General features: G+C 66.9%; 38 protein-coding genes and 1 riboswitch (1 of these 39 running past the window's edge). Of the genes, 17 read left to right on the top strand and 21 right to left on the bottom strand.

What is annotated here, in order from left to right:
- Positions 1 to 599 precede the first annotated feature (599 nt).
- Positions 600 to 857, bottom strand: coding sequence for a hypothetical protein (locus tag ACFFJ6_RS17725; protein ID WP_378390204.1), 258 nt, complete (start codon positions 855 to 857; stop codon positions 600 to 602).
- 71 nt (positions 858 to 928) lie between these two features.
- Between ACFFJ6_RS17725 and ACFFJ6_RS17720 the strand changes: the two genes are divergently transcribed.
- Both ACFFJ6_RS17720 and ACFFJ6_RS17715 read left to right on the top strand, forming a co-directional pair.
- Positions 929 to 2,974, top strand: coding sequence for a peptidoglycan DD-metalloendopeptidase family protein (locus ACFFJ6_RS17720; protein WP_378390202.1), 2,046 nt, complete (start codon positions 929 to 931; stop codon positions 2,972 to 2,974).
- Between the two features lie 176 nt (positions 2,975 to 3,150).
- Complete coding sequence (locus tag ACFFJ6_RS17715; protein ID WP_378390199.1) at positions 3,151 to 4,779, top strand: Vgb family protein; 1,629 nt, start codon at positions 3,151 to 3,153, stop codon at positions 4,777 to 4,779.
- Positions 4,780 to 4,953: 174 nt separating this feature from the next.
- Here ACFFJ6_RS17715 and clpB read toward each other — a convergent pair whose 3' ends face one another.
- On the bottom strand, positions 4,954 to 7,593 hold the full coding sequence (gene clpB, locus ACFFJ6_RS17710; RefSeq protein WP_378390197.1) for an ATP-dependent chaperone ClpB: 2,640 nt from the start codon (positions 7,591 to 7,593) through the stop codon (positions 4,954 to 4,956).
- A gap of 227 nt (positions 7,594 to 7,820) precedes the next feature.
- Here clpB and ACFFJ6_RS17705 point away from each other — a divergent pair, with 227 nt between their 5' ends.
- Positions 7,821 to 8,600 carry an MOSC domain-containing protein gene (locus tag ACFFJ6_RS17705; RefSeq protein WP_378390195.1) on the top strand — a complete coding sequence of 260 codons (780 nt, stop codon included), beginning with the start codon at positions 7,821 to 7,823 and terminating at the stop codon, positions 8,598 to 8,600.
- A gap of 137 nt (positions 8,601 to 8,737) precedes the next feature.
- On the opposite strand, the gene ACFFJ6_RS17700 is transcribed toward ACFFJ6_RS17705, so the two are convergent.
- From ACFFJ6_RS17700 to metX, 3 genes are all read right to left on the bottom strand, one after another.
- Positions 8,738 to 9,505 (bottom strand): TIGR02594 family protein, encoded by a 768-nt coding sequence (locus tag ACFFJ6_RS17700; protein WP_378390193.1) that lies wholly within the window; start codon positions 9,503 to 9,505, stop codon positions 8,738 to 8,740.
- 262 nt (positions 9,506 to 9,767) lie between these two features.
- On the bottom strand, positions 9,768 to 10,463 hold the full coding sequence (gene metW, locus ACFFJ6_RS17695) for a methionine biosynthesis protein MetW (protein ID WP_378390191.1): 696 nt from the start codon (positions 10,461 to 10,463) through the stop codon (positions 9,768 to 9,770).
- 1 nt (position 10,464) lies between these two features.
- Complete coding sequence (gene metX / locus ACFFJ6_RS17690; RefSeq protein WP_378390189.1) at positions 10,465 to 11,655, bottom strand: homoserine O-acetyltransferase MetX; 1,191 nt, start codon at positions 11,653 to 11,655, stop codon at positions 10,465 to 10,467.
- 100 nt (positions 11,656 to 11,755) lie between these two features.
- A riboswitch (SAM riboswitch) is annotated at positions 11,756 to 11,835 on the bottom strand.
- Positions 11,836 to 12,154: 319 nt separating this feature from the next.
- On the opposite strand from metX, the gene ACFFJ6_RS17685 reads away from it, so the two are divergent.
- Genes ACFFJ6_RS17685 through ACFFJ6_RS17675 form a run of 3 tightly spaced genes read left to right on the top strand, consistent with a single transcriptional unit; the run spans position 12,155 to position 15,078 of the window.
- The gene (locus ACFFJ6_RS17685; RefSeq protein ID WP_378390186.1) at positions 12,155 to 13,003 is read left to right on the top strand and encodes a chorismate mutase; all 849 of its coding nucleotides are present in this window, start codon (positions 12,155 to 12,157) and stop codon (positions 13,001 to 13,003) included.
- Positions 13,004 to 13,042: 39 nt separating this feature from the next.
- Positions 13,043 to 14,140, top strand: a complete 1,098-nt coding sequence (hisC, locus tag ACFFJ6_RS17680; protein ID WP_378390184.1) for a histidinol-phosphate transaminase — start codon at positions 13,043 to 13,045, stop codon at positions 14,138 to 14,140.
- On the top strand, positions 14,137 to 15,078 hold the full coding sequence (locus ACFFJ6_RS17675) for a prephenate/arogenate dehydrogenase family protein (protein WP_378390182.1): 942 nt from the start codon (positions 14,137 to 14,139) through the stop codon (positions 15,076 to 15,078). Before hisC ends, ACFFJ6_RS17675 begins: the two co-directional genes overlap by 4 nt.
- Before the next feature lie 225 nt (positions 15,079 to 15,303).
- Here ACFFJ6_RS17675 and ACFFJ6_RS17670 read toward each other — a convergent pair whose 3' ends face one another.
- From ACFFJ6_RS17670 to ACFFJ6_RS17650, 5 genes are all read right to left on the bottom strand, one after another.
- The gene (locus ACFFJ6_RS17670) at positions 15,304 to 16,209 is read right to left on the bottom strand and encodes an alpha/beta fold hydrolase (protein ID WP_378390180.1); all 906 of its coding nucleotides are present in this window, start codon (positions 16,207 to 16,209) and stop codon (positions 15,304 to 15,306) included.
- Positions 16,210 to 16,368: 159 nt separating this feature from the next.
- Positions 16,369 to 17,652 carry a phosphoribosylamine--glycine ligase gene (purD, locus tag ACFFJ6_RS17665; RefSeq protein ID WP_378390178.1) on the bottom strand — a complete coding sequence of 428 codons (1,284 nt, stop codon included), beginning with the start codon at positions 17,650 to 17,652 and terminating at the stop codon, positions 16,369 to 16,371.
- A gap of 93 nt (positions 17,653 to 17,745) precedes the next feature.
- Positions 17,746 to 18,048, bottom strand: coding sequence for a winged helix-turn-helix domain-containing protein (locus ACFFJ6_RS17660; RefSeq protein ID WP_378390176.1), 303 nt, complete (start codon positions 18,046 to 18,048; stop codon positions 17,746 to 17,748).
- Positions 18,049 to 18,050: 2 nt separating this feature from the next.
- Positions 18,051 to 18,602, bottom strand: coding sequence for a hypothetical protein (locus ACFFJ6_RS17655; protein ID WP_378390174.1), 552 nt, complete (start codon positions 18,600 to 18,602; stop codon positions 18,051 to 18,053).
- A complete protein-coding gene (locus tag ACFFJ6_RS17650) occupies positions 18,599 to 19,588 on the bottom strand; it encodes an alpha/beta hydrolase (protein ID WP_378390172.1) in 990 nt (329 codons plus the stop codon). The genes ACFFJ6_RS17655 and ACFFJ6_RS17650 overlap by 4 nt, the downstream gene beginning before the upstream one ends.
- Before the next feature lie 120 nt (positions 19,589 to 19,708).
- Between ACFFJ6_RS17650 and xseA the strand changes: the two genes are divergently transcribed.
- Positions 19,709 to 21,331 carry an exodeoxyribonuclease VII large subunit gene (gene xseA / locus ACFFJ6_RS17645; protein WP_378390170.1) on the top strand — a complete coding sequence of 541 codons (1,623 nt, stop codon included), beginning with the start codon at positions 19,709 to 19,711 and terminating at the stop codon, positions 21,329 to 21,331.
- A gap of 18 nt (positions 21,332 to 21,349) precedes the next feature.
- Here xseA and ACFFJ6_RS17640 read toward each other — a convergent pair whose 3' ends face one another.
- Complete coding sequence (locus ACFFJ6_RS17640; RefSeq protein WP_378390168.1) at positions 21,350 to 22,180, bottom strand: dienelactone hydrolase family protein; 831 nt, start codon at positions 22,178 to 22,180, stop codon at positions 21,350 to 21,352.
- Positions 22,181 to 22,450: 270 nt separating this feature from the next.
- Here ACFFJ6_RS17640 and ACFFJ6_RS17635 point away from each other — a divergent pair, with 270 nt between their 5' ends.
- A complete protein-coding gene (locus ACFFJ6_RS17635; RefSeq protein WP_378390165.1) occupies positions 22,451 to 22,678 on the top strand; it encodes a DUF2093 domain-containing protein in 228 nt (75 codons plus the stop codon).
- A gap of 3 nt (positions 22,679 to 22,681) precedes the next feature.
- Here ACFFJ6_RS17635 and lpxK read toward each other — a convergent pair whose 3' ends face one another.
- Genes lpxK through ACFFJ6_RS17610 form a run of 5 tightly spaced genes read right to left on the bottom strand, consistent with a single transcriptional unit; the run spans position 22,682 to position 27,538 of the window.
- On the bottom strand, positions 22,682 to 23,701 hold the full coding sequence (gene lpxK / locus ACFFJ6_RS17630) for a tetraacyldisaccharide 4'-kinase (RefSeq protein WP_378390163.1): 1,020 nt from the start codon (positions 23,699 to 23,701) through the stop codon (positions 22,682 to 22,684).
- Positions 23,694 to 25,040 (bottom strand): 3-deoxy-D-manno-octulosonic acid transferase, encoded by a 1,347-nt coding sequence (locus tag ACFFJ6_RS17625; protein ID WP_378390161.1) that lies wholly within the window; start codon positions 25,038 to 25,040, stop codon positions 23,694 to 23,696. The genes lpxK and ACFFJ6_RS17625 overlap by 8 nt, the downstream gene beginning before the upstream one ends.
- Positions 25,041 to 25,056: 16 nt before the next feature.
- Entirely contained in the window at positions 25,057 to 25,302 is a 246-nt protein-coding gene (locus ACFFJ6_RS17620; protein ID WP_054165384.1) for a DUF4170 domain-containing protein, read from the bottom strand.
- A gap of 33 nt (positions 25,303 to 25,335) precedes the next feature.
- Complete coding sequence (locus ACFFJ6_RS17615; RefSeq protein WP_378390160.1) at positions 25,336 to 26,154, bottom strand: 3'(2'),5'-bisphosphate nucleotidase CysQ; 819 nt, start codon at positions 26,152 to 26,154, stop codon at positions 25,336 to 25,338.
- Positions 26,141 to 27,538 (bottom strand): TldD/PmbA family protein, encoded by a 1,398-nt coding sequence (locus ACFFJ6_RS17610; RefSeq protein ID WP_378390157.1) that lies wholly within the window; start codon positions 27,536 to 27,538, stop codon positions 26,141 to 26,143. The genes ACFFJ6_RS17615 and ACFFJ6_RS17610 overlap by 14 nt, the downstream gene beginning before the upstream one ends.
- Positions 27,539 to 27,835: 297 nt before the next feature.
- Between ACFFJ6_RS17610 and ACFFJ6_RS17605 the strand changes: the two genes are divergently transcribed.
- Entirely contained in the window at positions 27,836 to 28,360 is a 525-nt protein-coding gene (locus ACFFJ6_RS17605; RefSeq protein ID WP_378390211.1) for a DUF6101 family protein, read from the top strand.
- A 330-nt stretch (positions 28,361 to 28,690) separates the two neighbouring features.
- Positions 28,691 to 31,255, top strand: a complete 2,565-nt coding sequence (locus ACFFJ6_RS17600; RefSeq protein WP_378390154.1) for an HWE histidine kinase domain-containing protein — start codon at positions 28,691 to 28,693, stop codon at positions 31,253 to 31,255.
- A 3-nt stretch (positions 31,256 to 31,258) separates the two neighbouring features.
- Here the strand turns inward: ACFFJ6_RS17600 and ubiA are convergent, their stop codons facing one another.
- Positions 31,259 to 32,212, bottom strand: a complete 954-nt coding sequence (ubiA, locus tag ACFFJ6_RS17595) for a 4-hydroxybenzoate octaprenyltransferase (RefSeq protein ID WP_378390152.1) — start codon at positions 32,210 to 32,212, stop codon at positions 31,259 to 31,261.
- Positions 32,209 to 32,955 (bottom strand): hypothetical protein, encoded by a 747-nt coding sequence (locus ACFFJ6_RS17590; protein ID WP_378390209.1) that lies wholly within the window; start codon positions 32,953 to 32,955, stop codon positions 32,209 to 32,211. The genes ubiA and ACFFJ6_RS17590 overlap by 4 nt, the downstream gene beginning before the upstream one ends.
- 252 nt (positions 32,956 to 33,207) lie before the next feature.
- Between ACFFJ6_RS17590 and ACFFJ6_RS17585 the strand changes: the two genes are divergently transcribed.
- From ACFFJ6_RS17585 to ACFFJ6_RS17560, 6 genes are all read left to right on the top strand, one after another.
- Complete coding sequence (locus ACFFJ6_RS17585) at positions 33,208 to 33,972, top strand: 16S rRNA (uracil(1498)-N(3))-methyltransferase (protein WP_378390150.1); 765 nt, start codon at positions 33,208 to 33,210, stop codon at positions 33,970 to 33,972.
- 137 nt (positions 33,973 to 34,109) lie between these two features.
- Positions 34,110 to 35,255 carry an ATP phosphoribosyltransferase regulatory subunit gene (locus ACFFJ6_RS17580; protein WP_378390148.1) on the top strand — a complete coding sequence of 382 codons (1,146 nt, stop codon included), beginning with the start codon at positions 34,110 to 34,112 and terminating at the stop codon, positions 35,253 to 35,255.
- Positions 35,252 to 36,229, top strand: coding sequence for an ATP phosphoribosyltransferase (gene hisG / locus ACFFJ6_RS17575; protein ID WP_378390146.1), 978 nt, complete (start codon positions 35,252 to 35,254; stop codon positions 36,227 to 36,229). The genes ACFFJ6_RS17580 and hisG overlap by 4 nt, the downstream gene beginning before the upstream one ends.
- A gap of 111 nt (positions 36,230 to 36,340) precedes the next feature.
- Positions 36,341 to 37,384 (top strand): glycosyltransferase family 2 protein, encoded by a 1,044-nt coding sequence (locus ACFFJ6_RS17570; protein ID WP_378390143.1) that lies wholly within the window; start codon positions 36,341 to 36,343, stop codon positions 37,382 to 37,384.
- Entirely contained in the window at positions 37,381 to 38,271 is an 891-nt protein-coding gene (locus tag ACFFJ6_RS17565) for a ChbG/HpnK family deacetylase (protein ID WP_378390141.1), read from the top strand. The genes ACFFJ6_RS17570 and ACFFJ6_RS17565 overlap by 4 nt, the downstream gene beginning before the upstream one ends.
- A gap of 117 nt (positions 38,272 to 38,388) precedes the next feature.
- The gene (locus ACFFJ6_RS17560; RefSeq protein ID WP_378390139.1) at positions 38,389 to 39,264 is read left to right on the top strand and encodes a DUF2076 domain-containing protein; all 876 of its coding nucleotides are present in this window, start codon (positions 38,389 to 38,391) and stop codon (positions 39,262 to 39,264) included.
- 88 nt (positions 39,265 to 39,352) lie between these two features.
- On the opposite strand, the gene ACFFJ6_RS17555 is transcribed toward ACFFJ6_RS17560, so the two are convergent.
- The gene (locus ACFFJ6_RS17555) at positions 39,353 to 40,147 is read right to left on the bottom strand and encodes a L,D-transpeptidase (protein ID WP_378390137.1); all 795 of its coding nucleotides are present in this window, start codon (positions 40,145 to 40,147) and stop codon (positions 39,353 to 39,355) included.
- Between the two features lie 291 nt (positions 40,148 to 40,438).
- Between ACFFJ6_RS17555 and ACFFJ6_RS17550 the strand changes: the two genes are divergently transcribed.
- Positions 40,439 to 41,224 (top strand): protein phosphatase CheZ, encoded by a 786-nt coding sequence (locus ACFFJ6_RS17550; RefSeq protein ID WP_378390135.1) that lies wholly within the window; start codon positions 40,439 to 40,441, stop codon positions 41,222 to 41,224.
- A gap of 93 nt (positions 41,225 to 41,317) precedes the next feature.
- On the opposite strand, the gene ACFFJ6_RS17545 is transcribed toward ACFFJ6_RS17550, so the two are convergent.
- Both ACFFJ6_RS17545 and ACFFJ6_RS17540 read right to left on the bottom strand, forming a co-directional pair.
- Positions 41,318 to 42,526 (bottom strand): MFS transporter, encoded by a 1,209-nt coding sequence (locus ACFFJ6_RS17545; protein ID WP_378390133.1) that lies wholly within the window; start codon positions 42,524 to 42,526, stop codon positions 41,318 to 41,320.
- A 41-nt stretch (positions 42,527 to 42,567) separates the two neighbouring features.
- On the bottom strand, positions 42,568 to 42,945 hold the 3' portion of the coding sequence (locus tag ACFFJ6_RS17540; protein ID WP_378390131.1) for a hypothetical protein. It continues 141 nt past the right edge of the window; 378 of the gene's 519 nt are visible here — the last part of the coding sequence; the start codon falls outside the window, past its right edge; it ends in the stop codon at positions 42,568 to 42,570.

Raw genomic sequence — 42,945 nt, 5'->3', positions numbered from 1 at the left:
GCTGATCACAACGTTTGACGAGGTCCCACCATTGCATCAGCCTCAGATCCGAAAATCCAAAAACCGACACTCGTCGCCGCGCTTCACAGCGCAAGCGAACATGGTGTTTCCTTGAAACGTGTATCCGCCGAAGTCTTTCGTCCGGCCTCAATCCCCAAAGCCGAAGCTTCGAAAATCAAGACCCGCAAGGACTCCGCCGTCCACGTTTCTCTTTCTTCTTCTCAACTTGTCAAACAGCCCGGAGCCCGAAAGCCCCAAAAACCCAAGATCTCGTCGACCTCGAATTTCACTCCTACACTTAATAGGAGCTTGGAAGACCCGACCCGACGGCAATTGGCAACCGACAACTATCGGCTGCTCAAGCACTCATCGAATGCATGGATCTTACCGAGACACAGAAGCGCGCTGGGCCCGTGGGGGTCAGCGGCGCCGCGCTCAGTGGCCGCCTTATAGGCCACGCGTTTCGGAGCTGTCAACGGCTTCGTCAGAAAAATGTCGTGTGCCGGTGGAAAATCAATTTCGGTCGGAAATACAAAGCCTTCGCAACAGCGCGCCGTACTGAAGCCACATTCCTCGGACGTTCTCCCAAGCAAGACAGGCTAAAAATTTCCGCGTTGCCCGATCGGCAGCCCGGATCCCGCCAGGTCAAGGATCGCGATCGTGACGCTTTCATCGCAAATTCCTTTCGGGCGTGCGGCCTCGAACCTTTCCCGCCATTGACGTTCGCGGCGGCTGCCAGCAATTTGGCGCCCTCTTGTCGAACGTCCGCGGCGCAGGTCCGGCTCCTTGATACGCACGCGTGGCGCATCATCGAGGACCGGGCAGCCGGAGGCTCCGAAGATCGCTGCGATCTTCACAGAACCTCCGCCAAGTCAGGGACACTTGCCGGTGGCCGAGCCGCGGGCGAGGATATTTGGGGGACGGCGGATTGAGCCAGAGATTGTCACGCGGACGTAGCGGGCACGAGGTCGGCTTTATCGACCTTGGGCACGAGCCGCCGCTTTCCGTCGATGGCTCCGAAGCCGCGGTGATCGATCGCCGCCGCGTCTCCGTGCAATGGTTCAGCGGCACGATTCTGACCGGACTGTGCGGCGCAGCCTTGATCGGCGGCGCCGTTTTCGCATCGCTCGACGGCGAGACGACGTTCGCCAAGGCGCCGGAGCGCGTCGAAGCGGCGCTGCGCGGCGCCTTCGGCGCCGACAAGACGGCGGCTCTGCACAAGAGCGACCGGCTGCCGCCGCCGAGCGAATCACAGGCGGCCCGCAGCGTCATCCGCGTCTCCACCGTCACCCGCGTCGGCAATCGCGACGTCGTTCGCGTCCGCCCCTTCATCAAGATCGCCGGCAACCTGTCGCTCAGCACCAGCGACCTCAGCGCCAAGATCCCGCCCTTCAACGCGCAACGCATGCTGAGCGATGTCGGCTCGACCGCGCCGGCGGAAGACGCGCAGAATCCCGAGGCGGTCGAGCCCGACGCCGAAGTCTCCTTCGTGACCCGCGATCTCGGCCAGGTGCTGCCGCGCGCCAAGATCGCCGGCCAGATCCCGCCCGACGAGATCCTGATGCGGGTACGTGACGCCGCGAACTGGAAGGGCAACAGCGGCGTGCGCTACGCCAGCGCCACGGCCGGCGACATCGGCGGCGACATGAAGCTCGGCTACGCGCCGGAAGGCCCCTCCGCCGATCCTTACGCGGGTTTCGAAACCCGAATCGTCCCCGAGAACGTCACCCTGCTGCCGAAGACCAAGGAGCAGGTGACCGGCGGCAACCCGACCGGCGAACGCGTGCACGTCGTCAAGAAGGGCGACACCGTGGTGTCGGTGCTGCGCGACCAGGGCGCCAGCGAAGACGACGCCAACGCGGTGGCCGCCGCGCTCGGCGCACGCGGCCGCAGCGGCGGCCTGAAGGAAGGCCAGAAGCTCCGCATCCTGATGGAGCCCTCCGGCGCCGGCAAAGCCCCGCAGCCGTTCCGGGTGATCATCGCGGGCGATTCGGCCGTCGAGGCCGTGGCGGCGCTGTCCGATCTCGGCCGCTACGTCGCGGTGGACGTCCAGGCCCTCAACACCGTCAGCGACACCGCCGACAACAGTGAGGACGAGGAGGACGACGGCACCGGCGTCCGCCTCTACCAGTCGATCTACGAGACCGCCATGCGCAACAAGGTGCCGCAGGCGATCATCGACGACATGATCAAGATCTACTCCTACGACGTCGACTTCCAGCGCAAGGTGCAGGCCGGCGACTCGTTCGAAGTGTTCTATGCCGGCGACGACGAGAGCACCGCGGCGGTCGAGAAGAACGACGTGCTGTTCGCCTCGCTCACGGTCGGCGGCGAAACCAAGAAGTACTACCGCTTCCAGACTCCCGACGACTCGGTGGTCGATTTCTACGACGAGACCGGCAAGAGCGCGAAGAAGTTCCTGGTGCGCAAGCCGGTCAACAACGCGATCATGCGCTCCGGCTTCGGCGGCCGCCGCCATCCGATCCTCGGCTACGTCAAGATGCACACCGGCGTCGACTGGTCGACGCCCTACGGCACCCCCATTTTTGCTTCCGGCAACGGCGTGATCGAGAAGGCCGGCTGGGAAGGCGGCTACGGCAAGTACATCCGCATCAAGCACAACAACGGCTACGAGACCGCCTACGGCCATATGTCGGCGTTCGCCAAGGGCATGGAGCCGGGCAAGCGCGTGCGCCAGGGCCAGGTGATCGGCTTCGTCGGCTCGACCGGCCTGTCGACCGGCGCGCATGTGCACTACGAAATCCTGGTCAACGGCCGCTTCGTCGATCCGATGCGCGTGAAGCTGCCGCGCGGCCGCTCGCTCGACGGCCCGCTGCTCGCCAGCTTCGAAAAAGAACGCGACCGGCTCGACGCGATGATGACCAACCGCAACGCGCCGCGCTTCGCCGAAGACCTCACCGCCGCAACGCCGGTGCGCAGCAACGTCAGCGCGTCGGCGCAGGCCAAGCGCTAGACAGCACTACTTTTCCTCAGCCCTGCCCCACATTCGTCGCGTCGCGATGACGTGCCTGTTCGCGCGCGACCGTGATGATCCGTTGCCGCAGCGCACGCGCCGAATCCGCTTGCCAAGGGACTGACCGCGCCAAATACTCGCGGTCCAAAAACAAAACAGTACCGGGAGAAAACGCGATGACGAACAAACTTGCGCTGGGCGCGAGTGCGCTGGTGTTCGGGCTGCTGATGGCCGCCGCCGCGCGGGCGGACGAGTATCAGGTCACCAAGCTGGTCGAAGGCTCGGCGTTTCACGGCGTGCACGGGCTCGGCATCGACAAGAGCGGGCGACTGTTCGCCGGCAGCGTGGCGGGCGCCGCGTTGTACGAGGTCGATCGTGCCAACGGCACGGCCAAGATCGCGGTGCCGACGCCGGAAGGCATGGCCGACGACATCGCCTTTGCGCCGGACGGCACGATGGCCTGGACGGCGTTTCTCACCGGCGATCTCTATGCCCGCAAGGGCGACGGCCCGATCAAGAAGCTCGCGTCCGGCCTGCCTGGTATCAACTCGCTCGCCTTCCGCAAGGACGGCCGCCTCTACGCCACGCAGGTGTTTCTCGGCGACGCGCTGTACGAGATCGACGTCGAGGGCGTGAAGCCGCCGCGCAAGATCATGGAGAAGATGGGCGGGCTGAACGGCTTCGAATTCGGCCCCGACGACAAGATCTACGGGCCGCTGTGGTTCAAGGGCCAGGTCGCGGCGGTCGATGTCGACAAGGGCGAACTCAGCGTCGTCGCCGACGGCTTCAAGATTCCGGCGGCGGCGAATTTCGACTCCAAGGGCAATCTCTATGTGCTCGACACCGCGCTCGGCCAGCTCGTCCGGGTCGATATCAAGACCGGCGCCAAGCAGGTCGCCGCGCAGCTCAAGCCGTCGCTCGACAATCTGGCGATCGACGCGCAGGACCGCATCTTCGTCTCCAACATGGCCGATAACGGCATTCAGGAGGTCGATCCGGCGACCGGCACGGCCAAGCAAGTGATCATCGGCAAGCTGGCGTTTCCGGCCGGCATCGCCGTGGTGTCCGACGGCGGCAAGGACACGATCCACGTCGCCGACGTGTTCGCCTATCGCAGCGTCGATGGCGCGACCGGCGAGGTGCGCGAGCTGGCACGGATGCACGCGGACGGCGTCACGCTGGAATATCCGATGAGCGCCACCGCCAAGGGCAACGAGGTGATCCTGTCGAGCTGGTTCACCGGCACCGTGCAAGTGATCGACCGCGCCACCGGCAAGTCGCAGGAGATGATGCACGACTTCAAGGCGCCCTACGATGCGATCCGGCTCGCCAACGGCAAGCTGATCGTCGCCGAGCTCGGCAGCAAATCGCTGGTCGAAGTCTCCGGCGAGCACGGCAAGGACCGCAAGCCGATCGCCACCGACCTCGCCGGCCCGGTCGGCCTCGCGCAAGCGAGCGATGGCGCGATCTACGTCACCGAGGCGTTCGCCGGGCAGATCAGCAAGATCGATCCGGCGAGCGGCGCCAAGACCGTGGTGGCGAAGGATCTGAAAATGCCGGAAGGACTAGCGCTTTCGCCGTCCGGCAAGCTGATCGTTGCGGAAGTCGGCGCCAAGCGCGTGGTCGAAATCGATCCGGCGGATGGGAAAGTCACCGAACTCGCCGGCAACCTGCCGATCGGCCTCGTCCCCGCCCCCGGCCTGCCGCCCACCAACATGACCACCGGCGTCGCCGTCGGCGCCACCGGCACGATCTACGTGTCGTCGGACATCGAGAACGCGATTTATAAGATCGCGAAGAAGTAGTAGAGCCCCAGCGCTCTCCGTCCGTGCCCCGGACGCTGCGCAACGCGCCGCGCTTGCGGCGTGGTGCGCTGCTGATCCGGGGCCCCGGTGTCTACGGCAGCAAATCAAGCAAGAAACCGGGGTCCCGGATCAGCGGCGCAGCGCTGCGCGCTACGCCTTGTCCGGGACACGGGGTTAGTTCAGCATCCGCTTCGGCGGCCGCCCCGTGAACGGCTCGATGTCGGCAGTGTGGGGCGGCTGGCCGTTGAAGGTCAGGACGCCGCCTTCGACCGAGATCGCGACGGTGTCGCCGTCCTTGACCGTGCCGTCGAGGATCATCTCGGCGAGCGGGTCCTGGACATGGCGCTGGATCACCCGCTTCAGCGGACGGGCGCCATAGGCCGGGTCCCAGCCCTTTTCGGCGAGCCAGTCGCGTGCGGAGGCGTCGAGGTCGAGCACGATCTTGCGGTCCTCGAGCAGCTTTGCCAGGCGGCCGAGCTGGATATCGACGATCCGGCCCATCTCGCTCTTCTGCAAGCGGTGGAACAGGATGATCTCGTCGACGCGGTTGAGGAATTCGGGGCGGAAGTGGGCCCGCACCATTCCCATCACCTGCTCGCGCACCACGCCGGTGTCCTCGCCTTCCGGCTGGGCCACCAGATACTCGCTGCCGAGGTTCGACGTCATCACGATCAGCGTGTTGCGGAAGTCCACGGTGCGGCCCTGGCCGTCTGTTAGGCGGCCGTCATCGAGCACCTGCAGCAGCACGTTGAACACGTCCGGATGCGCCTTCTCGATCTCGTCGAACAAGACGACCTGATACGGCCGTCGCCGAACGGCTTCGGTCAGCGCCCCGCCCTCGTCATAGCCGACATAGCCGGGAGGCGCGCCGATCAGCCGGGCCACGGAGTGCTTCTCCATGTATTCCGACATGTCGAGCCGGACCATCGCGGTCTCGTCGTCGAACAGATACTGCGCGAGCGCCTTGGTCAGCTCGGTCTTGCCGACGCCGGTCGGGCCCAGGAACATGAACGAGCCCATCGGCCGGTTCGGATCCTGCAGGCCGGCGCGGGCACGGCGGACCGCGGTCGACACCGCATGCACGGCCTCGAACTGGCCGACCACGCGCTTGCCGATCTGATCCTCCATCCGCAGCAGCTTTTCCTTCTCGCCTTCGAGCATCTTGTCCACCGGCACGCCGGTCCAGCGCGACACCACCTGTGCGATGTGGTTGGCGGTGACCGCCTCCTCCATCATCTCGCCGGTGTTCTCGTTGGCCTCGATGTCGGCCAGCTTCTTCTCCAGCTCGGGGATCCGGCCATAGGCCAGCTCGCCGGCGCGCTGATACTCGCCGCGACGCTGCGCGTCCGCGAGTTCGAGCCGCAAGCCGTCGAGTTCGCTCTTCAGCTTCTGCGCATTGGAGAGCTTGTTCTTCTCCGCGCTCCAGCGCTGCGTCAGCGCCGCCGACTTCTCCTCGAGGTCGGCCAGCTCCTTCTCGAGCGTGACCAGACGCGTCTTGGAGCCGACGTCGCTTTCCTTCTTCAGCGCCTCCTGCTCGATCTTGAGCCGCACGATTTCGCGGTCCATCGAATCGAGCTCTTCCGGCTTGGAGTCGACCTGCATCTTCAGCCGCGCCGCGGCTTCGTCCATCAGGTCGATCGCCTTGTCGGGCAGGAAGCGGTCGGTGATGTAGCGGTTCGACAGCGTCGCCGAGGCGACGATCGCCGAGTCGGCGATGCGGACGCCGTGGTGCTGCTCGTACTTGTCCTTCAGGCCACGCAGGATCGAGATCGTATCCTCGACCGTCGGTTCGGACACGAACACCGGCTGGAAGCGCCGCGCCAGAGCGGCGTCCTTCTCGACATGCTTGCGATACTCATCGAGCGTGGTGGCGCCGATGCAGTGCAGCTCGCCGCGGGCGAGCGCGGGCTTCAGGAGGTTGGACGCGTCCATGGCGCCGTCCGCCTTGCCGGCGCCGACCAGCGTGTGCATCTCGTCGATGAACAGGATGATGCCGCCTTCGGCCGCGGTGACCTCGTTGAGCACGGCCTTCAGCCGCTCCTCGAACTCCCCGCGATATTTCGCGCCGGCGATCAGCGCGCCCATGTCGAGCGCCAGCAGTTTCTTGTCCTTGAGGCTCTCCGGCACGTCGCCATTGAGGATGCGCAGCGCCAGGCCCTCGACGATGGCGGTCTTGCCGACGCCGGGTTCGCCGATCAGCACCGGATTGTTCTTGGTCCGGCGGGACAGGACTTGAATCGTGCGGCGGATCTCCTCGTCGCGGCCGATCACCGGGTCGAGCTTGCCGTCGCGCGCCGCCTGGGTCAGGTCGCGGGCGTATTTCTTCAGCGCGTCATAGGCGTTTTCGGCCGTGGCGGAATCCGCCGTGCGGCCCTTGCGCAGCGCGTTGATGGCGGCGTTGAGGTTCTGCGGGGTGACGCCGCCCTTGGCGAGCAGCTGGCCGGCCTCGCTGTCCTTGTCGAGCGCCAGCGCGAGCAGCAGCCGCTCGACGGTGACGAAGCTGTCGCCCGCCTTCTCGGCCGCCTGTTCGGCGCCGTCGAGCGCGCGGGCGGTCGCCGGGGCCAGATAGACCTGGCCGGCGCCCGAGCCGGACACTTTCGGCATCTTGCCGAGCGCTTCTTCGGTCGCCTTGAGAATCGCACGGGAATTGCCGCCGGAGCGGTCGATCAGACCGCCGGCGAGCCCTTCGGAATCGTCGAGCAGAACTTTGAGGATGTGCAGCGGCGAGAACTGCTGATGGCCCTCGCGGACGGCAAGCGATTGCGCCGACTGGATGAAGCCGCGCACGCGTTCGGTGTATTTTTCTGGGTTCATGATCTGGTGTCCCTCAGCCTGCCATCGGCGCCTCGAAAGCACGCGGATGGCATCTTCATTGGGGTTCCACCGGCCGCGTTGATGGTCGTCAACCGGCGGCGGTCGTCGCCGCGTCCGACACCGGCAGCGGCTTGACGCAAATGTGGGCATCGGTTCCGAAAACGGAAGGGCTTTCGTCACAAATTCGTGCAGGTGACAGGGGCCGGCGGAATCCTCTAAACAGCGGCATGTCGATGCCAGCAGCGGTTTCCGCCATCTATCGCTACCCGGTCAAAGGCCTGTCGCCGGAGCCCTTGCCTCATGTCGCCCTGACGGTCGGCCAGACCCTCCCGGGTGACCGAGCCTTCGCCATCGAGAACGGCCCGATCGGCTTCGATCCGGCGGAACCGAAATACTTCCCCAAGATTCGCTTCCTGATGCTGATGCGCAACGAGCGGCTGGCCGCGCTGCGCACCCGCTATGAGGACAGCAGCCACGAGCTGACGATCGCCCGGGACGGCGCCGAATTGGTGCGGGGCAACCTGGCCACCGCCGACGGCCGCGCCGCGATCGAGCGTTTCTTCGCCGCCGAGTTCGCCGACGAACTGCGCGGCCCGCCCAGGGTGCTGGAAGGCCGCGGCCACAGTTTCTCGGACGTCGCCCGCAAGGTGGTGTCGATCATCAACCTGGCGAGCGTGACGGCGCTGGAGACGATGATCGGCCGCCCGGTCGATCCGCTGCGGTTTCGCGCCAACCTTTACGTCACCGGCTGGCCGGCCTGGGGCGAGTTCGACCTGATGGACCAGACGCTGGCGATCGGCAGTGCCCGCCTCAAGGTGGTCAAGCGCATCGTCCGCTGCGCCGCCACCAACGTCGACCCGCAGACTGCGGCGCGCGACATGTCGATCCCCGAAACGCTGCAGCAGAACCTTGGCCACGCCGATTGCGGCGTCTATGCCGAGGTGATCGAAGCCGGCGACCTCGCGCAGGGCGACGCGGTGCGGGTGGAGCAGGCGAAGCTGCTGTAGCAGACCCGCCCGTCATTGCGAGGAGCACCCGGACCGGCGCGTCGCGCCGTCCGAGTACAGGCTCCGCGACGAAGCAATCCAACGCAGTGCACGGTGCTGGATTGCTTCGCTTCGCTCGCAATGACGGATGAAGTATTTCAGCTCGACGGCATCACATAAGCGTAGATGCGGCTGCGCGAATAAACCGACTCGGCGACCCGGCGGCTGTGGTTGCCGGAGACGACGATCGGATTGCCATTCGGATCGATGCCGCTGACGATGCCGACATGGCCGCCGCGCTTGCCGCGCGACATCACCGCGATCGCGCCGACCTGCGGGCCGGAGATGCGCTGGCCGTAGCGGGCGAACGAGCTCGCCATGTCGGAGCCGGTGCCGCGATGGCCCGAACGCTCCAGCACCATGTTCATGAACCGCGCGCACCACAGCCGGCTGCGGCCGGTGGGGTTGCCGCCGATGTAGCGGCGCGCCTCGGCGACGAGGCTCGAGCCGCCACCACCGCCGCCATTCCAATTCTGCCACTGCGCCTGCTGCACATCCGGAGCCTGCCGCGCCGCGCGACGCTGCGCGCGCTGCTTCATCATCCGAGGCGCGCTCATCGCGTTGGGGTCGGCATAGGCCGCGGACTCGAAGCCCTGCGGCTGCTGATAAGCCTGGAAACCGAATTGCTGCTGATCGGCGAAGCCCTGCGGGACTGCAGCATTCGCGTGACGCCAGCCGCGGCTACGCTTGGTGTAGCGGTGATGACGGTAACCGCGATGTGACGTGTAGTCACCGTGATGCGCAGCATAGCCGTGATGACGGTGCGACGGCCGCGCGGATGCCGGACTCACCAGAGCGGTGATCGCCGCAACACCCAAAATCAGCGCCAGAACGCGACCCGCACGAAACGCAAGAAACTCAACCATTCAGACTCTCTCTCCATCGACACGCCGGTCGGTGAGAACCGGCGGGAGCGGTAAACAGAGCAGCGATGGCGAGAGAATGGCCGGTGCGGCAACGGGTGACAGATTCCGCGGTGATAAGAAGATTATTTCGTGGCAGCGGAACCTGCCGAAATTTCGCCTGATGAATTGACGGTCGTTAATTAGTTAATGAGACGCATATCACACAGGAAACTCGTTACATGCATCACACAAGCCGCCGATGCCGCATGGCGAAATAATCAGTTTACGGCGCGATGTAATCGGCCGGTGAGGCCGGAGGCTTCTTCTGCGCGCGACTGAGCAGGAAAACACCCTGCTCGCCGAACATATTCCAGAACCACCACGGCGCGTTGAGACGCAGCGGCCGGCCGTAGCGATCGAGCGCCACCGCGCGCTCCATCTTGACGTTGATCTCGTCGCACAGCACGACGAAATCCTTGATGGTGCAGAAGTGGATGTTCGGCGTGTCGTACCAGGTCGCCGGCAGATTCTCGGTGCGCGGCATCTGACCGTTGATCAACAGCTGCAGCCGCATGTTGATGTAGCCGAAATTCGGAAACGACACGATCGCGCGCCGGCCGATCCGCAGCAGATTTTCCAGCACGACGCGCGGCTGCCGCGTCGCTTGCAGCGTCTGCGACAGGATCACGTAGTCGAACGCATCGTCCACGTAGTTGTCGAGGTCGGTGTCGGCGTCGCCCTGCACCACCGCGAGTCCGCGCGCGACGCAGCGGTTGACGCCCTCGCGCGACAGCTCGATGCCGCGGCAATCGACGCCGCGGGATTCGAGGAGCTGCATCAGATCGCCTTCGCCGCAGCCGACGTCGAGCACCTTGGAGCCGGACTCCACCATGTCGGCGACCAGCAGATGGTCGGCGCGATGCACCCGCAGCATCGGCCGCTCGGGCGCGCCCAGCGGCAAATTCTCCTGCACCGTCATCTCAGTGTCCCCGGCCGAGCCCGCGCGCGGTGGCGGCCGATTGCAGGAAGGCGTGGGCGATGTCGATGAACTCCGGCTCGTCGAGCAGGAAGGCGTCGTGGCCCTTGTCGGTTTCGATCTCGGCGAACGACACCCGCGCGCCGCCGGCATTCAGCGCGTGCACGATGGCGCGCGACTCCGCCGTCGGAAACAGCCAGTCGGAGGTGAACGACACCACGCAGAACCGGGTCTGCGTGCCACGAAACGCCGCGGCCAGAACGCCGTCGTGATCGGCCGCAATATCGAAGTAATCCATCGCCCGGGTCAGATACAGATAGGAGTTGGCATCGAAGCGCTCGACGAAGGACGAGCCCTGGTAGCGCAGGTAGCTCTCGACCTGGAAGTCGGCGTCGAACGAGAAGGTGGGCAGTTCGCGATCCTGCATCCGCCGGCCGAACTTGCGATGCAGCGCGGCGTCGGACAAGTAAGTAATATGCGCCGCCATCCGCGCCACCGCGAGGCCGCGATGCGGATGCAGGCCGTTCTCGAAGTAACGGCCGTGCGCCCAGTCCGGATCGGCCATCACGGCCTGACGGCCGAGCTCGTGGAAAGCGATGTTCTGCGCCGAGTGCCGGGTCGCGCAGGCGATCGGCATCGCCGAGAACACCCGGTCCGGATAGGCCACGGTCCATTGCAGCACCTGCATGCCGCCCATCGAGCCGCCGACCACGCTGAACAATTTGTCGATGCCGAGCCGGTCGATCAGCATCGCCTGCGCCCGCACCATGTCGGGGATGGTGATCACCGGAAAATCCAGCCCCCACAGCCGTCCGGTGGCCGGATTGGTCGAGGCCGGGCCGGTCGAGCCCATACAGCTGCCGATCACGTTGGAGCAGATCACGAAGTAGCGCTCGGTATCGATCGGCTTGCCGGGGCCGACCAGCGTCAGCCAGCCGCCGGGCTTGCCGGTGATCGGGTGCACATTGGCGAGGTGCTGATCCATCGTCAGCGCGTGGCAGACCAGGATGGCGTTGCTCTTGTCGGCGTTCAGCGTGCCGTAGGTCTGGTAGGCGATCTGGAACGGCGCGAGGTCGACGCCGCAATCGAGCCGCAGCGGCTGATCGGGACCGAAATGGGCCACCAGCGAACTCGGATGGTCGGCCTCATGGGCGCGCTCGCCGGCGACCTGCCCTTTCGAATGAACATTCATCATACGCCTACCAACGACCTCGTTCCGGACACCTTCCCGGTCGGCCTCAGATAGTCACGGCAGGGTCAATAAAAAACCCGGCCTGAACATGGGTTCGGCCGGGATCACAATGTCCCCGGCCTGTTTAGCGAATTGTTTAACGTGGCTGCAAGCCGGCCGGCTCAAATGACCACGGGACGGGCGGACGATAGTCACAAAGCGGGAAGCCGTCAATATTCGGCCCTGCGACCGCCTCTTCACCCTCCCCTGGAGGGGGAGGGTCGGCGGGCCTCGCGAAGCGAGGCACGACGGGGTGGGGTGAGCCGCGGGCACGGTAGATGAACTCTTCGCCACCCCACCCCGCTCGCTGCGCGAGCGACCCTCCCCCTCCAGGGGAGGGTGATCCTCGCGGCCGGCGCCCTGCCGGAAGCCATATTCCCGACAGCCAAATTCCTTTGCCTTCAATCGTCTGGTTTCCTAAGCAGATGGTCGCACTGCCCCATCCGCCTGAAGGTTCTTCGCAATGACCAAGCCGCCCTCGCCGCCGTCGCTCAACGAGCTCCGCCAGGAGATCGACAGCATCGACGCGCAAGTGCACCAGCTGCTGATGCAGCGCGGCGAGATCATCGACCGGCTGATCGCGGTGAAGCAGACCCAGGAGGTCGGCTCGGCATTCCGGCCGGCGCGCGAGGCCGACATGATGCGGCGGCTGGTCGAGCGCCATAAGGGCATTTTGCCGCTCGACACCGTCGAGAGCATCTGGCGGGTGATCATCGCCACCTTCACCTATGTGCAGGCGCCGTTCTCGGTGCATGTCGACCAGTCGCTCGGCGAGTCGGCGATGCGCGATTCCGCCCGCTTCCATTTCGGCTTCACGGTGCCCTACGTGCCGCATTTCTCGGCCTCGGCGGCGGTCGAGGCGGTGGCCCGGTCCAAGGGAGATCTGGCGCTGGTGTCGGCGACGTCGGGCGCCACGCCGTGGTGGCTGGCGCTGGAAGCCGCCGGCGTCCCCAAGATCATCGCCCGGCTGCCGTTCATCGAGCGTGCCGACCACCCGGCGGCGCTGCCGGTCTTCGTGGTGTCACGGGTCGCCGACAGCGCCATGGTCACCGAGGTCGAGACCTGGAGCATCCGGGTATCGGGCTGGAACGCCGAGATCGCCCGCGCGATTTCGCCGCTGGCCGAGGTGGTGGCAGTCCCCGATACCGCTTTCGACGGAGCGGCGCTGCTGGCGTCGATTTCGGCACCCTGCAGCCTCGATCAGATCAAGGCTGCCCTGATCGCAGCGGGGGCCTCCCTCCGTTCGTCGGCTCTCGTCGGCAGCCACGCGAGGCGCTATACGGTGCCCCCGAGCGGCAAGCCGACACCCTGAGGGGCCGGTTTCAGGCCGCCCGACCATCCGGAGTTGACGATGTCCCGTCCCGTGCCGAAACCCGGCATCCTCGATATTGCGCCCTACACCCCCGGCAAGAGCCCGGTGCCCGAAGCCGGCCGCAAGGTGTTCAAGCTCTCGGCCAACGAAACGCCGTTCGGCCCCTCGCCGCACGCGATCGCGGCCTTCAAGAGCGCGGCGGACCATCTCGAGGACTATCCGGAAGGCACCTCGCGGATCCTGCGCGAAGCGATCGGCAAGGCCTACGGCCTCGACCCCGACCGCATCATCTGCGGCGCCGGCTCGGACGAGATCCTCAATTTGCTGGCTCACACCTATCTGGGCCCGGGCGACGAGGCGATCTCGTCGCAGCACGGCTTCCTGGTCTATCCGATCGCCACGCTGGCGAACGGCGCCACCAACGTGGTCGCCGAGGAGAAGGACCTGACCTGCGACGTCGACGCCATCCTCGCCAAGGTGTCGCCGCGCACCAAGCTGGTCTGGCTCGCCAACCCGAACAATCCGACCGGCACCTACATCCCGTTCGACGAGGTCAAGCGGCTGCGCGCGGGCCTGCCGTCGCATGTCGTGCTGGTGCTCGACGCCGCCTATGCGGACTACGTCTCGAAGAACGACTACGAGATCGGCATCGAGCTGGTCTCGACCACCGACAACACCGTGCTGACCCACACCTTCTCCAAGGTGCACGGGCTCGCGGCGCTGCGCATCGGCTGGATGTTCGGCCCGGAGAACATCGTCGACGCGGTCAACCGCATCCGCGGTCCGTTCAACACCTCGATCCCGTCGCAGCTCGCCGCCGTCGCGGCGATCCAGGACACCGCGCATGTCGACATGTCGCGCATCCACACCGAGAAGTGGCGCGACCGGCTGACCGAGGAGTTCACCGCGCTCGGCCTGACCGTGACGCCGAGCGTCTGCAACTTCGTGCTGATGCATTTCCCGACCACGCCGGGCAAGACCGCGGCCGAGGCCGACGCGTTCCTGACCAAGCGCGGCCTCGTGCTGCGCGCGCTGAACAACTACAAACTCCCGCACGCGCTGCGGATGACGATCGGCACTGACGAGGCCAACGAGCTGGTGATCGAAGCGCTGCGCGAATTCATGGGCAAGCCATGAGTTCTGCGCCGCTGTTTCGCAAGCTGGCGCTGATCGGCTTCGGCCTGATCGGCGGCTCGATCGCGCGCGGTGCGAAAGCGCTCGGCCTCGCCGGCGAAATCGTCGCCACCGCGCGCTCGCCGCAGACCCGCGCCCGCGTGCAGGAGCTCGGTATCGTCGACCGCGTGGTCGAGACCAATGCCGAGGCGGTCGACGGCGCCGATCTCGTGATCCTGTGCATTCCGGTCGGCGCCTGCGGCCCGGTCGCGCAGGAGATCGCACCGCATCTGGCCCCGGGCGCGATCGTCTCGGATGTCGGCTCGGTCAAGGGCGCGGTGCTGAAGGCGATGGCGCCGTACTTGCCCGAGAGCGTGCATTTCGTCCCCGCGCATCCGGTCGCCGGTACCGAGAATTCCGGCCCGGACTCCGGCTTCGCCGAACTGTTCGTCAATCGCTGGTGCATCCTGACGCCGCCCGAAGGCGCCAATGCCGATGCGGTCGACAAGCTCGGCGCGTTCTGGCGCGGGCTCGGTGCCAATGTCGAAGTGATGACCGCCGATCACCACGATCTGGTGCTCGCGGTGACCAGCCATCTGCCGCATCTGATCGCCTACACGATCGTCTCGACCGCCGAAGAGCTCGAAGGCGTGACGCAGTCGGAAGTACTGAAATTCTCCGCCGGCGGCTTCCGCGACTTCACCCGCATCGCGGCGTCCGATCCCACGATGTGGCGCGACGTGTTTCTGACCAACAAGGACGCGGTGCTCGAAATGCTCGGCGAATTCCAGGAAGACTTGTCGAAGCTGACCCGCGCGATCCGCCGCGGCGACGGCGACGCGCTGTTCGAGCACTTCACCCGCACCCGCGCGATCCGCCGCGGCATCGTCCAGATCGGCCAGGACGAAGCCGCCGCAGACTTCGGACGGCGCCCGAAGCAGCTCGGCGCGAAGGCGGAGTAGCCCGCGCGTAGCTACGGCTTTTCGGTTAGCTCGCGACAACATTACGGGCGTCATCCTTCGAGGCTCGCCGTCTTCGGCGAGCCTCGAAGGATGGCGCGTCACGCCCGCCGCCGAAGTGGCTTCGTAGCCCATCCTTCGAGGCTCGCTGCGCTCGCACCTCAGGATGACGCATCGCGCGTTGTGACGCCGCGATCGAGCCCGAAAAAAGTCGGCTCACAGTGTGGCCTACGCCCCGGCGAAAAACTTCAGCAACGCCGCCGCGGTCTGCTCTGGTGCTTCCTCCGTCAGGAAGTGACCGGAGTCGACGGCATGGCCCTGCACGTCTTTGGCCCACTTCTTCCATGTATCGAGCGGCGTCGCGGCCGATTGGGCGATGCCGGTGTCGCCCCACAGCGCCAGCATCGGGACGTCGATCTTGTTGCCCGCGTCGACATCCACCTTGTCGTGCTCGAAGTCGGCGAAGGCGCCGGCGCGGTAGTCTTCGCACATCGCGTGCAGCCGCATCGGATCGCGGAACGGCGCGAGATAGTGCTCGAGCGCGCGCGGATCGAAGCAGGATAGGTCCTTCTTCTTTGCCCAGCTCGCCAGCTTGTTCTTCAGAAAAAAGTCGGGCGCGGCGGCGATCAACGTCTCGGGCAGCGGCGCCGGCTGCGCCAGGAAGCTCCAGTGATACACCTTGAGGGCGTAGCGCCGGTCCATGCGCTGCCAGTATTCGTAGGTCGGCAGGATATCGAGCGTCGCCAGCTTGGTCAGCCGCCCCGGCTGATCCAGCGCCATCCGATAGCTGACGCGGCCGCCGCGATCGTGGCCGGCAAGCCCGAACCGGACATGGCCGAGCTGCTCCATCGCCTCGATCAGTTGCCGGGCCATCGCCCGCTTGGTGTAGGGCGTGTGCTCGGCGTCGCTCTCCGGCATGTCGGACCAGCCGTAGCCGGGCAGATCGGCGATGATCAGCTTGAACTTTTCCGCCAGCGCCGGCGCCACCCGGTGCCACATCACATGCGTTTCGGAGAAGCCGTGCAGCAGCAGCAGCGGCGGCCCGTCGCCGCCGGTGCGGGCGAAGATCCGGCCCGACGAGGTGTTGATCCACTCCGAGCCGAAGCCCGGAAACAAGTCGGCGAGATCGGGCATCGGCGGATACTCCTACGTTTCGTCATTGCGAGCCAACGGGTCGGCGCGAAGCGCCGCCCGATGACAGGCTCCGCGAAGCAATCCAGGAGCGCCGTGCACAAAGCTGGATTGCTTCGTCGCTTCGCTCCTCGCAATGACGGCGCCAGGCCGTCAACGCTCCTACTTCTTCCGGCGTTCCCGCGCCACCGCCTGCCAGCCGATGTCGCGGCGGCAGAAGCCTTCGGGCCAGTTGATGACGCCGATCGCCTCATAGGCGCGGCGCTGCGCTTCGGCGACGGTCTTGGCCGAGGCGGTGACGGCGAGCACGCGGCCGCCATTGGCGAGGATCCAGTCGCCCGACGCCATCGTGCCGGCGTGGAAAATCTGCACGCCGGAGATCTTCTCGGCGCGGTCGAGGCCGGCGATGCGGGTGCCCTTCTCGTAAGCGCCCGGATAGCCCTTCGCGGCCATCACCACGGTCAGCGCCGGCTCTTCGTACCAGCGCAGCGTGAAATGCTTGAGCTGGCCATCGACGCAGGCGAGCAGCGCCGGGACGATGTCGGACATCATCCGCATCATCAGCACCTGGCATTCCGGATCGCCGAAGCGGACGTTGTATTCGATCAGTTGCGGGCCTTCGTCGGTGATCATCAGGCCGGCGAACAGCACGCCCTTGAACGGCGCGCCCATCGCCTTCATGGCCTTCAGGGTCGGGTAGATGATCTGCTCCATCGCCTGCTTGCAGACCGCATCCGTCATCACCGGCGCCGGCGAATACGCACCCATGCCGCCGGTGTTCGGCCCCTTGTCGCCGTCATAGGCGCGCTTGTGGTCCTGCGCGGTGGCGAGCGGCAGCGCGTGCTCGCCGTCGCACAGCACGAAGAACGACGCCTCCTCGCCGATCAGGAAGTCCTCGACCACGACCTCGACGCCGGCATCGCCGAGCGCGCCGCCGAACATCATGTCGATCGCAGCTTCCGCCTCAGCCAGCGTCATCGCCACCACGACGCCCTTGCCGGCGGCGAGACCGTCCGCCTTGACGACGATCGGCGCGCCCTGCACGCGAATATAGGCCTTGGCGGCGGCGGAATCGCTGAAGCGCTCATAGGCGGCGGTGGGGATGTCGTGCGCCTTGCACAGATCCTTGGTGAAGCCCTTGGAGCCCTCGAGCTGGGCCGCCGCCTTGCTGGGTCCGAACGCCTTGATGCCGACCGCCGCGAGATCGTCGACAATGCCGGCGGCGAGCGGCGCCTCCGGCCCGACCACCACCAGCTCGATGTCCTTGTCCCTGCAGAACGCGATCACCGCCTGGTGGTCGGTGACGTCGAGCGGCACGCAGATCGCCTCGCGGGCGATGCCGGCATTGCCCGGCGCGCAGAACAGCTTGGTGACCAGCGGCGAGGCCGCGATCTTCCACGCCAGCGCGTGTTCGCGCCCGCCCGAACCGAGGAGGAGAATGTTCATTGCGCCGCCCGACCGTACCCGTGGATCCGAAGCCGGGGTGTAACACGCCTTCGATGCGGGGCAACGGCCCGCGGCGCGCATGTGGATATGTCGTTACCGGTCATGGCCGGCAGCGATAATCTCCTGCAGGGCCGCGACATGGCGGGCGAAGGCGGCGCGGCCGGCCCCCGTGGCGGTCACCGTCGTTTGCGGCTTCTTGCCGACGAAGGCCTTGTCGACCGCCACATAGCCGGCTTTCGCAAGCGTCTCGATATGGGCGCCGAGATTGCCGTCGGTCGCACCCGTGAGCTTCTTGAGCCGCGGGAATTCAAGCCCCTGCGCGGCGGGCAGCGCATTCAGCGCCGCCATGATCTTCAGCCGCAGCGGCTGGTGGATGATGTCGTCGAACTCGGCCATCGTCAGTCCCGGCGCATCCACAGGCCGCCGAGGATGAGGCCGCCGCCATTGACCAGGGCCATCCACAAGTCGAACCACGGTCCGACGTAGAAATAGCCGATGAGCGTCAGAATGATGATGCCGACGCCGATCACCACGAAGGCACGGCCGAACCACAGGCCGGCAATGCTGTAAACCGTCATGAAATAAATCGGCCAGAACACGCCGAGCTCACGCGGGCCGAAATGGCCGAGATAGCAATTGAGATAGCCGAACGCGAGGAAGAGCAGCAACGCCAGCGGAATCCGGGCATCGAAGCCGACGCCGCTGCGGCGGCGCGCCAGCATGCCGATCGCGAAGGTGCCGGCGACGCCAACGACGTTGACGGCGATCCAGACCCAGCCGGCGGCGCGCGGCCACGCATAGGAGGCGATGTAGCCGGCGATCACCAGCGCGCCCCATTGCATCAGGATCAGGCTGGTGAGGTCGTAGATCCGCGACTGGCGCACCTGCCGGACGATCGTCTCGATGTCCGACAGCGCCGCGGCGGCCTGTTTGGCGTCGATGCCGTTCATGTGCCGGCTCCGCCGCCGACGACGACATCGACGATGCTGGACAACGCCGACGGATCGGCGACGATGCCCATGTGATCGACGCCCGGCAGCAGCTTCACACGGACGCGCTCGCCCATCGTCGACTGGTAGTTCTCCGGCCGCATCAGTTCGTCGGCCGCGCCGGCCAGCACGGTGATCGGGCCGGTGGCGCCGGCGAGGTCGGTGCGAAAGTCGCGGCCCGGTCCGAACCCGGTCAGCAGCCGGAACGAATAGGTGGTGGTGACGTATTTTTCCGAGCCCGGCGGCACCGCGAAGGCGATCACTGGAAGCTGGTCGCAGCAGGCGAAGCCGACGCTCTGCAGCATCTGCAACGCCACGATGCGCGGCATGTCGGGCGCTGCCCAGCCGCCGCTTTGCGGCCGGTTGGTCGCCTCGCGATAGCCGAGATACGGCGCCAGCAGCACCGTGCGGGCGAGCGCGCGGCCGGTCGGCGAGCCCGCCATCCGCAGCGCGAAGCCGCCGCCGGAGGAGTGGCCGATCAGGACCAGCGGCGCGCCTGGACGGGCCGACTGCACCATCGCCAGGAGATCGGCAAAGTCGTCGGCGAGCTGTCCGCGATAGCCGATATCGCCGCGGGTGCCGGACCCGCCATGACCGCGGATATCCGGCGCGAAGGTTTCGATGCCGCGGGCCGCGAGTGCCTGCGCCAGCGCATGCACTGCGATGCTGGAGCCGGCCGAGCCGTGGACGACGATCGCCACCTCGCGGATGCCGTCGCGCTGCGGCTTGTAGCGACGGTAGGCCAGCTCGGTGCCGTCGCGGACCTGGAAGCGGGACAGCGCGGGCATCGCGCTGCGATCGACTGCGCGAGCGCCCTCGTCGATCGACGCCAAAGGCGGAGGCGCCGTGACCGGCACCGCGATCGCGGCCGCCAATGCGATCGCCGCGATACCGATTCCGGCCGAGACGAAGATCCCGATGCGAAGCATCGTCCGAACGACCGCCATGCTGGCCTCCCTGCCTGAATATAGAGAACTCTATACGACAGAGTAAATCGGTCAGCAAGGGTTGATTGGCGAGCGGAGCGCAAATCCCTAACTTGCCGGCGAACCAGGAACGCGAATCGCATGGCCCGACTGCTTGCCCCCGAAACCCTTGCCAATGTCGGCGAATTCACCGTCTCCGAGCTGTCGCAGGCGCTCAAGCGGACGGTCGAGGACACCTATGGGCACGTCCGGGTGCGCGGCGAGATTTCCGGGTTTCGCGGCGCGCATTCGTCCGGGCATTGCTATTTCGCCCTCAAGGACGAGAGCGCCAAGATCGAGGCGGTGATCTGGAAGGGCGTCGTCGGGCGGATGCGGTTCAAGCCGCAGGAGGGCCTCGAGGTCATCGCCACCGGCAAGCTGACCACCTACCCCGGCTCGTCGAAATATCAGATCGTGATCGAGGCGCTGGAGCCCGCCGGCGTCGGCGCGCTGATGGCGCTGATGGAAGAGCGCAAGCGCAAGCTCGGCGCCGAAGGGCTGTTCGACGAGGCGCGCAAGCAATTGCTGCCGTGGCTGCCCGAGGTGATCGGCGTCGTCACCTCGCCCACGGGAGCTGTGATCCGCGACATCCTGCACCGGCTCGAAGACCGCTTCCCGCGCCGCGTGCTGGTGTGGCCCGTCAAGGTGCAGGGCGAAGGCTCCGCCGAGCAGGTCGCGGCCGCGATCCGCGGCTTCAACGCGCTGCCGGAGGGCGGGAAGATCCCGCGCCCTGATCTCTTGATCGTCGCGCGCGGCGGCGGCTCGCTGGAAGATTTGTGGTCGTTCAACGAGGAGATCGTGGTCCGCGCTGCGGCCGAGAGCATGATCCCGTTGATCTCCGCGGTCGGCCACGAGACCGACGTCACGCTGATCGATTTCGCCGCCGACAAGCGCGCGCCGACGCCGACCGCCGCGGCCGAGATGGCGGTGCCGGTGCGCGCCGAGTTGTTCGTCGAGGTCGGCGGTTTCTCGCGCCGGATGATGCTGTGCTGGTCGCGCAGCCAGGACGCCCGTCGCAACGAACTGCGCGCCGCCGCCCGCGCGCTGCCAGCCGCCAACGAATTGCTGGCGGTGCCGCGGCAGCGGCTGGACGGCGCGTCGGCCGGGCTGCCGCGGGCGCTGCGCGCCAACACCCACGCGCATCACCGCCGCTTCGCTCAGGCGGCGGCAGGCATGACGCTGAAGGTTCTCCGCGCCCAGGTCGCACACAGCGCGCACCGCCTCAGCGTCAGCGGCCAACGCCTGCAGCACTGCACGCGCGCAGTGCTGCGGCATCGCCGCGACCGCTTTGACGGGCTGGCAATTCGGCTGCAGGCCTCCAAGCTCGCCAACGATCAGGCGCAGCGGATGCGGATCGCAGGCGAGCGCGAGCGGATGCTGCGACTCGGCGAGCGCGCCCGGCGGGCGCTGGCGACGCTGCTCGAGCGCCAGCGGGCCCGCGTCGATACCACCGGAAAACTGCTGACCGCGCTGTCCTATCGCGGCGTGCTGGCACGCGGCTTCGCGCTGGTGCGGGACGCGGAGGGACATGCCGTCCATGCCGCCGCGGCGGTGAGCGCCGGTGCCCGGCTCAGCGTCGAATTCGCCGACGGCCGGATCGGCGTCACCGCGGATGGCGGGGATGCCAGCGGCGAGGCGCTCAGGCCGTCCGCGCCCAAAGCCGCCTCTCACAAGGCGGCTCCGAAACGCGCGGCCAAACCGGCCGACCAAGGCTCGCTGTTCTGAAGTCGAAAGCGGCGGGCCTTAGCGCCCGAGCCAATGCGCGAGCCGCTTTTCGGCGTCGCTGCGCGCAGCGGGATCGAAGCCGAGATGGCCCTGCTCGGGCACTTCGGGATCGGCGGCGCTGGTGAGGTGCGGCTTGACGCCGTTCAGATCGAAATCGTGATATGCGCCGGGATAGACCACCAGCCGCGCCAGGGCGCTGCGGCCCTGCGCGCCATCCACCATGGTGCGGCAGGCGGAGGGTGAGGTGATGTCGTCATTGCCGCCGATCAGAACCAGCGTCGGCACCCGGGCGCTCCATCCCAGCCGGGCCGAAGTTCGGCAATCCGGATAGAATGCGACGGCCGAGCGAAACTCCGGCTCGCCCTTGGCGAGCGCCAGTTGCGGGCGGACCGCCCAGAGCAGCGCGGTGGCGCCGGTGTCCCAACCAACCAGGCCGATGCGCTGACGGTGAATCCAGGGCTGCTCGGCGAGCCAGTGCCGCGCCGCGCTGATATCCGCCAGCCGCTCCCGCCGCGCCGTGGCCCGACGCGTCTTGGCGTGACATTGCGGGCCGACATCGCGCGAGCCGTAACTGTCCGGCAGCAGCACCGCGTGGCCGGTCTTCAGCAATTGCTCGGCCCAATCGGCATAGCGCGGCCGGACCGCGACCGATTGGCTGCCGAGTCCGGCACAGCCGTGCAGCGCGATCACGGCCGGAAACGGGCCGTCGCCCTCGGGCTTGTAGAGCTGTGCACGCAGAACGCCGCCTGAGCGGGGGATCTCGACCGTTTCCGGAGCGGCCGGCGCCGCGATCGCGACATGGCCGGCGCAGACCCAGGCGGCGATCGACAGGAGGAGAGGCAGGCGCATCATCAGGGTTCCGGCAAAGCTCCAGACGTCGAAAGACCTGCCGAAGCGAAGATTATCATGTGGCGGTGCGCCCGAACCATCACAAGTCGGTGGCCGGATTGCAGTCTGCCGCGGTCGGCGGGTGTCGGATAGCAGGATGAGGCCGGGATGAGCGGCGGCGCTCGACCTCCGGGAGCGACACGATTTGGATTCGGGCCAAAATGGATTATGTGTCGCACGTTATCCGCGCGACCCGCTTCGCGCGAAAAGCCAGAATTCCAGGAGACAGCCGTGCTCAACAAATTTGGCCCATCGGGCTCGGGCGAAGCGCAGGTGCAGTATCTCGACGGTGATTTCCGCGTGATCTCGCCGGGCACCTATGTCCGCTGTGCCGTGACCGGGGTCCAGATTCCGCTCGACGAGCTGAAGTACTGGAGCGTGGACCTGAAGGAAGCCTACGCCACGCCGGCCGCGGTTCTGGAGCGCCACTTTCCGAACGCCGGGACGCTGAAATCCTGAAGCTCAGGCTCCGAGACGCCGGCGCGAATGGACCAGGTTGATCCGTTCGCGTAGCAGCGCGCGAAGCGGAGCGGCATTGTCGAACGCCAGCGTCACGGCGAATGGCACGATGGCGGCGCCGAACGATGTGGCCGCCGCACCGATCCGCGACAAATCCTTTTCGGTCGTCACCAGCGTCAGCCGCTCGCGGCGCGCCTGTTCGGCAAGGCGCGCGAGTTCGTGGGGCGTGAACGGATGATGATCCGGGAACGCCTGCTGCCTCGCGACGTCGACACCACTGGCGCGGAGCGTCGCAAAGAAACGCTCCGGATCGCCGATCCCCGCGAAGGCCGAGACGCGACGCCCCTTCAACGCTTCGATCGATCCGGCATCAGGCCGAAGCTGCGCACGCAGCACCGGACCGCCGCGTGCGGCGACCTGCGCCGCAATGCCGTTCGCGGCCTCCCCATCGCCGACAATGATCAGCGCGTCGGTGCGCGCGACCTGCAGCGGCAACGGCGCGCGCAACGGACCGGCGGGAAACACGCAGCCATTGCCGACGCCGCGGCGGCTGTCGATCACGATCAGCGACACATGCTTGATCAGCGCCGGATTCTGAAAGCCGTCGTCCATGACGATCACGCTCGCGCCCTGCGAGCGCGCCAGCGCCGCACCGTCGATGCGGTCGCGCGCGACCACCACCGGCACGCGGCTCGCCATCATCAGCGGCTCGTCGCCGACATCGGCGGCCGCGTGGCGCATCGGATCGACGCCGATCGGTCCCTGCAGCCGGCCGCCATATCCGCGGCTGAGCACCACCGGACGCTCGCCGAGTTCGCGCAGCAGATCGATCAGCGCCAGCGTGGTCGGCGTCTTGCCGGCGCCGCCGAGATGATAGTTGCCGACGCAAATCACCGGCACGCCGGCTTCGCGGCCAGCCTTCTGCATACGGCTCGAGGTGATTTCGCCATACACCGCGCCGAGCGGCAGCAGCAGGCGGGACAGCAAAGACGGAGGCCGGTGCCAGAAGGCCGGCTCACGCATTGGCTGCGCCCTGCTCGATCTGCAATTGCAGCAGATAAGGCTCCAACGCCGAGATGGTGCGGTCCAGCGCCCCCCCCAGCCGCTCGACCACCCGGTTCGCGGCGTCGATCGACGCCTGGCGCGCCGGCGCGTCCGACAGCAGGTGGCCGAAGCGCCGCACCAGCGCGTCGACATCCGGCGCCATGAACGCGCCGTGGGCATCGTCGAGTTCGCGATACACCTCGTTGAAATTCGCCACGTGCGGCCCGTGCACGATCGAGGCACCGAGCTTGACGGCTTCGATCGGATTCTGGCCGCCGTGCTCGATCAGCGAGCCGCCCATGAACACGATCGGCGCCAGCCGGTAGAACAGGCCGAGCTCGCCCATCGTGTCCGCCACATAGATCGCTGTCGCCGCCGTCGGGAGCTGCTCGCGCGACCGCAGCGCCGGCTGCAGCCCGGCGGCCTGGACCAGATTCGCCACCTGCTCGCCGCGATGCGGATGCCGCGGCACGATCACCGTGAGCAGCGTCGGAAACACACCGGCCAGCGTGCGATGCACGTCGAGCAGGATCTCCTCTTCGCCCGGATGCGTCGAGGCGGCGACAATCACCGGGCGCCCGCGCGTCACCGCCATCAGCCGTTCCAGCCGCGCCGGATCGCCGGGCGGCGGATCGACGTCCATCTTAAGATTGCCGGTGGTGACGACATTGGGGCTGCCGAGCGCCGAGAAGCGCTCCGCATCCATCTGCGACTGCGCGAGGCAGATATCGAACTTGCCGAGCAGCGTGCCGATCGTCGCCGAGGCGCGCTGCCAGCGCGGGAACGAGCGCGGCGACATCCGGCCGTTGATCAGCACCATCGGCAACCGCCGCGCGGCCGCGCCGAGGATCAGGTTCGGCCACAGATCCGATTCGATGAAAAGCCCGAGCGACGGCTGCCAGTGATCGAGAAAGCGATCGACGAAGCGCGGCGCGTCGTAGGGAATGAACTGATGGATGATGTCGGGCGGAAACCGCTTGGCCACCACCGCCGCCGACGTCACCGTGCCCGAGGTCAGCAGGATCCGCAGGTTGAGCGCCCGCAGCCGCTCGATCAGACCGGCGGCGGCCAGCACCTCACCGACGCTGGCGCCGTGGATCCAGACCAGCGGCCCGTGCGGCCGCACATGCGCGGCGACGCCGCGGCGCTCGTCGACCCGCGCCGGCTCTTCCTTGCCCTGCTTGAGCCGCCGCCTGATCAGCAGTGGCGCAAGCGGAGCGATACCCGCGGTCAACGTCTGATAGACGCGCAGCGTCATCGGCAACGGATCGGCCAGCAACGGCCCCGCCTGCCACCGCGGAGGTGACGCGCTCGTCATCGCAAAGCAAGCCTCGTCAATGCGCCGGCTTCGCGTCCTGGCCGGGATCCAGCAGGCGATGGAGGTGCACGATGAAATAGCGCATGTGGGCGTTGTCGACCGTCTGATGGGCCTTGGCCTTCCACGCAGCGAAGGCGGACGCGTAGCTCGGATACACCCCGACGATGTCCACCTTGTCGAGGTCGCGGAAGGTGACGTTCTCGAGATCCTCCAACTCGCCTCCGATTACGAGGTGGAGCAACTGCTGCGCATTGTCGGGCATCAAACTTCCTCAGCGGCAAACGGCGAAAGCGGGTCAGCTCCCAGGACGAATGCGGAAATGCTCGACAATTCGAGCATGACGATCGCGTCCGGCGGCCAGCAGCACCCCGTGCGTGACCTCCGGACGGTTGTAAACGATGGGTTCGCCCGCGAGACTGGTTAGTTTACCATTCGCTTCGTGAACGATCAAATCGGCCGCCGCCAGGTCCCAGTCCCGGCTTTGCCCGCCCGCGAAAGCGACGTCAAGGCGATCATCGGCCACACCACACAGCCGCAGCGCCAGTGAGCCGATCCGCGGAAGAATCTGCGCGCCGGCCGGCAGCCTCAACCGCTCGATCAGCGGCTTCGGGCCCGCGACCCGGGCAGTCTCCAGCTCCACGCCGAGGCTGGCGCGAATCGCGGCGCCGTTGAGCGTGGCGCCCTCGCCGCGCACCGCGAAGTAGAAGTCGTCGGTCACCGGCGCGAACACCGCGGCCAGGACGGGAGACTCGTTTTCGACCAAGGCGGCCGAGACGCACCAGTCGCTACGCCCGGCAAGATACGAGCGCGTGCCGTCGATCGGATCGATGATCCACACCCGGTGCCGGCCCAGCCGCGCCGGATCGTCGGCGCTTTCTTCCGACAACCAGCCGTAATCCGGCACGGCCGATTGCAGCCGGTCGCGGATCAGATCGTTGACGGCGATGTCCGCCTCCGACACTGGCGAGGAGCCGCCCTTCGTCCAGTTCCGCACATCCTTGCCGAACATCGACAGCGCCAGCGCGCCCGCTTCCCGAACCGTATCGGCCAGCAGCGCGGCATCGCGCGAGGTCACCTCGGCATCGTGTCCGATATCGGGACTAGCGTCCGGCAATCGTCAGCCCCTCGATCCGCAGCGTCGGTGCGTTGACGCCGTAGCGGAAGGTGAGATCGTTCGCCGGCGTCAGCGTCTTGTAGATCTCGAATAGATGGCCCGCGATGGTGACTTCGCTGACTGCGTAGGTGCACTCGCCGTTCTCGATCCAGAAACCGGCGGCGCCGCGGCTGTAGTCACCGGTGACGCCGTTGACGCCCGACCCGATCAGGTCGGTGATGTAGAACCCCTGCTTGATATCGCTCATCAGTTCGGCCGGGCTGAGCGTGCCGGCTTCGAGATGCACGTTGTAGGAGCCCGGCGACGGCGACGACGACACGCCGCGATGCGCATGGCCGGTGGTGCTGAGACCGAGTTCGCGGGCGGTGGCGCAATCGAGCAGCCAGGACGTCAGCACGCCGTCGTCGACCACCGCGAGCGGCTTCACCGCGACGCCTTCGGCGTCGAACGGCTGCGAGCGCAGCCCGCGCTTGCGCAGCGGATCGTCGACGATGCGGATGCCGTCGCGGAACAGCTTGTCGCCGAGCCGGTCCTTCAGGAACGAGGTCTTGCGTGCGATCGAGGCGCCGTTGATCGCACCGATGAGATGGCCGACCAGCGAGCCGGCGACGCGCGGATCGAAGATCACCGGCACCTTGCAGGTTTCGACCTTGCGCGGATTGAGCCGCGCCGCAGCGCGCTCACCGGCGATCCGGCCGACCGTTTCGGGCGACATCAGATCCTCGGCATGCGGCGCCGTGGTGTATTCGTAGTCGCGCTCCATGCCGGTGCCTTCGCCGGCGATCGCCGTCATCGACACGCCCTGGCTCGAGCGCAGATAGGCGCCGTGAAATCCGGTCGAGGTCACCAGCACCATCCCGCCGATGCCCGACGACGCCGAGGCGCCACCCGACTTGGCAACGCCCTTCACCGCCATCGCAGCTTCTTCGGCCGCGCGTGCACGGCGCTCGAGTTCGGCCGTCGAGGGCACCTGCGGATCGAGCATGTCGAGCTGCGGGAAATCACGAGCGAGCAGCGACGGATCGGCCAGCCCGACATATTTGTCGTCCGGCGCAACGCGGGCCATCGCTACCGCGCGCTCGGCGAGCTTGGAGACGCCATCGCCCGTGATGTCGTTCGTGGATACCACCGCCTGACGGCGACCGACCAGCACGCGCAGGCCCACATCGTCGCCTTCGGACCGTTCGGATTCCTGCATCCGTCCGTCGCGTAGTTCGACGCCGTGCGAGACGCCGCGCACTGCAACGGCATCGGCCTGATCGGCGCCGGCGCGTAGCGCGGCCTCGACCAGTCGCTGTGCGAGTTCGCTCAGCGCCGACTGATCGAACAGAGCTTGATCCGCAGATGTGGATGAGGACGGTGCCGCGCCTGGTGAAGAGTTCACAAACAGATTCCTGAAGGCTGAAAGCGTGGAGCGCAGGCCTCCGGATCGAGGCCTCGGACAGCAGAGATGTGCCTATTCGGCGCGGACTTCAAGCACTTTAGGCGGCGCCGGAACCAAACATTGTCGGCTTTCGCGCAAGTTTTCGTCAATCATGCCAGCCAAGCTTCTGTCAATCATGAGTCCCGAAGCAAGCGGAGTCAGCTTCGATTAACCAGCCTTTTTAAGCGATTCCGGACACCGCTCTGGCAAGCTCCTCACATCGACCGAAAACATAATTTCGGCGGGGAGAACACAGCCGTGAGGCGTCAAACAACAGCAGGTGGGAGTCATCCCGCCGGGTCGAGCCGCGCTCTGCGGCTCGACCCACTCACTCTTCCGATCCGCTACGACGCGCACGACATTCGTGCCGACGGCGGCATCCGGCAAATCGAACTGCATCGTGAACGGGTGATCCTGCACCGTGCCGTGGCCGGCATGCGGATGGCCATCAAGGTGCAGGTCAGCGACTTCCGCGGCATCATCTGCCGCGGCCTCGACGACGTGCGGATGCTGATGCTGGTGCATCGCGATCCGTCGCTGTCGGTGCCGCTGTATATCAGCGAAGATTCCGACGAGATCGAACGCGTGCGGGCGCTGTGGAGCGAGATCCTGTCGCTGCCGCTGCTTCCGGACGACACGCCGCGGCTGCCGGCGCCGCGTCGCCGCCGCCGCTGCGTCATCAGCCATCGCCGCCCGCGCTTTCTGGTGCGCCGGCGTGTGGGTGCACTGCTCGAGCCGGCCCGCTGCTACGCAGGTGAACGCGAGATCATCGCCCGCACCTGAAGCCACCGGACACTTAGCGATTCAGAACGGCCGCCCGGGTCCGACATGGAACCGGTGCGGCCGTTTTCGTCTGCGCAACGGCCTCCCCGGCGCGGGCTGAAGGAACTTCCGGAGCGCCTTTGCCGTTATCAGCCGCGACCAGCCACGGCCTTCGTTGGTCCATGATGCCGCTCAGTTCCATCATGGATCACCTCTCGCCGAGTGGGGAGCGGCGGCAGATTTCGCCGAATATCTTAGGGCCTCCGACCCGAGGGGCACGGAATCAGACCATGTCGGCAGGCCCGCGCACCGCGAATGCGCTCCGCCGGCGTGGGTGCGAAAAGGTTGAGTGTGGCGGACAGAAACAACAACTTTGAAGTCGATCTGACCAACTGTGATCGCGAGCCCATCCATCAGCTCGGCGCGATCCAGCCCTTTGGGTTCCTGCTCGCGCTGTCCACCGATTGGCTGGTGCAGCGCGCCTCGTCCAACGTGATCGACTTCTTCGGCATTTCGGCCGACGAGATGCTGGGCACGCATGCCGCGGATCATCTCGGCGTTTCGACCGTCCACACCTTGCGCAACCGCCTGACGCTGTTGCGCGGTCTCGATGCGGTCGAGCGCGTGTTCGGCTACGAACTGCCGGGCAAGGGGCAGCGCTACGATTTCGCGGTCCACGTCTCGGGCCGCAGCGTGATCGTCGAGGCCGAACCGTGCGTCGAGGAAACCCAGCCCGATACGGCCAGCACGATCCGCGCGATGATCTCGCGGCTCGACGCGACGACTGACGAGAAATCCTTTCTGCACGAAGGCGCCCGCCAGGTTCGCGCGCTGACCGGCTTCGACCGGGTGATGGTGTATCGCTTCGATAGCGACGGCTCGGGCACCGTCGCGGCGGAATCCGCGCGGGCCGGCATCGGCAGCTTTCTCGATCTGCGCTACCCGGCCTCCGACATTCCGGAGCAGGCGCGGCAGCTTTATCTGCGCACGCCGTTTCGGATCATCGCCGACGTCGATGCGGTCCCGGCGCCGATTTATCCGCGGCTCGACGAGCGCGGCAATCCGATCGACCTGTCGCTGTCGGTGCTGCGTTCGGTTTCGCCGATCCACATCGAGTATCTCAAGAACATGGGCGTTCGCGCCTCGATGTCGATCTCGATCGTGATCGAGGGCCGGCTGTGGGGCCTGTTCGCTTGTCATCACTACGACGGGCCGCGCCTGCCCAGCTTCGAACGCCGCTCGATTGCCGAACTGTTCGGCCAGATGTTCGCGCTCAAGCTCGAAGGCCGCGAGCGCAAGGCGATGGCGGGCTACGAGAACAACGCCCGCGCCGCCAGCGATCGGCTGCTGGCAGCGATCGCCGGCGATTCGACCCTGCTGGAAAATCCCGACTGGCTCGGCTCGATGCTGCACGACACGGTGCCGAACGACGGCATCGCGATCTGGATGGACGGGCGCGTCGCCCAGGACGGCCTCACCCCGCCGGCCGGCGAACTGCGTACCATCGTGCGCCGCCTGAACGCGATGGCGGCGGGCCGAGTCTACGCGACCGATCACCTCGCCGGAACGATCCCCACCGCGCAGGCCTATGACGACGTCGCCGCCGGCGTGCTGGCGATTCCGATCTCGCGCACGCCGCGCGACTACGTCCTGCTGTTCCGGCAGGAGAAGATCCGCACCGTCACCTGGGCGGGCGATCCGATGAAGCCGGCGAGTTACGGCCCGCACGGCGCGCGGCTCACGCCGCGGCAGAGCTTCGAGGCGTGGAGTCAGGAAGTGCGCGGCCGCTCGCAGCCGTTCTCGGAGGCCGAGATCCGCGTCGCCGAAATGCTGCGGATCTCGATGATCGAGATCGTGCTGCGCATCACCGACGAAGCCCAGGAGGAGCGCCGGCGGGCCGCCGAGCGCCAGGATCTGCTGATCGCGGAGTTGAATCATCGGGTCCGCAACATTCTCGCGCTGATCCGTGGGCTGCTGCGCCAGTCGCGCGAGCCCGGCGAGTATCACCCGGCGCTCAACATGCTCGACGGCCGGATCCAGAGCCTCGCGCGTGCGCATGATCAGATCACCAAGGACAATTGGAGTCCGGCGCCGCTCGGCCTGCTGATCGAGACCGAGGCCGCCGCCTATCTGGGCGGCAAGAGCAACCGCGTCGAGGTGGCGGGCCCGGACGTACTATTGCAGCCGCAGGCTTTCACCACGCTGGCGCTGGTGTTCCACGAACTGATGACCAACTCGGCGAAATACGGCGCGCTGTCCGACAGCGGCCGCGTCACCGTCGACTGGCGGTTCGACGTCGATGGCGATCTGCGGATCGAATGGCGCGAACGTGGCGGTCCGCCGGTGCGGCCGCCGAGCCGCGAGGGCTTCGGCTCGACCATCATCAACCGCTCGGTCCCCTACGATCTCGGCGGCGAGGCGCGGGTGCGTTACGAACTCATCGGCGTCGAGGTGGACCTCTGCGTGCCGGCGCGGCACGTCAGTGAGCAGCGGCACGCCAAGCCGTTGGTGGTGGAAACTGCTCCGCCGATCTACGCGGAAAGCCCCGATCAGAAACCGCTGCTCAGTGGCGCGGCCCTGCTGGTGGAAGACAGCCTGATCATCGCCATGGATGCGGAGGACATCCTGCTGCGCCTCGGCGCGGCGCGCGTCGCGACGGCCGCCACCGTCGCGCAGGCGCTGGCCGAAATCGACCGCGACACGTTCGAGATCGCGCTCCTCGACGTCAATCTGGGACGGGAAAGCAGCATGCCGATCGCCGAGCGGCTGGCCGAACGCGGCGTGCCGTTCATGTTCACCACCGGCTATGGTGAACAATTGCAGCGCGGCGAGCAGAACAAGGACGTCGTGGTGGTGAACAAGCCCTACGACCTCACCAGCATCGGCGCGGCGATCCGCAAGATGCTGCGGGCGTGAGCGCTACGCCATCATCGTCCGCGCAACGGCGTCGCCGACGAGGCCGATAAACAGCAACAGCCCGGCGTCGCGGTTCGACTTGAACAGCTTCAGGCACAGCGGCGAGTTGCTGATATCGAGCCGGACGATCTGCGACGCCAGATGCGCCGCGAACACCGCGAGGCCGATCCAGGCGATCCAGCCGGAATGCGCCAACCACAAGGCGGTTCCGATCAGCGTCACCGCAAGCGCGTAAAGCACCGACAGCGCCGTCTTGGTCTTGGCGCCGAACAGCAATGCGGTCGACTTGATACCGACCAGCAGATCGTCCTCGGCGTCCTGATGCGCATAGATGGTGTCGTAGCCGACCACCCAGGCGATCGAGCCCGCGTAAAGCACGAAAGGCACGAGATCGAGCCGCGCGAAGGTGACGGCGAAGCCCATCAGCGCGCCCCACGAGAAGGCGAGCCCGAGCACGATCTGCGGCCAGTAGGTGATCCGCTTCATGAACGGATAGGCGGCGACGATGATCAGCGAGGCGATGCCGGTGGCGATCGCGAAGGCGTTGAACTGAATGAGTACCGCAAGGCCGATGAGGCACAGCATCACCATGAAGGCGGCGGCCTGCTTCGCCGTCACCTGACCTGACGGAATCGGCCGCGACCGCGTCCGCTCGACCTTGCCGTCGAGATCGCGGTCGGTGATGTCGTTCCAGGTACAGCCGGCGCCGCGCATCACGAATGCGCCGATGAAGAACAGCGCGCAGACCAGCGGCAGTTGGCTGAGATCGCGGGCGATGCCGGCCGCCAGCGCGGCCGCCCACCAGCACGGCATCAACAACAGCCAGGAGCCGATCGGGCGATCGAACCGGGCGAGACGGAGATACGGCCGCGACCATTCCGGCGCATGGCTGTCGACCCAGTTGCCGGTCGAATCGGCAACCGGCGCCGTTGCGCCGGTGATCGGGAGGCCGGTCATCGCTGCAGCACGTTTCCGTTCAGCGTATCGAAGGTGGTGCCGCCGAACTTCTTGGCCGAGCTGTTCGCCTCAGGCGCCGCCGTCGACGATCCGAGGACGTCGGCGAGGCTCGGACCGGCAGGACCACGCTGCTGCTGCTGGGACGCGATATCGCAGACCTTCTTCTGCATGCCGCTGGTATTCTGATGACCCTTCTTCAACTGGTCGGCGATTTCGCCCGGGATGCCGCAACGCTTCGCGTTGGTCACCACATAGCTGATCATCTTGGTTTCCGAGGCCGCAAAGGCGGTGATCAGCTTGCAGGCTTCGGCGGCCGGGGCCTTGCGCTTGCCGGCGGCCTGAATCGCGGCGCCGCGCTTCTCGGCTTCCTGACGCAGCTTGACGAATTCGTTCATGCACTCTTCGCCGCCGCCGGCCTGCTGTCCCATCGGGGCCGCTTGCGGCGGAGGCGCAAAGCCCCCTCCCCCACCCGCGATCGGCGCGGCGCCAGCGGCCGGGAACGCCCCTGTGGCTCCGACCGGCGGGAACGGCGAGGGCTGGGCCGTGGCGGCGGGAGCCGCCGACTTGTTCGGCAGCGGCGCCGGGAATGGCGAGGATGCGCTCTCGTTCGGCAGCGGAGCCGGAAACGGTGATGCGGCCTGATTGGGCAGCGGCGCCGGAAACGCGCTTTCCGCATGCACCGGCAGGCTATGCATCGTGATGACGGCGGCGACCGTCGGCACAATCAAACGGCGGATGATCAAGGCTGCTCCTCCGGCAAGGTTCGATGGTCCCCAAGAGTCCATAAGGATCCATAAGGGTCCCCGAAAATCGGAAAGGATCTCGCAGGAGACCCAGACCAACGTCAGGCGCGGCGCCCAAATGACCGCCCCGCGCCTTTTACGATTCCCATCGGGCCTTAACAACCCGTGGAATAGGGCGGCAGCGCGGCGGTTCGCCACGTTTAGCTGCTGATTTTGCTGGACCTTTGAACTAGAACGGCGCTGAGAAACGTCATGTCACGATACGATTTTCGCAGCCCCCGGCTGTTCGTCGATGCCGACCTCGCCGCCGGCGCCCGCGTGCCTCTGGAACGCGACCAGAGCAATTATCTCGGCAATGTCCTCCGGCTCGGCGCCGGGGCGCCGGTGCTCGCCTTCAACGGCCGCGACGGTGAATGGCGGGCCGTCATGGCGGGGCGCAAGCGGCCCGACGCACTGGAGGTGGCCGAGCAGACCCGCCCACAGGACCGGCTGCCGGATGTGACCTATGCGTTCGCCCCGCTGAAGCATGCGCGGCTGGACTATATGGCTCAAAAGGCTGTGGAAATGGGCGCCGGCCGGCTGCAGCCGGTGCTCACGCAGCACACCCAGGTGCACCGGCTCAACACCGAGCGGATGCGGGCCAACGTCATCGAAGCCGCCGAGCAATGCGGCATCCTCAGCATCGCCGGCGTCGAGGAGCCCCTCGGGCTGGAGCGTTATCTGGCGCAGCGGGCCGACGGGCCGCGCCTGCTGGTGTTCTGCGACGAGGATGCCGAAATTGCCGATCCGGTCGCCGCGTTGCAGGGGGCCCGCGCTGGAGCGGCCCAGGGACTCGACCTCCTGGTCGGCCCCGAGGGCGGCTTCTCGGCCGACGAACGCGACCTGCTGCTCCGTCAGCCCCGCATCCTCCGGCTGGCGCTTGGTCCCCGGATCATGCGGGCCGACACCGCGGCTGTCGCCGCTCTGGCGCTGGTGCAGGCCGTGGTCGGCGACTGGACGGGCCCGGACGGTATCTAGGTAACATTCGACCATCATCTCCCAACGGCCTTCGCGCAACACTCCAATGACGGTCGAAACTGTCATTCGGCCATGCTAAGGGCTGCGCCGACACCGATTTTGACCCTCCCCTGCCCGGGATCGCAGGAATTTCGACAATGACCAAGACCGCCGCCGCTGGCGCGACCGGATCCGCCGCGTGGGCGGAGGCGCTGCTGCAATCGTTTGCTCAGGCCGGCTATGTCCGCGCCGAGCCGCCGATCCTGCAGCCCGCCGACCCGTTTCTCGACCTTTCGGGCGAGGACATCCGCAAGAGCCTCTACCTGACCACCGACGCCAGCGGCGAGGAGCTGTGCCTCCGACCCGACCTGACCATCCCGGTGGCGCGGGATTATCTGGCCTCGGCCGAAGCCGGCCGGCCCGCCGGGTTCTGCTATCTCGGCCCGGTGTTCCGCCAGCGCAGCGGCAAGCCGACCGAGTTCCTGCAGGCGGGCCTCGAATCCTTCGGCCGGCAGGACCGCGCCGCGGCCGATGCCGAGATGCTGGCGCTCGGCCTACAGGCGACCGCGGCGTTTGGCGTGTCGGACGTCGACATCCGCACCGGCGACGTCGCGCTGTTCGCTGCGCTGATCGATGCGCTCGACCTGATGCCGGTTTGGCGGCGGCGGCTGATGAAGGATTTCAACCGCCAGGTCAGCCTCGCCCAGGATCTCGAGCGGCTGACGCTGGCTCCCTCCGGCGGCAATGAATATGAGGGCGTGCTGGCGGCGCTCGCGGGCTCCGACCGCAAGGCGGCGCTGGCGCTGGTCACCGACCTGATGTCGATCGCCGGCGCCACCACGCTCGGCGGACGCTCGGTCGCCGAGATCGCAGACCGCTTCCTCGAGCAATCGACGCTGAAGAGCGGCGCGCTGCCCCGCGACGCGCTGCAGAAGATCCAGCGCTTCCTTGCCATCAGCGGCGTCCCCACCGACGCGCTGAAACAGCTCCGCAGCCTCGCGACCGACGCCAAACTGGCGATCGATCCTGCGATCGATCAGTTCGAAGCCCGGATCGGTTTCATGGCCGAGCGCGGCATCGATCTCGCCAAGGTCCGGTTCTCGACCTCGTTCGGCCGCGGCGTCGATTACTACACCGGCTTCGAATTCGAACTGCACCGCGTCGGCAATGGCGACGATCCGCTGGTCGCCGGCGGCCGCTATGACGGGCTGATGAGCCAGCTCGGCGCGAGCGCCCCCATCCCCGCCGTCGGCTTCTCGATCTGGATCGAAGCGATGACCCAGACCACCGGAGGTGCCGCATGAGCGCGCCGTTCGTTCTCGCGGTCCCCTCCAAGGGCCGCCTGCAGGAAAACGCCGAAGCGTTCTTCGCCCGCGCCGGCCTGGCGCTGACCAAGCCCGGCGGCGCGCGCGACTATCGCGGCACGATCTCAGGTCTCGCCAATGTCGAGGTCGCGTATCTGTCGGCCAGCGAGATCGCCGCCAATTTGGCCCGCGGCTCGGTGCATTTCGGCGTCACCGGCGAAGACCTGCTCCGCGAGAACATCGCCGAGGCGGACAAGCGCGTGCTGCTGCTCGACGGGCTCGGCTTCGGCTACGCCAATGTGGTCGTCGCGGTGCCGCAGGCGTGGATCGACGTCCGTACCATGGCGGATCTCGACGACGTCTCGACCGGCTTTCGCGCTCAGCACAATCGCCGGATGCGGGTGGCGACGAAGTACATCAACCTGACCCGCGGCTTCTTCGCGCAGCACAACATCGTCGACTACCGGATCGTCGAGAGCGCCGGCGCCACCGAGGGCGCGCCCGCGGTCGGCACCGCCGAGATGATCGTCGACATCACCACCACCGGCGCGACGCTCGCGGCCAACGGGCTCAAGGTGCTGGACGACGGCGTGATGCTGCGCAGCCAGGCCAATCTGGTCGCCTCCCGCGAGGCCGACTGGTCCGCCGACGCCCGTGAAACCGCGCGCGTCATCCTCGACCAGATCGCGTCGCGCGCCCGCGCTTCCAAATACAAGGAAGTCCGCACCCGCTTCGCCGGCTGCAACGACGCCCTGCTGGCCGAAGCGCATCAACGGTTCGGCGTGGTGTCGCCGTTCGGCGGTCCGACCTCATCGGGCATGCTGACGCTGCACTGCCCGCCGGCGCAACTCTATGGCCTCGGCAGCTTCCTGCGCGAGCATGGCGCCGACACCGTGTCGGTCGCCTCGCTGGACTACGTGTTCGACAAGGACAATCCGCTGTTCAGCAAACTTGAAGCTTTCCTGCTTCAATAATCCTCCGGCGTGGTTCCGTCGCCGATGGCGACAGTGCCGCGTTGTCACCATATGATGCTGGATAGTTAGATCTTCGACGAACTGGACACAGAGCGAAGCCGGAACCGAGCGATGAAGATGGGGAGCGACCTGTCAGGCCTGAACGCCGGTGCGAACTCCGTCGCGCTGGGGCTGTCGATCGTGGTGCCGGTGTTCAATGAAGCCGGCGGGCTGCAGGCGCTGCACGAGCGGCTGGCGGCGCTGTCCGCGACGCTACGCAAGCGTTATGGCCTCGTCTGCGAAGTGGTCTATGTCGACGACGGCAGTGCCGACGCGACGCTCAGCATCGCCCGCGATCTTCCGGCCGACGGCATCGACGTGCAGGTGGTGTCGCTGTCGCGCAATTTCGGCAAGGAAGCCGCATTGCTCGCCGGCCTCGATCATGCCCGGCGCGGCGCCGTACTGTTCATGGACGGCGACGGGCAGCATGCACCCGAACTCGCCGAAAAGCTGGTCTCGCACTGGATCGATGACGGCTACGACGTCGTCTACACCGCCAAGGCGCATCGCGATAACGAGCCGCGGCTCCGCCGCGCTGCGGTGCGCAGCTTCTACGCGCTCATCAACTGGGGCGCGCGGCAGCCGATTCCGGAGGACGCCGGCGACTTCCGCCTGCTGTCGCCGCGCGCGGCCGCGGCACTCAAGCAGCTTCCCGAGCGCAACCGCTTCTTCAAGGGGCTGGCGAGCTGGATCGGCTTCCGGCAGTTCCGCGTCGACTACGAACCGGAGCCGCGCTCGCATGGCTTCAGCACCTTCAGCACCGGCCGGCTCATCGGCCTGTCGATCGAAGGCCTGACCTCGTTCTCGGTGGCGCCGCTGCGCATCGCCAGCCTGCTCGGCGCCCTGCTGGCGCTCGGTGCGTTCCTGTTCGGCCTGTCGATCCTGTGGGAGACCTGGGCCAACGGCAAATCGGTGCCGGGCTATCCGTCGCTGATGGTCGGCATGATGACGATCGGTGGCGTTCAGCTTTTGATGATCGGCATCGTCGGTGAGTATATCGGCAAAATCCTGTCCGAGCTGAAGGCGCGGCCGATCTACTTCGTCGCCGAGCACAGCGTCCGGCAGGCGGGCCCGATCGAGGGCGCCGCACATTCCGAACAATCCGCGGCCGAATGAGCGAGACCGCGCCGCGCCGGATCTGGCTGTGCGCCGACGATTACGGCATCAGCCCCGGCGTCAACCGCGCAATCCGCGATCTGATCGCCAACCGGCGGATCAACGCGACGTCGGTGATGATGGTCGGCCCCGCGATCGATCGCGCAGAGGTCGAGGCCCTGCAGGAGGTCGCAACCGCGGCCGATTGCGCGATCGGACTGCATGCCACGCTGACGGCGCCGTTCTCGCCGCTGACCATGCACTATCATCCGCTGCATGGCGGGATCTTCTTGCCGCTCGGCCGCAAGTTGCGCGGCAGCCTGCTGCGGCGGCACGACCGCGCCATTATCGCGACCGAACTCACCGCGCAGCTCGAAGCCTTCGCCGAACGCTTCGGCCGGATGCCGGACTACGTCGACGGTCATCAGCATGTGCAGCTGTTCCCGCAAGTCCGCGATGCCTTCGTCGGCGCCGTGAAGGCGCTGGCCCCACACGCCTGGGTGCGCCAATGCGGGCGCTCGCAGCCGCTGGCGCAGCGGCTCGGCGCACCGAAGGCGCTGCTGCTGGACACGCTCAGCGGACCGTTCCGCAAGCGCGCCGCCCACGCCGGCCTCGCGTACAACCCGGGTTTTGCCGGCGCCTATGACTTCGCACGCGAGACCGACTTCGAGACGTTGATGGCATCGTTTCTCGACGGACTGCCGGATGGCGGGCTGGTGATGTGCCATCCCGGATTCGTCGACGACCTGCTGATCAGCCTCGATCCGTTCACCGATCAGCGCGCGCGCGAACACGACTTTCTCGCAGGCGGCCGCTTCCCTGCGCTGCTGGCGGCGCACAATGTGACGCTGCTGCGACGATCCGGCAAAGCATCCGGACCGGGCGCCCCGTCTCCTACCGAAAATTAATCCAGCCGGGACTTATTGCGGCCCAGCCGCCTCCCTACATTTTTCAGCACTCACGCGCGCAGCGCCGCATCCCGCGAGCCGCAGCGCGCGGAGCAACGGATCCTGAGGGAGACCATCATGACACCGCAAGAACGTCAGCTTGTGGACGATCTGTTCGAACGGCTGGCCCGCCTCGAATCCGCACCGCGCGATCCCGACGCTGCGGCTGCGATCGCGCAGGGGCTGCGGCTGGCGCCGAATGCGGTCTATGGGCTGGTGCAGACGGTGCTGGTGCAGGACGAAGCGCTGAAGCGCGCGCACGACCGCATCCAGCAACTCGAAGCCGGCGAGCGGCAGCCCGATGGCAATCAGGGCAGTGGCTTCCTCGACACCATGCGCGACGCGATCTTCGGCCAGAACCCGAATCAGAATCAGACGCGCGGTTCGGTCCCCAACGTTCCGCCGCCCGGTTACGGCAGCAGCCGACCGGCGTGGAATACCGGGCAGGTGCTCGGCCAGCAGCCGCCGATGGGCCAGCAGCAGATGGGCGCCGGGCAATACGCGCCTCCTCAGCAAGGCGGCTTCGGCGGACCGTTCGGCGGCGGCGCCCCCTCGCCGGTCGGCGGGGGCGGTGGCTCGTTCCTCGGTACGGCGGCGGCCGCGGCAGCCGGCGTGGTCGGCGGTTCGCTGCTGCTCTCCAGCATCCGCGGCATGATGGGCGGCGGCGGCCACCAGAGCATGGCCGATCAGTCCGGCCTCGGCGGCCTCAACCCATGGGGCGGCAGTGGTGATCAGTCCGGCGGCAGCCTGGCGCAGCAGGCCGGCCTCGGCGATATCGGCTCGCAACGCGGCGGTGTCGATGACGCCAGCTCGCGCTACGGCGCGCTCGATCAGCAGGGTTCGAACGACGATGACGATCGCAGCGGCGACTACGACCGTACGGCGGATGCCGGCTACGATCAGGACGATATGGACGACGGCTTCGACGGCGGTGGCGACAGCGACTTCGCCTGACGCCACCGCCGTCGCCTTCCACGCGATGTAAAGAGCAACGGCCGCCCGAGCGCGGCCGTTGTCGTATCAGGATGATATCGGCTGGCGCTCAGATCACGACGACGCGCGCGCCGACATTGACGCGGCCGTAGAGGTCGATGACGTCCTCGTTGCGCATCCGGATGCAGCCCGACGACACGTTGGTGCCGATCGTCCACGGCTCGTTGGAGCCATGGATGCGATACAGCGACGAGCCCAGATACATCGCGCGGGCACCGAGCGGATTTTCCGGTCCGCCTTCCATGAAGCGCGGCAGATCGGGACGGCGCGCCAGCATTTCCTTGGGCGGTGTCCAGGACGGCCACTCGCGCTTGGCCGAGATGGTCTTGACGCCCGACCAGGTGAAGCCCGGCCGGCCGACGCCGATGCCGTAGCGCAGCGCGCGGCCGTCGCCCTGCACGAGATAGAGAAACTTGTTGGGCGTATCGACCACGATCGTGCCCGGCTTCTCCTCGCCGTGATACTCGACCACCTGCTTTTCGTATTTCGGATCGAACGCCGGACGCGCCGGATCGATCGCCTCGGGCTGCCGCATGCCCTGCATCTGTGGGTCCATCGGCGGCAGCGGCTGGCCGCGACGTCCCTGATAGTACGACTGCTCCGGCTCGTAATATTGCGGCCGCGCCGGCTGGTCGCCGTCACTGAACAGAAACTCGATGAAGCCGCCGCCCATGTTGCCGCGCTGGGCCGAGGCGGTGCGGACCGGCACCGGCTGCGGCACCTGCGGCGCTCCGTAGATCACGGTCGGGGCGGACGACTGCATCTCGTAGGCCGAGGCGATCGGCAGCCCGGCGACCAGGCATGACACACTGGTCAGCAAAGTAAGCGTGGTTTTCCTGAACATCGACGTACTCTGAACTGTTTCGTCGGAATGCGCCCAAAGGCGCCGGTGAACGCAACGGATCAGAAACCAAAACCGGATCGGTTTGGTAAACGAAAGCGCCGCAGGGATTCACCACGACGCGAAACAGCGCCAAACCTGCGGACAGCGTTTATTTTCAATAAATGCCGGCGAGCCATGGTTAACAGTGTGTATTTGCATTGCAAATCTCAACCAACTGTTAGTTCCAAGCAGCAACGCACCGTTAAAGAGATGGCACTACAAAGAAGTATTGCCTGAAAACGGGATGAGCCGATGTCAATCCAACGCAAGCGCTTCCGGATCGAAGAACTCACGCTCGGTAGCGCTCCGCCGCTTGCACCGATCGACTGTGACTCCGGTCCGACTCACCACGACATCATGTCGGAACTCCGCGCGATCCGCGCCCAGATCGTCGGTGGCGGCCAACCGATCATGGCCAGCGGCATCGGCACTCAGGAAATCGAAGCCTCCACGGCGGACGAAGTCGCCGAGGCGCGGGCCCTGCTGGCGCAGTATCGCGCCCAGATCGAACAGTGCGAAAAGCTGAAGGTCGAGCTCGACCTGATCCACAACGCGATCGACCAGACCAAGCGCGAGATCGCGGTGCTGCACACCAAGAGCTTCAGCGGCGAGGAGATGGCCAAGGTCAACGGCGAACTCGGCGCCGTGGTCGGCGGCACCGAGGAAGCGACCCAGCAGATCCTCGAAGCAGCCGAAGCGATCGATCAGGCAGCCACTGCGCTCGGCAAGGTGACGTCGGCCGACCAGCAGAAGGCGCTGAGCGAAGAAATTCAGGAGCGCGTGATCTCGATCTTCGAGGCCTGCAACTTCCAGGACCTCACCGGCCAGCGCATCAGCAAGGTGATGCAGACCATGAAGTTCATCGAGCACCACATCGTGGTGATGATGGACATCTGGGGCGGCGTCGACGCCATCAAGGCGCACGTGCCTCCGGTGGTCGATACCCGCGAAGGCGACGCCAAGCTGCTCAATGGCCCGCGCGCGCTGGGCGACGACGGCCACGCCTCGCAGGACGACATCGACGCGATGTTCAACTGATCCGTCGCAAGCGATCCGACGAATTCCGAGAGCCCCGGTTCTGATCACCAGAACCGGGGCTCTCGTGTTTTTTCTAGGGCGTCGGCAGCGCCGCTATCGCCGCTCAGCCAGCGGCGGCGCGTGGATCAGCAGGAAGCAGCCGACTCCGAGCAGCGCCGTCAGCATCCCGATCTCGATCACCGCCGCATCCGAAAATCGCTCCACCGCGGTGGCGACCACGAACGGCGCCGAGGCTTGTACGAACAGCGCCGGCCGCGCGATCCGGCCGATCACCCGGCCATAGCCCTCCGGCCCGAACATCAGCAGCGGCAGGCTGCCGCGCGCGATCGTCATCACGCCATTGGCCGCGCCGAACGCGATGCAGAACAGCGCCGCAACGGCGAACGACACCCCGACGAAGGCCAGCATCGCGAATGCCACCCCCATCAGCGCGATGGCGCCGCGCGCGATCCACAGCGGATGGATACGGCCGCCGAACAGAAAATCGATCAGCCGCGCCACGACCTGAGCCGGGCCGAACAGCGCGCCGACCATCACCGCGTCGGCGCCGCTCAGGCCGCCGCGCTCCAGCATCGCCAGCAGATTCGAGGTGACGCCGGACAAGATCAGCGCATGCAACGCGAAGCCCATCGCCAGCAGCAGGAACGGTCGCCCCTCCGGCCGCAGCGGCTGCTGCGGCAACGGATGCGGGTTCGACGAGACAGGCCCTTCGGACCGAGCCGGCACTCGAGGCAGGACGAATCCGTGCAGCGGCGCGACGACGAAGGCCAGCACGGCCGCGAACACCAGAAAGGTGCCTCGCCAGCCGACGTGCTCGAGCAGAAGATGCGTCGCCGGCCACCCGACCGTCGAGGCAAAACCGCCCGCGAACGTCACGAAGGTGATCTGTCGCCGCGCCGAGCTGCCGAACAGCCGGGCCAGCGTCGCGAACGCAGGGTCGTACAGGCTGGAAGCCATCGAGACGCCGAGCAGCGCCCAGCCGAGAAAGTACAGCGGCCAGGCATCGGTGGTCGCCAGCAGCGCCATGCCGAGCGCGCCGACCAGTGCGCCGGGCGCCATCACGACGTTGCCGCCGTGGCGATCGATCAGCCCGCCGACGATCGGCGACATGATTCCGGAGATTACCAGCGCCAGCGAAAAGCCGGCCATGCCGAACGCCAGCGTCCAGCCGCGATCCGCGACGAGGTGCGGCATCGTCAGCACGGGGGGATAGATCAGGATCCCCCAGCACAGGATCTGGGTAAACGCCAATACCACGACCGCACGTCCGGGTCCGGCCCAGAGGTGGCGCAGCGCAGTCATGACCTCATGGCGTCAGCCCGTCTCCGGCGGATGGTCAGCAATCAGGCGCGCGGGGAACAGCGCACATACACCATATTGCCGTAGCGGGTGGCGGCATCCTTGTCGAGGAACCGCGTCACCAGAACCCGGCCGTCGAACGAAACGATCTCGCGGTCCTGATCGCCGATCGGTCCGGCGGGGCCGATATAGTTCTTGCCCCCAGGCGAGCCCTTCAGCCGCAATTCCTGCGGCGTCGCCTGATCGGCCAGATGCATGATCACGCCGCCGGTCGCGCCGGCGCCGATCACGTAGGGATTCTTGCACTGCGACAAAGCAGCCTTTTCGGTCCGCGAGCGGTCCGCGGGGTTCTGATACGACGCAAGACCCCAGCGCCCGACGATCTCTTCGGAACGGATGGTTGCCGGAACTTCCGGCGGCGG

Origin of the sequence: Rhodopseudomonas telluris (assembly GCF_042432815.1) — a bacterium.
Taxonomy (GTDB): domain Bacteria; phylum Pseudomonadota; class Alphaproteobacteria; order Rhizobiales; family Xanthobacteraceae; genus Rhodopseudomonas; species Rhodopseudomonas telluris.
The sequence above is the reverse complement of the archived record's forward strand: the minus strand, read 5'-3'. Positions and strand labels throughout refer to the sequence as shown.

Bases quoted from the DNA above. Each gene is read 5' to 3' on its own strand.
- ACFFJ6_RS17545 (WP_378390133.1), bottom strand. From the start codon at position 42,526: ATGACTGCGCTGCGCCACCTCTGGGCCGGACCCGGACGTGCGGTCGTG.
- metX (WP_378390189.1), bottom strand. From the start codon at position 11,655: ATGATGAATGTTCATTCGAAAGGGCAGGTCGCCGGCGAGCGCGCCCAT.
- lpxK (WP_378390163.1), bottom strand. From the start codon at position 23,701: ATGCGTGAGCCGGCCTTCTGGCACCGGCCTCCGTCTTTGCTGTCCCGC.
- ACFFJ6_RS17585 (WP_378390150.1), top strand. From the start codon at position 33,208: ATGTCACGATACGATTTTCGCAGCCCCCGGCTGTTCGTCGATGCCGAC.
- hisC (WP_378390184.1), top strand. From the start codon at position 13,043: ATGTCCCGTCCCGTGCCGAAACCCGGCATCCTCGATATTGCGCCCTAC.
- ACFFJ6_RS17550 (WP_378390135.1), top strand. From the start codon at position 40,439: ATGTCAATCCAACGCAAGCGCTTCCGGATCGAAGAACTCACGCTCGGT.
- ACFFJ6_RS17560 (WP_378390139.1), top strand. From the start codon at position 38,389: ATGACACCGCAAGAACGTCAGCTTGTGGACGATCTGTTCGAACGGCTG.
- ACFFJ6_RS17685 (WP_378390186.1), top strand. From the start codon at position 12,155: ATGACCAAGCCGCCCTCGCCGCCGTCGCTCAACGAGCTCCGCCAGGAG.
- ubiA (WP_378390152.1), bottom strand. From the start codon at position 32,212: ATGACCGGCCTCCCGATCACCGGCGCAACGGCGCCGGTTGCCGATTCG.
- ACFFJ6_RS17640 (WP_378390168.1), bottom strand. From the start codon at position 22,180: ATGCGCCTGCCTCTCCTCCTGTCGATCGCCGCCTGGGTCTGCGCCGGC.
- hisG (WP_378390146.1), top strand. From the start codon at position 35,252: ATGAGCGCGCCGTTCGTTCTCGCGGTCCCCTCCAAGGGCCGCCTGCAG.
- ACFFJ6_RS17660 (WP_378390176.1), bottom strand. From the start codon at position 18,048: ATGGCCGAGTTCGACGACATCATCCACCAGCCGCTGCGGCTGAAGATC.
- ACFFJ6_RS17700 (WP_378390193.1), bottom strand. From the start codon at position 9,505: ATGGTTGAGTTTCTTGCGTTTCGTGCGGGTCGCGTTCTGGCGCTGATT.
- ACFFJ6_RS17565 (WP_378390141.1), top strand. From the start codon at position 37,381: ATGAGCGAGACCGCGCCGCGCCGGATCTGGCTGTGCGCCGACGATTAC.
- ACFFJ6_RS17650 (WP_378390172.1), bottom strand. From the start codon at position 19,588: ATGGCGGTCGTTCGGACGATGCTTCGCATCGGGATCTTCGTCTCGGCC.
- clpB (WP_378390197.1), bottom strand. From the start codon at position 7,593: ATGAACCCAGAAAAATACACCGAACGCGTGCGCGGCTTCATCCAGTCG.
- ACFFJ6_RS17570 (WP_378390143.1), top strand. From the start codon at position 36,341: ATGAAGATGGGGAGCGACCTGTCAGGCCTGAACGCCGGTGCGAACTCC.
- metW (WP_378390191.1), bottom strand. From the start codon at position 10,463: ATGACGGTGCAGGAGAATTTGCCGCTGGGCGCGCCCGAGCGGCCGATG.
- ACFFJ6_RS17655 (WP_378390174.1), bottom strand. From the start codon at position 18,602: ATGAACGGCATCGACGCCAAACAGGCCGCCGCGGCGCTGTCGGACATC.
- ACFFJ6_RS17555 (WP_378390137.1), bottom strand. From the start codon at position 40,147: ATGTTCAGGAAAACCACGCTTACTTTGCTGACCAGTGTGTCATGCCTG.
- purD (WP_378390178.1), bottom strand. From the start codon at position 17,652: ATGAACATTCTCCTCCTCGGTTCGGGCGGGCGCGAACACGCGCTGGCG.
- ACFFJ6_RS17670 (WP_378390180.1), bottom strand. From the start codon at position 16,209: ATGCCCGATCTCGCCGACTTGTTTCCGGGCTTCGGCTCGGAGTGGATC.
- ACFFJ6_RS17715 (WP_378390199.1), top strand. From the start codon at position 3,151: ATGACGAACAAACTTGCGCTGGGCGCGAGTGCGCTGGTGTTCGGGCTG.
- ACFFJ6_RS17580 (WP_378390148.1), top strand. From the start codon at position 34,110: ATGACCAAGACCGCCGCCGCTGGCGCGACCGGATCCGCCGCGTGGGCG.
- ACFFJ6_RS17625 (WP_378390161.1), bottom strand. From the start codon at position 25,040: ATGACGAGCGCGTCACCTCCGCGGTGGCAGGCGGGGCCGTTGCTGGCC.
- ACFFJ6_RS17705 (WP_378390195.1), top strand. From the start codon at position 7,821: ATGTCGATGCCAGCAGCGGTTTCCGCCATCTATCGCTACCCGGTCAAA.
- ACFFJ6_RS17620 (WP_054165384.1), bottom strand. From the start codon at position 25,302: ATGCCCGACAATGCGCAGCAGTTGCTCCACCTCGTAATCGGAGGCGAG.
- xseA (WP_378390170.1), top strand. From the start codon at position 19,709: ATGGCCCGACTGCTTGCCCCCGAAACCCTTGCCAATGTCGGCGAATTC.
- ACFFJ6_RS17675 (WP_378390182.1), top strand. From the start codon at position 14,137: ATGAGTTCTGCGCCGCTGTTTCGCAAGCTGGCGCTGATCGGCTTCGGC.